The sequence below is a fragment of the Geodermatophilus sp. SYSU D00867 genome (genome assembly GCF_054050315.1).
Map to the genome: position 1 here is coordinate 1 of NZ_JBJGZC010000010.1, position 56,495 is coordinate 56,495.

At 76.7% G+C, this 56,495-nt stretch carries 52 protein-coding genes and 3 tRNA genes (1 of these 55 running past the window's edge); 36 read left to right on the plus strand and 19 right to left on the minus strand.

Going from position 1 to position 56,495, the window contains the following annotated elements; genetic code table 11:
* Positions 1-229 precede the first annotated feature (229 nt).
* The 6 genes from ACI8AK_RS10950 (at position 230) to ACI8AK_RS10975 (ending at position 3,172) form a co-directional block, all read left to right on the plus strand.
* Positions 230-994, plus strand: coding sequence for a DUF3566 domain-containing protein (locus ACI8AK_RS10950; RefSeq protein ID WP_387988645.1), 765 nt, complete (start codon positions 230-232; stop codon positions 992-994).
* 119 nt (positions 995-1,113) lie between these two features.
* A tRNA-Ile gene (locus ACI8AK_RS10955) sits at positions 1,114-1,187 on the plus strand.
* 74 nt (positions 1,188-1,261) lie between these two features.
* Positions 1,262-1,411, plus strand: a complete 150-nt coding sequence (locus ACI8AK_RS10960; protein ID WP_387988646.1) for a DLW-39 family protein — start codon at positions 1,262-1,264, stop codon at positions 1,409-1,411.
* A 40-nt stretch (positions 1,412-1,451) separates the two neighbouring features.
* Positions 1,452-1,524: transfer RNA gene (locus ACI8AK_RS10965), tRNA-Ala, on the plus strand.
* Positions 1,525-1,742: 218 nt separating this feature from the next.
* A complete protein-coding gene (locus ACI8AK_RS10970) occupies positions 1,743-2,276 on the plus strand; it encodes a peptidylprolyl isomerase (RefSeq protein ID WP_456956232.1) in 534 nt (177 codons plus the stop codon).
* A gap of 128 nt (positions 2,277-2,404) precedes the next feature.
* The gene (locus tag ACI8AK_RS10975; RefSeq protein ID WP_456902138.1) at positions 2,405-3,172 is read left to right on the plus strand and encodes a rhomboid family intramembrane serine protease; all 768 of its coding nucleotides are present in this window, start codon (positions 2,405-2,407) and stop codon (positions 3,170-3,172) included.
* Between the two features lie 16 nt (positions 3,173-3,188).
* Here ACI8AK_RS10975 and ACI8AK_RS10980 read toward each other — a convergent pair whose 3' ends face one another.
* Both ACI8AK_RS10980 and crgA read right to left on the minus strand, forming a co-directional pair.
* Entirely contained in the window at positions 3,189-3,596 is a 408-nt protein-coding gene (locus ACI8AK_RS10980; protein ID WP_387988649.1) for a PH domain-containing protein, read from the minus strand.
* 468 nt (positions 3,597-4,064) lie between these two features.
* The gene (gene crgA, locus ACI8AK_RS10985; protein WP_387988650.1) at positions 4,065-4,337 is read right to left on the minus strand and encodes a cell division protein CrgA; all 273 of its coding nucleotides are present in this window, start codon (positions 4,335-4,337) and stop codon (positions 4,065-4,067) included.
* Between the two features lie 138 nt (positions 4,338-4,475).
* Here crgA and ACI8AK_RS10990 point away from each other — a divergent pair, with 138 nt between their 5' ends.
* Entirely contained in the window at positions 4,476-5,240 is a 765-nt protein-coding gene (locus ACI8AK_RS10990) for a DUF881 domain-containing protein (RefSeq protein ID WP_387988651.1), read from the plus strand.
* Between the two features lie 25 nt (positions 5,241-5,265).
* Positions 5,266-5,916 (plus strand): aminodeoxychorismate/anthranilate synthase component II, encoded by a 651-nt coding sequence (locus ACI8AK_RS10995; RefSeq protein WP_387988652.1) that lies wholly within the window; start codon positions 5,266-5,268, stop codon positions 5,914-5,916.
* 60 nt (positions 5,917-5,976) lie between these two features.
* Here the strand turns inward: ACI8AK_RS10995 and pknB are convergent, their stop codons facing one another.
* From pknB to ACI8AK_RS11030, 7 genes are all read right to left on the minus strand, one after another.
* Positions 5,977-7,929 carry a Stk1 family PASTA domain-containing Ser/Thr kinase gene (gene pknB / locus ACI8AK_RS11000; protein ID WP_456956234.1) on the minus strand — a complete coding sequence of 651 codons (1,953 nt, stop codon included), beginning with the start codon at positions 7,927-7,929 and terminating at the stop codon, positions 5,977-5,979.
* A 136-nt stretch (positions 7,930-8,065) separates the two neighbouring features.
* Positions 8,066-9,889 (minus strand): protein kinase domain-containing protein, encoded by a 1,824-nt coding sequence (locus tag ACI8AK_RS11005; protein WP_456902134.1) that lies wholly within the window; start codon positions 9,887-9,889, stop codon positions 8,066-8,068.
* Positions 9,889-11,331: a peptidoglycan D,D-transpeptidase FtsI family protein gene (locus ACI8AK_RS11010; protein ID WP_456902133.1), complete on the minus strand. Its 1,443-nt coding sequence runs from the start codon at positions 11,329-11,331 to the stop codon at positions 9,889-9,891. Before ACI8AK_RS11010 ends, ACI8AK_RS11005 begins: the two co-directional genes overlap by 1 nt.
* Positions 11,328-12,740, minus strand: coding sequence for an FtsW/RodA/SpoVE family cell cycle protein (locus tag ACI8AK_RS11015; protein WP_387988656.1), 1,413 nt, complete (start codon positions 12,738-12,740; stop codon positions 11,328-11,330). The genes ACI8AK_RS11010 and ACI8AK_RS11015 overlap by 4 nt, the downstream gene beginning before the upstream one ends.
* Entirely contained in the window at positions 12,740-14,161 is a 1,422-nt protein-coding gene (locus ACI8AK_RS11020) for a PP2C family protein-serine/threonine phosphatase (RefSeq protein ID WP_456902132.1), read from the minus strand. The genes ACI8AK_RS11015 and ACI8AK_RS11020 overlap by 1 nt, the downstream gene beginning before the upstream one ends.
* Positions 14,162-14,228: 67 nt before the next feature.
* Positions 14,229-14,690, minus strand: a complete 462-nt coding sequence (locus ACI8AK_RS11025; RefSeq protein WP_387988658.1) for an FHA domain-containing protein FhaB/FipA — start codon at positions 14,688-14,690, stop codon at positions 14,229-14,231.
* Between the two features lie 13 nt (positions 14,691-14,703).
* Positions 14,704-15,525: an FhaA domain-containing protein gene (locus ACI8AK_RS11030; RefSeq protein ID WP_387988659.1), complete on the minus strand. Its 822-nt coding sequence runs from the start codon at positions 15,523-15,525 to the stop codon at positions 14,704-14,706.
* Positions 15,526-15,701: 176 nt separating this feature from the next.
* On the opposite strand from ACI8AK_RS11030, the gene ACI8AK_RS11035 reads away from it, so the two are divergent.
* A tRNA-Leu gene (locus ACI8AK_RS11035) sits at positions 15,702-15,784 on the plus strand.
* Positions 15,785-16,036: 252 nt separating this feature from the next.
* The gene (locus tag ACI8AK_RS11040; protein ID WP_456956236.1) at positions 16,037-17,332 is read left to right on the plus strand and encodes an NAD(P)/FAD-dependent oxidoreductase; all 1,296 of its coding nucleotides are present in this window, start codon (positions 16,037-16,039) and stop codon (positions 17,330-17,332) included.
* Between the two features lies 1 nt (position 17,333).
* On the opposite strand, the gene ACI8AK_RS11045 is transcribed toward ACI8AK_RS11040, so the two are convergent.
* The 3 genes from ACI8AK_RS11045 to ACI8AK_RS11055 form a co-directional block, all read right to left on the minus strand.
* Entirely contained in the window at positions 17,334-17,729 is a 396-nt protein-coding gene (locus tag ACI8AK_RS11045) for a nuclear transport factor 2 family protein (protein ID WP_387988661.1), read from the minus strand.
* A 74-nt stretch (positions 17,730-17,803) separates the two neighbouring features.
* Positions 17,804-18,241 (minus strand): DUF1707 SHOCT-like domain-containing protein, encoded by a 438-nt coding sequence (locus ACI8AK_RS11050; protein WP_456956238.1) that lies wholly within the window; start codon positions 18,239-18,241, stop codon positions 17,804-17,806.
* A gap of 96 nt (positions 18,242-18,337) precedes the next feature.
* Positions 18,338-19,501, minus strand: coding sequence for an acyl-CoA dehydrogenase family protein (locus tag ACI8AK_RS11055; RefSeq protein ID WP_456956240.1), 1,164 nt, complete (start codon positions 19,499-19,501; stop codon positions 18,338-18,340).
* A gap of 96 nt (positions 19,502-19,597) precedes the next feature.
* Between ACI8AK_RS11055 and ACI8AK_RS11060 the strand changes: the two genes are divergently transcribed.
* The 4 genes from ACI8AK_RS11060 (at position 19,598) to ACI8AK_RS11075 (ending at position 22,623) form a co-directional block, all read left to right on the plus strand.
* Complete coding sequence (locus tag ACI8AK_RS11060) at positions 19,598-20,185, plus strand: TetR/AcrR family transcriptional regulator (protein WP_387988664.1); 588 nt, start codon at positions 19,598-19,600, stop codon at positions 20,183-20,185.
* Complete coding sequence (locus ACI8AK_RS11065; RefSeq protein WP_456956242.1) at positions 20,182-20,652, plus strand: GNAT family N-acetyltransferase; 471 nt, start codon at positions 20,182-20,184, stop codon at positions 20,650-20,652. The genes ACI8AK_RS11060 and ACI8AK_RS11065 overlap by 4 nt, the downstream gene beginning before the upstream one ends.
* A gap of 235 nt (positions 20,653-20,887) precedes the next feature.
* Positions 20,888-21,529: an RNA polymerase sigma factor gene (locus ACI8AK_RS11070; RefSeq protein ID WP_456956244.1), complete on the plus strand. Its 642-nt coding sequence runs from the start codon at positions 20,888-20,890 to the stop codon at positions 21,527-21,529.
* On the plus strand, positions 21,526-22,623 hold the full coding sequence (locus ACI8AK_RS11075; RefSeq protein ID WP_456956246.1) for a hypothetical protein: 1,098 nt from the start codon (positions 21,526-21,528) through the stop codon (positions 22,621-22,623). The genes ACI8AK_RS11070 and ACI8AK_RS11075 overlap by 4 nt, the downstream gene beginning before the upstream one ends.
* A 65-nt stretch (positions 22,624-22,688) precedes the next feature.
* Here the strand turns inward: ACI8AK_RS11075 and ACI8AK_RS11080 are convergent, their stop codons facing one another.
* Positions 22,689-23,864, minus strand: coding sequence for a DUF222 domain-containing protein (locus ACI8AK_RS11080; protein ID WP_456956248.1), 1,176 nt, complete (start codon positions 23,862-23,864; stop codon positions 22,689-22,691).
* Positions 23,865-23,968: 104 nt separating this feature from the next.
* Here ACI8AK_RS11080 and ACI8AK_RS11085 point away from each other — a divergent pair, with 104 nt between their 5' ends.
* The 6 genes from ACI8AK_RS11085 to ACI8AK_RS11110 are packed head-to-tail and all read left to right on the plus strand — an operon-like array spanning position 23,969 to position 29,459.
* Positions 23,969-25,021 carry an aldose epimerase family protein gene (locus tag ACI8AK_RS11085; protein WP_456956250.1) on the plus strand — a complete coding sequence of 351 codons (1,053 nt, stop codon included), beginning with the start codon at positions 23,969-23,971 and terminating at the stop codon, positions 25,019-25,021.
* A gap of 1 nt (position 25,022) precedes the next feature.
* A complete protein-coding gene (locus tag ACI8AK_RS11090) occupies positions 25,023-25,733 on the plus strand; it encodes an MOSC domain-containing protein (RefSeq protein ID WP_456956252.1) in 711 nt (236 codons plus the stop codon).
* A 16-nt stretch (positions 25,734-25,749) separates the two neighbouring features.
* Positions 25,750-25,965 carry an RNA-binding S4 domain-containing protein gene (locus tag ACI8AK_RS11095; protein ID WP_387988671.1) on the plus strand — a complete coding sequence of 72 codons (216 nt, stop codon included), beginning with the start codon at positions 25,750-25,752 and terminating at the stop codon, positions 25,963-25,965.
* Positions 25,962-27,458, plus strand: coding sequence for an RNB domain-containing ribonuclease (locus tag ACI8AK_RS11100; RefSeq protein WP_456949928.1), 1,497 nt, complete (start codon positions 25,962-25,964; stop codon positions 27,456-27,458). The genes ACI8AK_RS11095 and ACI8AK_RS11100 overlap by 4 nt, the downstream gene beginning before the upstream one ends.
* Complete coding sequence (locus ACI8AK_RS11105) at positions 27,455-28,651, plus strand: pyridoxal phosphate-dependent aminotransferase (protein WP_387988673.1); 1,197 nt, start codon at positions 27,455-27,457, stop codon at positions 28,649-28,651. Before ACI8AK_RS11100 ends, ACI8AK_RS11105 begins: the two co-directional genes overlap by 4 nt.
* A 22-nt stretch (positions 28,652-28,673) precedes the next feature.
* Positions 28,674-29,459, plus strand: coding sequence for a nitrilase-related carbon-nitrogen hydrolase (locus ACI8AK_RS11110; RefSeq protein WP_456956254.1), 786 nt, complete (start codon positions 28,674-28,676; stop codon positions 29,457-29,459).
* On the opposite strand, the gene ACI8AK_RS11115 is transcribed toward ACI8AK_RS11110, so the two are convergent.
* Positions 29,456-30,448 (minus strand): PRC and DUF2382 domain-containing protein, encoded by a 993-nt coding sequence (locus ACI8AK_RS11115; RefSeq protein WP_456956256.1) that lies wholly within the window; start codon positions 30,446-30,448, stop codon positions 29,456-29,458. The two genes, ACI8AK_RS11110 and ACI8AK_RS11115, sit on opposite strands and share 4 nt — an antisense overlap.
* Before the next feature lie 126 nt (positions 30,449-30,574).
* Here ACI8AK_RS11115 and ACI8AK_RS11120 point away from each other — a divergent pair, with 126 nt between their 5' ends.
* The 4 genes from ACI8AK_RS11120 (at position 30,575) to ACI8AK_RS11135 (ending at position 34,840) form a co-directional block, all read left to right on the plus strand.
* A complete protein-coding gene (locus ACI8AK_RS11120; RefSeq protein ID WP_456956258.1) occupies positions 30,575-32,242 on the plus strand; it encodes a CYTH and CHAD domain-containing protein in 1,668 nt (555 codons plus the stop codon).
* Between the two features lie 231 nt (positions 32,243-32,473).
* Positions 32,474-33,622 (plus strand): metallophosphoesterase, encoded by a 1,149-nt coding sequence (locus ACI8AK_RS11125; protein ID WP_456956260.1) that lies wholly within the window; start codon positions 32,474-32,476, stop codon positions 33,620-33,622.
* A 79-nt stretch (positions 33,623-33,701) separates the two neighbouring features.
* Entirely contained in the window at positions 33,702-34,442 is a 741-nt protein-coding gene (locus tag ACI8AK_RS11130) for a GntR family transcriptional regulator (protein WP_387988678.1), read from the plus strand.
* A gap of 65 nt (positions 34,443-34,507) precedes the next feature.
* Complete coding sequence (locus ACI8AK_RS11135; RefSeq protein WP_456956262.1) at positions 34,508-34,840, plus strand: hypothetical protein; 333 nt, start codon at positions 34,508-34,510, stop codon at positions 34,838-34,840.
* Positions 34,841-34,848: 8 nt separating this feature from the next.
* On the opposite strand, the gene ACI8AK_RS11140 is transcribed toward ACI8AK_RS11135, so the two are convergent.
* Positions 34,849-35,982: a hypothetical protein gene (locus ACI8AK_RS11140; RefSeq protein ID WP_456956264.1), complete on the minus strand. Its 1,134-nt coding sequence runs from the start codon at positions 35,980-35,982 to the stop codon at positions 34,849-34,851.
* A 173-nt stretch (positions 35,983-36,155) separates the two neighbouring features.
* Here ACI8AK_RS11140 and ACI8AK_RS11145 point away from each other — a divergent pair, with 173 nt between their 5' ends.
* The 3 genes from ACI8AK_RS11145 (at position 36,156) to ACI8AK_RS11155 (ending at position 37,446) form a co-directional block, all read left to right on the plus strand.
* Positions 36,156-36,620 carry a MarR family winged helix-turn-helix transcriptional regulator gene (locus ACI8AK_RS11145; protein WP_456956266.1) on the plus strand — a complete coding sequence of 155 codons (465 nt, stop codon included), beginning with the start codon at positions 36,156-36,158 and terminating at the stop codon, positions 36,618-36,620.
* Entirely contained in the window at positions 36,617-37,081 is a 465-nt protein-coding gene (locus ACI8AK_RS11150) for an SRPBCC family protein (protein WP_387988682.1), read from the plus strand. Before ACI8AK_RS11145 ends, ACI8AK_RS11150 begins: the two co-directional genes overlap by 4 nt.
* A gap of 98 nt (positions 37,082-37,179) precedes the next feature.
* A complete protein-coding gene (locus ACI8AK_RS11155) occupies positions 37,180-37,446 on the plus strand; it encodes a GlsB/YeaQ/YmgE family stress response membrane protein (protein ID WP_387988683.1) in 267 nt (88 codons plus the stop codon).
* A 27-nt stretch (positions 37,447-37,473) separates the two neighbouring features.
* Here ACI8AK_RS11155 and ACI8AK_RS11160 read toward each other — a convergent pair whose 3' ends face one another.
* The gene (locus ACI8AK_RS11160) at positions 37,474-38,112 is read right to left on the minus strand and encodes an MBL fold metallo-hydrolase (RefSeq protein WP_456956268.1); all 639 of its coding nucleotides are present in this window, start codon (positions 38,110-38,112) and stop codon (positions 37,474-37,476) included.
* A gap of 105 nt (positions 38,113-38,217) precedes the next feature.
* On the opposite strand from ACI8AK_RS11160, the gene ACI8AK_RS11165 reads away from it, so the two are divergent.
* A complete protein-coding gene (locus ACI8AK_RS11165; RefSeq protein WP_456956270.1) occupies positions 38,218-38,475 on the plus strand; it encodes a hypothetical protein in 258 nt (85 codons plus the stop codon).
* On the opposite strand, the gene ACI8AK_RS11170 is transcribed toward ACI8AK_RS11165, so the two are convergent.
* Complete coding sequence (locus ACI8AK_RS11170; protein ID WP_456956272.1) at positions 38,472-41,063, minus strand: LuxR C-terminal-related transcriptional regulator; 2,592 nt, start codon at positions 41,061-41,063, stop codon at positions 38,472-38,474. The genes ACI8AK_RS11165 and ACI8AK_RS11170 overlap by 4 nt on opposite strands.
* A complete protein-coding gene (locus tag ACI8AK_RS11175) occupies positions 41,060-43,096 on the minus strand; it encodes an Hsp70 family protein (protein WP_456956274.1) in 2,037 nt (678 codons plus the stop codon). The genes ACI8AK_RS11170 and ACI8AK_RS11175 overlap by 4 nt, the downstream gene beginning before the upstream one ends.
* Positions 43,097-43,367: 271 nt before the next feature.
* Between ACI8AK_RS11175 and ACI8AK_RS11180 the strand changes: the two genes are divergently transcribed.
* The 3 genes from ACI8AK_RS11180 (at position 43,368) to ACI8AK_RS11190 (ending at position 48,194) form a co-directional block, all read left to right on the plus strand.
* Positions 43,368-44,642 carry an IniB N-terminal domain-containing protein gene (locus tag ACI8AK_RS11180; protein ID WP_456956276.1) on the plus strand — a complete coding sequence of 425 codons (1,275 nt, stop codon included), beginning with the start codon at positions 43,368-43,370 and terminating at the stop codon, positions 44,640-44,642.
* Positions 44,643-44,745: 103 nt separating this feature from the next.
* Complete coding sequence (locus ACI8AK_RS11185; RefSeq protein ID WP_387988689.1) at positions 44,746-46,563, plus strand: dynamin family protein; 1,818 nt, start codon at positions 44,746-44,748, stop codon at positions 46,561-46,563.
* Entirely contained in the window at positions 46,560-48,194 is a 1,635-nt protein-coding gene (locus ACI8AK_RS11190) for a dynamin family protein (RefSeq protein ID WP_456956278.1), read from the plus strand. The genes ACI8AK_RS11185 and ACI8AK_RS11190 overlap by 4 nt, the downstream gene beginning before the upstream one ends.
* Positions 48,195-48,813: 619 nt before the next feature.
* On the opposite strand, the gene ACI8AK_RS11195 is transcribed toward ACI8AK_RS11190, so the two are convergent.
* Entirely contained in the window at positions 48,814-49,605 is a 792-nt protein-coding gene (locus ACI8AK_RS11195; RefSeq protein WP_387988691.1) for an enoyl-CoA hydratase-related protein, read from the minus strand.
* Positions 49,606-49,746: 141 nt separating this feature from the next.
* Here ACI8AK_RS11195 and efeU point away from each other — a divergent pair, with 141 nt between their 5' ends.
* The 5 genes from efeU to ACI8AK_RS11220 form a co-directional block, all read left to right on the plus strand.
* Positions 49,747-50,646, plus strand: a complete 900-nt coding sequence (gene efeU, locus ACI8AK_RS11200; RefSeq protein WP_456902112.1) for an iron uptake transporter permease EfeU — start codon at positions 49,747-49,749, stop codon at positions 50,644-50,646.
* A complete protein-coding gene (gene efeO / locus ACI8AK_RS11205) occupies positions 50,633-51,787 on the plus strand; it encodes an iron uptake system protein EfeO (RefSeq protein ID WP_456902111.1) in 1,155 nt (384 codons plus the stop codon). The genes efeU and efeO overlap by 14 nt, the downstream gene beginning before the upstream one ends.
* Positions 51,788-51,869: 82 nt before the next feature.
* Positions 51,870-53,204 (plus strand): iron uptake transporter deferrochelatase/peroxidase subunit, encoded by a 1,335-nt coding sequence (gene efeB / locus ACI8AK_RS11210; protein WP_456956280.1) that lies wholly within the window; start codon positions 51,870-51,872, stop codon positions 53,202-53,204.
* 205 nt (positions 53,205-53,409) lie between these two features.
* Positions 53,410-55,146 carry a serine/threonine protein kinase gene (locus ACI8AK_RS11215; RefSeq protein ID WP_456956282.1) on the plus strand — a complete coding sequence of 579 codons (1,737 nt, stop codon included), beginning with the start codon at positions 53,410-53,412 and terminating at the stop codon, positions 55,144-55,146.
* Positions 55,147-55,166: 20 nt separating this feature from the next.
* Positions 55,167-56,495 carry the 5' portion of a serine/threonine protein kinase gene (locus tag ACI8AK_RS11220; RefSeq protein WP_456956284.1) on the plus strand. It continues 264 nt past the right edge of the window, so 1,329 of the gene's 1,593 nt are visible here — the first part of the coding sequence; the start codon lies at positions 55,167-55,169; the stop codon falls past the right edge of the window.

The window sequence follows — 56,495 nt, forward strand, 5'->3', positions numbered from 1 at the left end:
CCCCCCCCCCCCCCCCCCCCCCCCCCCCCCCCCCCCCCCCCCCCCCCCCCCCCCCCCCCCCCCCCCCCCCCCCCCCCCCCCCCCCCCCCCCCCCCCCCCCCCCCCCCCCCCCCCCCCCCCCCCCGGCTCCCGCTGACGGACACGACCGGCGCCCGGGCGCCTCCGGCACCACGCCGGACCGCCCGGGCGCGAGAGCGCGGCGAGGGCCGCAGGCGAACGGGAGAACGGCATGAGCGACCGGCCGCAGGCGGTGCGCACCGGGGTCCGCCCGGACGGCGCAGCCGGAGCGGACGGAGCCCCGGCGACGGGCTCGGCGCCCGCCACCGGCCAGACGCCCGCTCCGTCCGGGGCGACCCCGGCCGGGGCCACGCCGGCGGGCGCGGGCCCGTCGCTGGCCAAGCCGGTCACCGGCCAGGCGCCCGCCCGGCAGGTGCCGCCCGTGGCCCCGCCGCAGGCGCCCCAGCAGGCTCCCCGTCCGGCCGACGCGACCATGCCGGGGCCGGTGAGCGCCACCCAGGCGGTCCCGCCGGCCGCGGTGGCCGCCCCGCCGGCGGCGGCCCGGGCTCCCCAGCAGCCGCCGGCCGCGCAGCAGCAGGCCGGCAAGCAGGCCAAGAACCGCGGCAACCGCGGTCCGCGGCGGGCGCGGCTGCAGCTGCGGCACGTCGACACCTGGTCGGCGCTGAAGATCTCGCTGGTCCTGTCGATCGCGATGTTCTTCATCTGGATGGTCGCGATCGGGATCCTGTACGGGGTCCTGTCCGGGCTCGGCGTCTTCGACACCCTCAACGACCTGTTCGGCCAGCTCGGCACGTCGTCGAGCGGCGAGGGCGGCGGCGACGTCATCACCCCGGGCGTCGTCTTCGGCGGGGCGGCCGTCATCGGCGCGATCAACATCGTGCTGATGACCGCGCTGTGCACCGTCGCGGCGTTCATCTACAACCTCTGCGCCGACCTGGTCGGCGGCCTCGAGGTCACGCTCGCCGAGCGGGACTAGACGGAGGACCCCTCTGCCCCCCACCGCTCGCAGACGCGCGGCGGGACCCTGCAGAGGGGCCGCCCTCGGACCCCCCCGTCGGGGCCCGGGGGTGGCCAGGTAAGCTGGTCGAGGTCCACGGGCCTGTAGCTCAGGCGGTTAGAGCGCATCCCTGATAAGGATGAGGCCGGAGGTTCAAGTCCTCCCAGGCCCACCCGTGAACCGGTGCCCCGGCACCGCGACAGCGAGGCCCCGTCCGTGGCCGCCGTCGTACCCAGGAGGTACCGCGTGCTGAAGAAGCTGGCCCTGGCCGCCGTCGCGGCCGGTGCCGTCGCCGCCGTCCGCAGGCGCTCGTCCGGCGGCGGCAAGGCCGAGGCCGACCTCTGGCACGAGGCCACCAGCGGCCCGCAGTCGGTCAGCCGCCCGACCACCCGCTGAACCCGGGCTCCCGCGCGGAGCTCCCGGGGACAGCGCCCCCGGGGACGTAGCTCAATTGGCAGAGCACCGCCTTTGCAAGGCGGGGGTTAGGGGTTCGATTCCCCTCGTCTCCACCGCAGGACGCCGGTGCGTCCGCCGCTCGGCCCGGCCGCGAGCGCCGGCCTCCCGCAGCCGGTGATCGCGCCTCCGCACGGCCTCGACGGCCGGGGCACCCGGCCCAGCGCCGTGTAGGTCCGCCGGCACGTCCTGCCGGCACGCCGCCTGCGTCGTCCCCCTGGGGTGGTCCGCTCCCCGTGCTCGGGGTCGGCGGAGCAGTGGGAGAGTGGGCGGCGTGACCGAATCGACCCCCGCACGCCGTGCCGTGCTGCACACCAACCACGGCGACATCACCGTCGACCTGTTCCCCGACCACGCGCCGAAGACGGTCGCGAACTTCGCGGACCTGGCCGAGGGCCGCCGCGAGTGGACGCACCCGGCGACCCGGCAGAAGACCACCGACCCGCTGTACGACGGGACGGTCTTCCACCGGATCATCGACGGCTTCATGATCCAGGGCGGCGACCCGCTCGGTCAGGGCTTCGGCGGCCCGGGCTACCAGTTCGGCGACGAGTTCCACCCGGAGCTCACCTTCAACCGCCCGTACCTGCTGGCCATGGCCAACGCCGGGCCGGGCACCAACGGCTCGCAGTTCTTCATCACCGTGAGCCCGACGCCGCACCTCAACCGCAAGCACACGATCTTCGGCGAGGTCGCCGACCAGACCAGCCGCGAGGTCGTGGACCGCATCGCCAAGGTCCGCACCGGCCGCAACGACCGCCCCGTCGAGGACGTCGTCATCCAGTCGGTCGAGGTGCAGCGCAGCTGACCACCGGTCCCGACGACGGGGGCGCCGGCCGGCCGCCGGCGCCCCCGTCGGCCACCTGCTACCGCCACCCGGACCGGCCGACCGGCGTCCGGTGCGCGCGCTGTGACCGGCCGATCTGCCCGGAGTGCATGACGCCGGCCGCCGTCGGGTTCCAGTGCCCCGACGACGTCCGGGCCGGTTCCGCCGGGGTCCGCCGTCCCCGGCCGGTGTCCCGCTGGTCCGGCGCCCGCCGCCGGTTCGGCCCGGTCACCGTCTCGCTGGTCGCGGTCAACGTCGTCGTCTTCGTCGTCACGGCGGTGTCGGCGGTGTCGGTCGGCCAGAGCCCGCTGGACAACTGGCGCTCGCCGGTGTTCGAGGAGTTCTCGCAGGTCCCCGTCCTCGTCGACGTCTTCGGCCAGGACTGGCGGTTGCTCACCGGGGCGTTCCTGCACATCGGGATCACCCACCTGCTGCTGAACATGCTCAGCCTGCTGGTGTTCGGCCCCGAGCTCGAGGGGCGCCTGGGCCGGTGGCGCTACCTCGCCGTCTACCTGGTGTCCGCCCTGGGCGGCGCCGTGGCCATCCAGCTGCTCGGCGAGCCCGCCCGGCCCGTGGCCGGGGCGTCCGCGGCCCTCTACGGCCTCCTGGGCTCCCTCGGCGTGCTCCTGCTGGTCGCCCGCCAGGACCTGCGCGGCCTGCTCACCCTGCTGGCCATCAACGTGGTCATCAGCTTCCTGCCCGGCGTCTCGCTGCTGGGCCACCTCGGCGGCCTGGTCGCCGGCGCCCTCGCCACCGGGCTGCTCGTCCTCACCCGCCGGCGGACGGCGGCGCAGGCGCTGTCGCTCGTGGTGCTCGCCGCGGTCCTGGTGACCCTCGCCCTCGCCGTACCGGTACCCCTGGTCGTCCTCGGCCTCTGAGGGCCCGTCCCGCGCCTCAGGCGGGCCGCCGCGCCTCGAGGGCCTGGGCGACCGACGCCGGGTCGGTGCCCAGGTCCCGGCGGCCCAGCAGCACGAGGGTGCCCTCGTCGTCGGGGTGCGCGGCGGTGTCGAGCTCCAGCAGTCGCGAGCGCACGCCCAGCCGCCGCGTCGTCCGCAGCCGCACCCGCAGGCCCGGCCACGGCAGCCGGGTGCGCCCGGTGAGCGTCCGCACGACGACGCCGGCGTCGTCCACCGCCAGCCGCGGCCGCAGGGCGAGGTCGCGCAGCGCCGCGCCCACCAGGAGCACTCCGGCGGCGCCGACCAGCACCCGTCCCGCCGCGTCGAGCCCCAGGGCGGCCAGCGTCAGCAGCACCCCGCCGAGCCCGAGCGTGACCGTCTCCGCCGTCCGCGCCGACCACTGCACGTCCCCAGCCTCCCAGGACGTCCACGGCGACTCTGTCCACAGGCCGGGAGAGGTAGGGACGCCCGTCCGCAGGCGGGGATCTGCCCAGCTCGGCCCGCGTGTCGACTCCTCGACCGCAGTGCCGCGCTCGCGCTCGGTGACCGTCCCGGTGCTGCTGTCATGTCGACACATCCACAGCTGGGTACACAGCTGGGGACAAAGCACAGACCTGTAGTTACTCGGGTGCCCTTCTCGTCACACGTGCCTCACCAGTTGCGAAAGCGCAGGTCAGCGAGGTGTAGTCGAACAGGCGTTCTCCACATGCGGTGGACAACCCTGGGGGTAGGGCGTCATGTCGACCTGTGGATCCACCGGTGGTGTGTGCACAGCGGTCCACACCCCCGGTGTCCACCGCCGGACGGCCCCCGTGTACACGAGAGGCCCCCGTCCCGGGTGCGGGACGAGGGCCTCTCGGGAGAGGTGTGGCGGCTACCGCCAGCGCATCGACATGACGAGGCCGACCACCATGGCGCCGAAGCCGATGGCGAAGTTCCACGCCCCCAGCGACACCATGAACGGGATCTGGTCGCCGGCCACGTAGTAGACGACGATCCAGAGCAGACCGAGCAGCATGAGCGCGACCATGAGCGGCGCGTACCAGCGCGGGCTCGGCTGGACGGCCCGTGCGTTGGCCGCGCGCGACTGCAGCACGCCCTCGGGCGGCGTGTAGACCGACTTCTTGCGGACCTTGGACTTGGGCACTCCGACCGTCTCCTGCTGACTCGCTGGGGTGCCGGTCCGTCGCGACCGGCACGATCGCTCCCCAGCCTAAGCTCCGAGGGGACCAGCACGGCCGCGTCCGACGGCGTGCCTCCCCCTCCCGTCCCCCCAGGAGCCCGCGTGACCGCCTCCGAGCCGCCGGTGGGCCCCTCCCGGCGCCGGTCGGCCTGGGGCGCCCTGGTGCCCGTGGTGGCGCTCGCGGCAGGGCTGCTGTTCGCCACCTCCGGCCAGACCGCCGAGGGCTCGGACCTGCGCGCCGGCGACGTCACCGAGCTGTCCGAGCTCATCGCCCAGCGCAACGAGGTCATCGCCGGCCAGCAGGAGCAGCTGACCGCGCTGCAGCGCCGGACCGAGGCGCTCACCGACCAGGCGGCCTCCCGCGACGGCGCCGTCGCCTCGGCCCAGGCGGCGGGCGACGCCGGCGCCCTGTCGGCGGGCCTGGTCGCCCTCCGCGGTCGCGGTGTGGAGATCACCCTCGACGACGCCCCGCGCCGGCCCGACGGCAGCCTGCCGACGGGCGCCCGCCCCGACGACGTCGTCATCCACCAGTCCGACGTGCAGGCGGTCGTCAACGCCGTCTGGGCGGCCGGCGCCGACGGCGTGGCGATCATGGACCAGCGGCTGATCGCCACCAGCGCCGTCCGCTGCGTCGGCAACGTCCTGCTCCTCCACGGGCGGACCTGGTCACCGCCGTTCGTCGTCACCGCGATCGGCGACCCCGCCGCCATCCGCGCGCAGCTGGACGCCTCCCCGCAGGTGGCGGTGTTCGAGCAGGCGGTCGAGGACTTCGGGCTCACCTTCGCCGTGCGCGACCGGCCGGAGGTCACGGTGCCGGCCTACACCGGCCCGCTGGACATGGCACACGCCACAGCCGCTGACGGCTGACCGGGCGCTGCTGTACACAGGGAGCGTGAGCAGGCCCGTCCTCGTCGTCGACAACTTCGACAGCTTCGTCTACAACCTGGTCCAGTACCTGGGCCAGCTCGGCGTGCAGTGCGTCGTCCGGCGCAACGACGCCGTCACCGTCGACGAGCTGCCCGACCTCGACGTCGCCGGCGTGCTGCTGTCCCCCGGCCCGGGCACGCCCGCCGGCGCCGGCGTGACCGTCCCGATGGTGCGGGCCGCCGCCGAGGCCGGGACGCCGGTGCTGGGCGTGTGCCTGGGTCACCAGGCGATCGCCGAGGCCTTCGGCGCCGAGGTCGTCCGCGCGCCGGAGCTGCTGCACGGCAAGACCAGCGAGGTCGTGCACGACGGCGTCGGCGTGCTGGCCGGGCTCCCCTCGCCCTTCACCGCCACGCGCTACCACTCGCTGGCCGTGGACCGGGCCACCGTGCCCGACGAGCTCGAGGTGACCGGCGCGACGGCGTCGGGCATCGTCATGGCGCTGCGGCACCGGGAGCTGCCCGTCGAGGGCGTGCAGTTCCACCCCGAGTCGGTGCTCACCGAGGGCGGCCACCAGATGCTGGCCACGTGGCTGGCCGCGTGCGGCCTGGCGCCCGACCCGGCCGTCGTCGAGGCCGCCGCCGCGGGCGCCCGCCGTCTCTCCGCCGCCGCCGTCTAGCCCCGTCACGACGAAGGGCCCCTCCCGGCCGGGAGGGGCCCTTCGTCGTCCCGCGGTCGCTCACATGGGGGTGTTCGGGTCGCCGTCCTGGCCGCCGGGGCCGGGGCTGCCCGTCGTCGGCGTGGCCGTCTCGCGGGCGACCAGCAGGGTGATGGTCCCGTCCGGCGCCACCGTCTGGCCGGGCTGCGGGTTGCTGCCCACCACGGTGCCGTCGGCCTGGCCGGGGTCGGCCTCGGTGTCCTGGACCGAGACCGTCCCGGTGAAGCCGGCCGCGGCCAGCGTCTGGCGGGCCTGCGCCTCGGTCTGCCCGACGATCGCCGTCGGGACGGTGACCTCCGCGGCGCCGCCGGACACCTGCAGGGTGATCGGCTGGCCGGCGGACGCCTGCTGGCCGGCGGCCGGGTTCGTCCCGACGACGGTGCCGGCGGGCTGGTCGGAGTCGACCTCGGTCACGGTCAGGTTGGTGAAGCCCGCCGTCCGCAGCGCCTCCTGGGCGGCGTCCTGGGGCCGGCCGGCCACGTCCGGGACCTCGTCGGTGCCGTCGGACACCGACAGCGTCACGGTGGTCGCCGGGGCGACCGCGGCGCCCTCCTCCGGGTCCACCGCGACGACGGTGCCCTCCTCGGCGAGCGAGTCGGCCTGCTCGGTGTTCACGCTGCCGGTGAAGCCCGCGTTCTCCAGCGCCGTGCGGGCCCGGTCCTCGTCGAGGTCGACCACCTGCGGCACGGTCACCGTGTCCGGGGCGGTCGCGACGGTCAGGTCGACCTCCGTGCCCTCGTCGACGCGGGCGCCGCCGGCGGGCGTCGTGGCGAGCACGGTGCCGACCGCGTCCTCGTCGTCGGTCACCTGCGGCGTGACGTCGCCGACCTCGAGGCCCGCGGCCTCGACGGCGGCCTCGGCGTCCTCCCGCTGCTGACCGACCAGCCCCGCCGGCACGGTGACCTGCGCGGCGGCCTGGGGCCGCGGCTCCTCGTCGCCGGAGCCGACCAGCAGGGCCACCCCGACGACGGCGCCGATGAGCACCAGCGCGCCGACGACGAGCGCGACGACCCGGTTGCGCTTGCGCCGGCGCGCGGCCGCGTCGTCGTCCCAGCCGCCGTCGCCGTACGCGGGCGTGGCGCCGAGGATGGTGGTCTTCTCCTCGTCGCCCATGACCGGCGTGGCCTCGACCCGCTGCCCGGCCAGGGCCCGGAGCAGGTCGTTGCGCATCTCGGCGGCCGACTGGTACCGGTTCGCCGGGTTCTTGCTCATCGCCTTCATGAGGATGGCGTCGAGCTCCGGCGGCACGGCCGGGTTGATCGAGGACGGCAGCCGCGGGTCCTCGCGCACGTGCTGGTAGGCGACCGAGACCGGCGAGTCGCCGGTGAACGGCGGTGCGCCGCAGACCAGCTCGTAGAGCAGGCAGCCCAGCGAGTAGACGTCGGAGCGGGCGTCGACGGCCTCGCCGCGGGCCTGCTCGGGGGAGAGGTACTGCGCGGTGCCGATGACCGCGGCGGTCGAGGTCATCGTGGCGGCGGAGTCCGACACCGCGCGGGCGATGCCGAAGTCCATCACCTTGACGGTGCCCTGGGGCGTGATCATCACGTTCCCGGGCTTCACGTCGCGGTGCACGATGCCGTTGCGGTGGCTGAAGTCCAGGGCGGCGCAGATGTCGGCGGCCAGGCTCATCGCCCGCTCCGGCTGCAGCACGCCCTCGCGGCGCAGCACGTCGCGCAGCGTCTCGCCCTCGACGTACTCCATGACGATGTACGGCGTCGCGCCGCTGGTCGTCCGGTCCTCGCCGGTGTCGTACACCGCGACGATCGACGGGTGGTTCAGCGAGGCGGCCGCCTGCGCCTCCCGCCGGAAGCGCACCTGGAACGAGGGGTCGCGGGCCAGGTCGCTGCGCAGCACCTTGACCGCGACCTCGCGGCCCAGCCGCAGGTCGCGCCCGCGGTGCACCTCCGCCATCCCGCCGCGGCCGAGCACCCCGCCGATCTCGTAGCGCTCACCGAGCACCTGGGGGGTGGTCATGCGTGGTCCTCTCGGGCGGTGCTCTGGCGGGTCGCGGGCGTCCCCGGGCAGCAGGGAACGCCGGGAGTGCGCCCGGTTCCGGCGGTCACCCTAACGGGCGACGCCGCCCGGTCCCGGGCGGCGCGAGGGAGCGGCGTCACGCCGGCGGTTCCTGCGCGGCCACGTTCGCGGCGTCGGGCGGCCACTGGCCCTGCCCGTTGGTCGAGGCCCCGGCCCCCTCGCTCACCGTCGGCTCCGTGGTCTGCACGGGCGGCGGCGGCGCGGTGGTGCCGGGCTGGGTGACCGGCGGGCTGTCCGACGTCGTCGGCGCGGGCTGCTGCTGGGTGGTGGTGGTCGGGGCCGGCGTGGTCGTCGTCGGCGCGGGCTGCTGCTGGGTGGTGGTCGGCGCGGGGGTGTCCTCGTCGCCGGAGCCGCCGTCGTCCTGACCGCCGGAGTCGCCGCCGGTGTCCTCGGACTCCTCCTCCGGGGTGTAGTCCTCCTGGGCCACGTACAGGGTGACGGTGGAGCCGCGGGGGACCGGGATGCCGCTGGGGTCGACGGCGGCGACGTCGCCGGCGCTGAGCTCGATGCCCGCGGCCGCCAGCTGGCCGGCGTCGGCGTCGGCCCGGGTCACCTCGAGGCCGGCCTCCTCCAGCTCGGCCTGCACGTCGTCGGCGTCCTCGCCGATGTACTGCGACGCGGCGGGGATGTTGACCAGCTGCTGCGTCACGCCGGCCGAGCCGCTGGCCGACGAGGTGCTCGCCGAGGGGCCGGCGGTCGTGCCGTCGCGGTCGTCCCCACCGCCGAGGAGCAGCCAGGCGCCGGTGACCAGCCCGGCGACCACCAGCAGGGAGACCAGCGCCCACACCCACCGGCGGTCGCCCCGGCGCGGCGCGGCGCCGTCGTCCCACCGCCGCTCGTCGCCGTCGACGGGCGGGCCCTGCAGCGGGGGCATGGTGCGCGCACCGGCGGCGTGCCGGCCCCCGGTGCGCGGGCCGGCGGCCGCGGCGCCGAGGGCGGCGCCGGCGGCCGCCCCGGTGAGCGGACCGCCGAGGACGCGGGTGCCCTCGCCGTCGACCTCGGGGATCACCTCGGTCGGCGCGGCGGCCATCGCCCCGGTGGCCGACGTCGTGGGCGCGAGGCCGCCGCCGGCGGCCACCGAGCGGATCGCCGCGGCGAAGGCGGCGCCGTCGGTGAACCGGTCGGCCGGGTCCTTGGCCAGTGCGCGCTCGACCAGCAGCCGCACCGCCGGCGGGATGTCGCCCGGCAGGGGCGGCGGCGGGCGGTTGATGTGCGCCAGCGCGATGGCCACCTGGGAGGTGCCGTCGAAGGGCCGCACGCCGGTGAGGCACTCGTAGCCGACGACGCCGAGGGAGTAGACGTCGGAGGCGGCGGTGACCTCCATGCCCTGCGCCTGCTCCGGCGACAGGTACTGCGCGGTCCCGACCACCATGCCGGTGCGGGTCAGCGGCGTGGTGTCGCGGGCGCGGGCGATGCCGAAGTCGGTCAGCTTCACCACGCCGTCGGGCCGGACGATGAGGTTGCCCGGCTTGATGTCGCGGTGCACCACCCCGGCGGCGTGCGCGGCCGACAGGCCGTCGGCGGCCTGGCCGAGGACGTGCAGCGTCCAGTCGACCGGCAGCCGCCCCTCCTCGTGGAGGATCGTGACCAGCGGCTTGCCCTCGACCAGCTCCATGACGAGGAAGGCCAGCTGGCCGTTGCCGCCGTCGGCGCTGGTCTCGCCGTAGTCGTAGACCGAGGCGATGTTCGGGTGCGACAGGGCCGCGGTGTGCCGCGCCTCGTTGCGGAACCGGGCGACGAAGCTCGGGTCGCCCATGTACTCGCTGCGCAGCACCTTGGCGGCGACGACGCGGTCGAGGACGCGGTCGCGCGCCCGCCAGACCTCGCCCATGCCGCCCGTGGCGATCGGCTCGGTGATCTCGTAGCGGCCGGCCAGGATGGTGCCGGTGGACAGGGCCATCAGCCCCCCTGACCCTCGAGGTAGGCCTCGATCACGTCGCGCGCGATCGGGGCGGAGACGTCGCCGCCGGTACCCCCGCCGTTCGCCACGAACACCGCGACGGCGATCTGCGGGTCGTCGGCCGGGGCGAAGCCGATGAACCAGTTGTGGTCGGGGCCGGCGTTCTGCGCCGTGCCGGTCTTGCCGGCGACCTCGACGCCGGGCACCTGCGCGCGCCGGCCGCTGCCGTTCTCCACGACGCTGACCATCATCTCGGTGAGCTGGTCGGCGACCTCGGGCGTGACCGGCCGGGAGAACTCCTCCGGGTCGGACCGGTCGATGACGGTGAGGTCGGGGGCGCGCACCTGGTCGACGAGGTAGGGGGTCATCAGGGTCCCGTCGTTGGCCACGGCCGCGGCGATCATCGCCGCCTGCAGCGGGGTGGTCCGGACGTCGCGCTGGCCGATCGAGCTCTGGCCCAGCGCCGCTTCGCTCTCGATGTCGCCGATGCTGCTGCCGGCGACCTCCAGCGGGATCTCCATGCCGTCCCCGGTCATCCCGAACGCCTCGGCCATCTCCCGCACGCGGTCCTCGCCGAGGTCGATGCCCAGCTGCGCGAAGGCGGTGTTGCAGGAGATGGTCAGCGCGTCGATCAGCGACTGCTCCTGGCTGCTGCTGCAGGAGGACCCGTTGAAGTTCTCCAGCGTCGTCGACGTGTCCGGCAGGGTGAGCAGGTCGGGGGCGGGGACGACGGTGTCCGGGGTGTACTCGCCGGTCGCCAGCGCGGCCGCCGAGACGATCACCTTGAAGATCGAGCCGGGCGGGTAGTTGTCCTGGGTCGCCCGGTTGAGCCGCGGGTCGGTCTCCATCGCGTCCAGCTGGTCGGCGTAGGCGCGGATGGCGGCGGGGTCGTGGCTGGACAGCTGCCCGGGGTCGTAGGTGGGCGTGCTGGCCATGCCGAGCACCGCGCCGGTGGACGGGTCGAGCGCGACGACCGCGCCGGTGACGCCGTCGAGCCCGGCCATCGCGGCCTCCTGGACGGCGGCGTCCATCGTGAGGACGACGTCGCCGCCGGCCGGGTCGCGGCCGGTGAACAGGTCGGCCAGCCGCCGGGTGAACAGCCGGGCGTCGGAGCCGGTGAGCACGTCGTTGGCCGCGCGCTCCATCTGGGCGCTGTTGTAGAGCAGCGAGTAGTAGCCGGTGACCGCGGCGTACGTGGGCCCCTGCGGGTACTGCCGCAGGTACTCGAGCGTGTCCTGGGTGGGGACCGACAGGGCCACCTCGGTCCCGTCGACGACGATCGAGCCGCGCTCGCGCGAGTACTCCTCGGTGAGCACGCGGGTGTTGCCCGGGTCCTCGCGCAGCTCGTCGGAGCGCACGACCTGGATGTAGTTGACGTTGACGATGAGCAGCGTGAACAGCACGAGCACGCTGATCGCCACCCGGCGCAGCGGCGCGTTCACGTGGACACCACCTCGGTCGGGGCGTCGCCGAAGGCGGCCTTCGGGGGAGCGGGCGGGGTGGCTGGTCGGCGGGCGGCGTCGCTGATCCGCACCAGGATCGCGACCAGCCCGAAGTTGGCCACCAGCGAGGACCCGCCGTAGGCGACGAACGGCGTCGTCAGGCCGGTCAGCGGCAGCAGGCCGGTGACCCCGCCGAGGACGACGAACAGCTGCCAGGCGACGGCGAACGCCAGGCCGCCGGCCAGGAGCTTGCCGAAGGCGTCGCGCACGATCAGCGAGGTGCGCAGGCCGCGCTCGACGAGCACCAGGTAGATGACGATGACGGCGACCAGGCCGAACAGGCCCAGCTCCTCGCCGATCGCCGAGGCGATGAAGTCGCTCTTGGCCACCGGCACCTGGTCGGGGCGGCCGCCGCCGAGCCCGGCGCCGAACAGCCCGCCGGTACCCAGCCCGAACAGCGACTGGACCAGCTGGTAGCCGCCCTCGTCGCGGTAGGCGAAGGGGTCCAGCCAGGTGTCCACGCGCACGCGCACGTGGCCGAAGAGCTGGTAGGCGAGGAACGCGCCGCCGGCGAACAGCCCCAGGCCGATGAGCAGCCAGCTGGCCCGCTCGGTGGCGACGTAGAGCATCACCACGAAGATGCCGAACAGCAGCAGGGAGCTGCCCAGGTCGCGCTCGAAGACGAGCACGAGGATCGACACGACCCAGACCACCAGCACCGGGCCGAGGTCGCGGCCGCGCGGCAGCTCCAGGCCCATGACCCGGCGGCTGGCCAGCGCCAGCACGTCACGCTTGTCGACCAGGTAGGCGGCGAAGAAGACGATCAGGCAGATCTTGGCGAACTCGCCGGGCTGGATGCTGAAGCCCGCGACCCGGATCCAGATCTTGGCGCCGTAGACCTCGGAGACCGACGCGGGCAGCACCGCGGGCAGCGCGAGCAGCACCAGGCCGACCAGGCCCAGGGTGTAGGCGAAGCGGGACAGCAGCCGGTGGTCGCGCAGCACGACGACGACAGCGACGAACAGCGCCACGCCCAGGGTCGCCCACAGCAGCTGGACCGGGGCGTCCTCGCGGGTGGCCTCGCCGTCCTGCAGCCCGGCGAGGTCGAGCCGGTGGATCATCGTCAGCCCGAGGCCGGTCAGCACCGCCACCGCGGGCAGCAGCAGCGGGTCGGCGTAGGGGGCGAACCGGCGGACGACGAGGTGCACGACCAGCCAGAGGGCGGTGAACCAGCCGCCGAAGGTCAGCAGGTCCGCGCGCAGCGAGCCGGTGACCGTGACGTCGACGATGCACTGCGCCGCGAGGGTGATGAGGACGGCGAACCCGAGCAGCGCGAGCTCGGTGTTGCGCCGCCGGGGCGGGACCGTCCCCGGCGCGGGGGCGCGCGGGTCGGTCGAGGGGCCGCCCATCACTCCGCCTCCCGGCAGTCCACCCCCGGCTCGGGCGACGACGACGGGGAGCCCGACGTCGGCGCGGCCTCGGTGCTGCCGCCCGCGCCCGACCCGGAGGGCAGCGCCCCGGCGTCCGGGGAGGGCAGCGCGCCGTCAGGGAGCGGCGACAGCGAGGCCTCGGCCGACGGGGGAGCGTCGTCCGAGGTGGTGGAGGGTTCGGGGTCGCACGGCGGGAGGGTCGCGTCGTGCAGGTCGCGCACGATGCGCTGCGCGTCGTCGGCGTCGCTGGCCTCGATGCCCTGCCGCACGCTGTTCTGGTCGTAGGAGGACAGGTCGTCGAGCGCGATGTCGGTGACGTCGTCGACCCGGTAGAGGTCCAGGCCGAGCAGGGCGGTGTCGAAGCCGCGGTAGACCGCGACCCGGTCGCCGCCGTCGGCGGCCGCGACGCCGACGAACCAGTGGGTGAGCACCCACAGCCAGGTGGCGATCGCGCCGACCGCCAGGACCAGCACCGCCCCCACAGCGACGAACAGCCGCCGCCGAGGGCGGCGGCGGTCGGGGGGAGCGGCGGCCGTGGAGCTGTTCGTCGGTGGTGGGGGCGGCGGGGGCGGGGGGTCGGCGAGCGCCGCCCGGCCGGCCGCCGAGCGGGGGTCGACCTCGCGCTGGCCGCGGTTGTCCCCGGCCGCGCCGTCGACCACCGGCTCCATGGAGGTGCCCGTGCCGGAGTCCTCGACGACGTCGGCGACGATCACGGTGATGTTGTCCGGGCCGCCGCTGCGCAGCGCCAGCTCGACGAGCCGGTCGGCGGTCGACTGCGGGTCGGGGTCCTTGAGCGCCTCGGCCAGCGTCTCCTCGCTGACCACGCCGGACAGGCCGTCGGAGCACAGCAGGTAGCGGTCGCCGGCGCGGGCCTCGCGCATCGACAGGTCGGGGTCGACGTCCTGGCCGTTGAGCGCCCGCAGCAGCAGCGAGCGCTGCGGGTGGTGGTTGGCCTCCTCGGGCGTGATCCGCCCGTCGTCGATGAGGGTCTGCACGAACGTGTCGTCGTGCGTGATCTGGGTGAGGACGCCGTCGCGCAGCAGGTAGGCGCGGGAGTCGCCGACGTGGCACAGCGCCAGCCGGCCGCCGGCGAACAGGACGGCGGTGAGCGTGGTGCCCATGCCCTCCAGCTGCGGCGACTCGCGGATGACCTCGCGCAGGTGCTCGCTGCCGTCGAAGACCGCCTCGCGCAGCGCCTGCAGCATGTCGCCGCTGGGCGCGTCGTCGTCGAGGTGCTCGAGCGCGGCGATGACCACCTTGCTGGCGACGTCGCCCGCGGCGTGCCCGCCCATGCCGTCGGCCACGGCCAGCAGCCGGGGCCCGGCGTAGACCGAGTCCTGGTTGTTGCCGCGGACCAGACCGCGGTCGGAGCGGGCGGCGTAGCGCAACGCGAGGCTCATCGGGACCTGCTCACGTCTGGTCTGCCGCTCCCCGTGGTCGTCTGCGTGCTCGTCCGGAAGGTGCCCATCAGCGCAGCTCCAGGGCGGTCTGACCGATGCGGATCGGCTGGCCGGGAGCCACGAGCAGCGGCCCCTGCACCCGCTGCTGGTCGAGGTAGGTGCCGTTGGTCGAGCCGAGGTCCTCGACGTACCACTGCCCGCTGCGGTTGGTCAGCCGGGCGTGCCGCGAGCTGGCGAAGTCGTCGGTGAGGACGAGCGTCGAGTCGTCGGCGCGGCCGATGAGGATGGGCTGCTCCCCGAGCGTGATCTTCGTCCCGGTCAGCGGACCGGCGGTCACCACGAGTGTGCGGGGGCCGCGTCCGCGCTTGCGGGCGGGGGTCGCCGCGGCGCGGGGCGGGACCGAGGCGACCCGCCCCGTGCGGCCGCCGAACAGGTCGGCGCGGACGACGCGGAACGCGGCGAAGATGAACAGCCAGAGCAGCAGCAGGAACCCGAAGCGGAAGACCTGCAGCACGATCTCGGCGGTCACGGCCGGCTCCCGTTCACGCGCCGTCCTGCCGGTACACCAGCACCGAGTGGCCGATGCGGATGACGTCGCCGTCGGACAGCGCCTGCCGGCTCACCCGGCGGCCGTTGACCAGCGTGCCGTTGGTCGACCCGAGGTCCTCGACGACGGCGGTCCCGTTCTCCAGGACGCAGTCGGCGTGCTTGCGGCTGACGCCGGTGTCGGGCAGCCGGATGTCGGCGTCGGTGCCGCGGCCGATGACGTTGCGGCCGGTGGTGAGCTCGTGCCGGGTGCCGGGCCCGTCGACGACGAGCACGTGGGTGACGCCGGGGCGGGAACCCGCGCGGCCGACCACCGAGGGGTGCTGCCGCCCGGTGTCGGTGGCCACGCGGCCGTGCAGCGGCGGGAGCGGGGGGACCGCGCCGGAGCCGTGCAGCGGCGGCGCCGGCGGGACGGCGGGGGAGTCGGCGCGCGAGCCGGGGCGGGCGGGGTCGGCGACGTGCGAGCTGACCTCGAACACGCCGGTCGGCAGGTCGTCGTCGCGCTCGAGGCGGACCTGGACCTCGCCGAAGACCTGCCAGCCCTCGTCCTCGATGTGCTCGGACACCATGTCGGCGAGCTCGGAGGCGAGCTGCCCGGACCACTCGGCGAGGTTGTCGTAGTCGGTGGGGCCCAGGCGGACGTCGTAGACGTTGGGCGCGAGCACCCGGCCCTCGCCCATGACCGACTTCTGCTCGTCGGCCTCCCGCTGCAGCGCCTTGGCGATCTCGGCGGGGTGGACCTTGCCCTTGAAGATCCGGGCGAAGGCGAAGCCGACCATCCCCTCGAGCCGTCGCTCGAAGCGCTGCAGCACGCCCACAGTCGCTCCCCCACGCTCGCCCGTACAGGTGATCCTCGACTGATCGTAGCCGGGTGGTTGCGTCGTGACCGGCCAGGAGCGCGTGACACCCCCGGGCCCGGCCGGCGCCGCCGGGCCCGGGAGCGGGACCCCTCCGCCGGGTCCTGCCGGCGGGCTGCTACTGTCGTTCCTCGCCAGGGCAAGTGGCGGAATGGCAGACGCGCACGGTTCAGGTCCGTGTGTCCGGAAGGACGTGGGGGTTCAACTCCCCCCTTGCCCACCCAGACGAACGGCCCCCGGGATCCCCGGGGGCCGTTCGCGTTCCCCGGGCCTCCGATCAGCACCTCCTCGACCAGGACGGGCGCGGGCCGGCACCAAGACGCCCGCGGCTCGCTGCGGATGGCGGTGGGGCCCGTACCGAACGCCGTGCCACGCCTGAAACCGTCGGCGGCGTCGGGCGGGGACTTGTCCGCCGCAGCGGTCCCGAGGACGGTTACCCGGGCACGGGGACCGGCCCGCGGAGGCCTGCGACATGAGTCCGAGACCGACCCGCTCCACCGCGTCCGACGACGTCGACGCCGACGTCGTCGTCGTGGGCGGCAGCATCGCCGGCTGCACGGTCGCCACCCTGCTGGGCCGTGCCGGGCTGCGCGTCGTCGTCCTGGAGGCCCACCGGGACCCCGCCGCCCACAAGCGGCTGTGCACGCACTTCATCCAGTCCTCGGCGCTGCCGACCATGCGCAGGCTGGGCTTGGACGAGCCGCTGGAGGCGGCCGGCGCGGTGCACAACGACACCGACCTCTGGACCGAGGCCGGCTGGATCCGGCATCCGAGCCCGCGCCCGGACCTGCCGCCGCATGGCTACAACGTGCGGCGGCAGGCGCTCGACCCGCTGCTGCGCTCCCGCACCGCCGGCACACCCGGGGTCGAGGTGCGCCACGGCGTACGGCTGCGCGACCTGCTGCGCGAGGACGGCCGGGTCGTCGGCGTCCGCGCCGACGCCGGCGGTGACCCGCTGGAGATCCGCGCGCGGCTGGTCGTGGGAGCGGACGGCCGGGGGTCACGGACGGCGTCGCTGGCCGGCCTGCCCGGTCGGGAGGCACCCAACGCCCGGTTCGCGTACTTCGCCCCCTATCGCGACGTCGGCCTCCCCGAGCCGGGCGTCTCGAGGATCTGGTTCCTCCCGTCGGGGCAGGCCTCGTACGTGTTCCCCAACGACGACGGCGTGACGGTGATCGCGACCTTCATGCCGAAGGAGCGCCTGCCGGAGTTCCGGTCCCGCCCGCTGGAGGACTCGCTGCGGGCGTCGTTCACCGGGTTGCCCGAGGCGCCCGACCTGGCCGGCGTGGAGCGGGTGGGCGACGTCGTGGGCACGGTCGACTACCCCAGCGTCACGCGGCGGCGGGTCACCGGGCCGGGCGTCGCGCTGGTGGGGGACGCGGCGCTGGTCGGGGACCCGGTGTGGGGCGTCGGCTGTGGCTGGGCGTTCCAGACCGGGGAGTGGCTGGCCGATGCCGTGGCACCGGAGCTCCTCGACGGCCGGGTGCCCGTCCGGGGCCTGGCCGCCTACGGCCGGCGGCACCGCCGCCGGCTGCTCCCGCACCAGCGCATCCTGGTCGACCTGTCGTCGGGGCGGCCGTTCAACCGGTTCGAGCGGCTCGTCTTCGGCGGCGCGGTGCACGACGAGCGGGTGGCCCGCACCGTCGCGGCCTTCGCGACCCGCAACGCACCACCGACGGTCCTGTTCTCCCCGGTCCTGCTGGCGCGGGCGGCCCGCGCGCGGCGGAGCGCGGGCCGCACCGCGGTCGCCGCCGGGGCGCGGGAGTGACCTACGCGGTGCCGGCGGTCTCCTGCAGGAAGGCGGCGGAGTCGTAGTAGGTGCGGACGCCGGTCAGCAGGCCGTCGTCGGACCCGTCGCCCTCGATCACGGTGACGCCGCGGTAGGTGAACGGCTTCCCGTTGCGCAGCGTGCCGCGCGACTCCCACTCCAGCGCGGCCGTGTTCTCCCCGACGGACCGCGACGTGAACGTCGTCTCCAGGTCGCCGAAGACGTTGCGGTAGTCCTCCCAGAAGCGCCGGGCGCCGTCGCGGCCGCGCGCCTCGTGGTCCTGGTTGAGCTTCATCAGCTCGGCGTCGTCGCCGGTGAGGTCGACCAGCGGCTGCGGGTCGCGCTCGGCGTCGAGGTGGTGCAGGGCGTCGGCGAAGCGCTCGGTGAGCGTGTGCACGGTGGTCCTCCGGGGCTCTCGGCTGCGGTCCCCCGGAGGGCTACCCGGCGGATGCGGGACGGACCCGCACCGGTTCAGGCGGCCGGCCGCCGTCCACCGCGCCGCTCGCCGAGGGTGCGGGCGAGCAGGACGACGCCCCACGGGCCGACGACCCACACCGGCCACGGGTAGACGAGGTCACCGCTGCCGAGCATCGACACCAGCCAGATGCCGACGACGATCACGCCGGTCACCAGCCAGCTCGTCCAGGCCGCGCGCAGGTCGTTCCCCCACGCGCCGTGCCAGGCGCCGCCGTACGCGGCCGCGGCGGCAGGGCGGGGCGCCGGGCGGGCGGGGTGGGGCAGGTCCGCGGTGAGCTCGGCCAGCTCGCCGTAGGTCCGGGCGGTGTGCGCGCGGGCCGACCGGTCCTCGTACTCGGCCAGGGTCAGCCGGCCGTCGGCCAGCGACTCGTCGAGGCGGGTGACGACGGCGGCGCGGTCGGCGTCGGCGGCGCGCAGGTGCGGCTCGGGCATCTCGGGGCTCCTCGTCGGCGGGTGACCCGAGTCTTTCCCGCCGCGACGGCGGTCACCATTGACAGACGTCACGAGTCGGCCGTGCGTCCTGCACGGTCAGCCGTTCGCGGGCACGGCCTCCCTGGCCAGGTGCTTGCCGATGACCATCCGCTGGATCTGGTTGGTGCCCTCGAAGATCTGCATGACCTTCGCCTCGCGCATGTACCGCTCGGCGGGGTGGTCGCGGGTGTAGCCGGCCCCGCCGAGCACCTGCACGGCGTCGGTGGTGACCTTCATGGCGGCGTCGGTGGCGACCAGCTTGGCGATGCTGGCCTGCCGGGCGTAGGGCTTGCCGGCGTCCTTGCGGCGGGCGGCGACCAGGTAGGTGGCGCGGGCGGACTCGACGGCGGCGGCCATGTCGGCCAGCAGGAACGCCACGCCCTGGTGGTCGACGATGCGCCGGCCGAACGCCTCCCGCTCGAGCGCGTAGGCGACCGCGACGTCGAGCGCGGACTGCGCCAGCCCGACGGCGACGGCGCTGACCCCGAGCCGGCCGGAGTCCAGCGCGCCGAGGGCGATGGCCAGGCCGCGGCCGGGCTCGCCGACCATCCGGTCGGCGGGCACCGCGACGTCGTCGAGCCGGATGGCGGCGGTGGTGGAGCCGGTGAGGCCCATCTTCTGCTCGGGCGGCGCGGCGGAGAAGCCGGGCAGGTCGGGGGTGAGGTGGAAGCAGGAGATGGCCCGCTCGCCGTCGTCGGGGGTGCGCAGGAAGGTCGTGTAGAAGTCGGCCTGCCCGCCGTGGGTGACCCAGGCCTTCTCGCCGGTGGCCACCCAGCCGTCCTCGGTGGTCTTGGCGGCGGCGCGCATGGCCGCGGGGTCGGAGCCGGCGTGCGCCTCGGACAGGCAGTAGGCGCCGAGCAGCCGGCCGCCGACCATCTCCGGCAGCCACCGCTCGCGCTGCTCGGGGGTGCCGAACCGGTCGACCGGGCCGCAGGCGAGGGTGTGCACGCTCACCCCCAGCGCGACGCTGGCCCAGCGCATGGCCAGCTCCTCGACCACCTGCAGGTAGACCGCGTAGGGCTGCCCGCCGCCGCCGACGTCCTCGCCGAAGGGCAGGCCCAGCAGGCCCGCCTCGCCGAGCAGGGTGAACACCTCCCGCGGGAAGCGCTCCTCGCGCTCGTACTCCCCGGCCCGCGGCGCCAGTTCGGCGTCGGCGATCTCGCGGGTGAGCGCGATGAGGTCGGCGGCCTCCTGGGTGGGCAGCTCACGGTCGACGGCCACGGGGTCCCCCTCGTCGCGGATCAGCGGCAGTACCGGCAACAGTACGGCAGTACTGTCCGTCGTCCAGGGGCATGCTGTCCGCCCGGAGGAGGTGCCGTGACGACGACCGACACCGGCGAGCGGCGGCTGACCGCGCGCCAGGCGCAGCTGCTCGACCAGCTCACCGAGGTGTTCCTCGCCGAGGGCTTCGCCGGGTTCACCCTCGAGGACCTCGCCGTCCGGCTGCGCTGCTCCAAGACGACGCTGTACGCGCTCGCCGACAGCAAGGAGCAGCTCGCCGTCCGGGTGGTGCGGCACTTCTTCCGCCGGGCGACGGCCGCCGTCGAGGCGCGGACCGCCGGGGAGACCGATCCGGCGCGGCGGGTCACCGCGTACCTGGAGGCCGTGGCGGGGGAGCTGACCCCGGCGTCGCGGGCGTTCTACCGCGACCTGGAGGCGTTCCCGCCGGGACGGGCCGTGTACGAGCACAACACCGCCGCCGCCGCCGAGCGGGTGACCGCGATGATCGCCGACGGCGTCGCGGCCGGCCGGTTCCGCGAGGTGCACCCGGCCCTGGTGGCCGACACCGTCACCACGCTGATGTCGCGCATCGGCCGGGGCGACACCGCCCGCGCCACCGGCCTGGACGACGCCGCCGCCTACCGCGAGCTCGCCGCGCTGCTGCTGCACGGGATCAGCCGGTGACGGTCCTGCTCGAGCCCGCCGCCTGGGACGACGACGAGGTGCGCCGGCTGACCACCGCCCAGCAGGCCGAGCTGCGGGCCCGCTACGACGGCGACGGCGAGCCGGGGACGCCGCCGTCGGCCGCGGACGTCAGCGTCGTCCTGGTCGCACGGGACCCGGACGGGACGGCGGTCGGCTGCGGTGCGCTGCGCGCCCTGGGCGACGGCGCGGCCGAGGTCAAGCGCATGTACGTGGCGCCGGAGGCCCGCGGCCGGGGCGTGTCCAAGCTGGTGCTCGCGGGGCTGGAGGCCGCGGCGCGCGAGCGCGGCTGGACGACGCTGCGGCTGGAGACCGGCCCGCGCCAGCCCGAGGCGATCGCGCTGTACGAGGGGGCGGGCTACCGTCCGATCCCCGCGTTCGGCGCCTACGTCGACGCCCCGGACGCCGGGTGCTCGCTGTACTACGAGCGGGACCTCGGCCCGGCCTGACCGGGATCGGGGTCAGGCCGGCAGGAGGTCGTCGGCCTCGTCGGGCAGCGTCCACGCCGGGTGCCGGTGAAGCAGCAGACCGGAGGCCAGCCACGGCAGGAAGCCGAGGCAGAGGGTCAGGGCGGTGTGCCGGGTGCCGGCGGCGAGGGCGATGCCGCCCCGCGAACCGGATCCGGGCGACCGGACATGAAGAGGTGTGACGACCTCACCTCCCGCGGCTGGATCATCACCAGCCGTGACAGCGCTCCCTGAGAACCGGGCGGCGGACCCGCCGCCGGGCGCCGTCCCGCTGCGCGCGCTGCCGTCGTCGCTGCCGACCGACGCCGAGGTGCTCGCCGGGTCGCTCGCCGAACCGGAGGTGTTCGCGACGCTGTTCGACCGGCACGCCGCCGCGGTGCACCGCTACCTGGGCCGGCGGGTCGGTGAGCTGGCCGACGACCTGCTCAGCGAGACGTTCCTCGTCGCCTTCCGCCGACGGGCCGACTACCGGCCGGAGCGCCTGGACGTGCGGCCCTGGCTGATCGGCATCGCGACCAACCTGGTGCACGGCGCCGCGCGGGCCGAGCGGCGCCGCTACCGGGCGCTGGCCCGGGCGGCGGCCGAGCCGGACGCCCGCCCCGACGACGACCCGCACGACCGGCTCGACGCCGAGGCGCTGCGCGGCCCGCTGGCGGCTGCGCTCGCCGGGCTCAAGGCCCCCGACCGCGACGTCCTGCTGCTCGTGGCCTGGGGCGACCTGTCCTACGAGGAGGTCGCCACGGTGCTCGGCGTCCCGGTGGGCACCGTCCGTTCCCGCCTGCACCGCGCCCGCCGCCAGACCCGTGCCGTGCTCGAGGCGCCCACCCTGTCCGACCTGCTGTCGGAGGAGACCCGATGAACGAGACGACCCTGCTCCGCGAGGCCGGGCCCGAGGCGCCGGCACTGACGCCCGCCGCGCGCGCGGCCGCCCGCGCTGCCCTGCTGGAGGAGATCGCGGCAGTCGGGACCCGCCGGTGGCGGTCGCGGCTGCCCGGGCGGCGGGTGTCGCTGCGCATCGGCACCGCGCTGGTCGCCGTCGCCGCCGCCTGGACGACGGCGGTCGTGGTCGCGCCCGAGGACGCCGTGCCGCAGTCCCCCGCCCCGTCGGCCGCCGCGCCGGCGCCGGGCGGGATCACGCTGGTCGCGGCCGAGGCCGTCACCTTCCCGGTCGCCCTCGACCCGGTGCCCGAGGGGCTGGCGCCGCTCCACAGCCGGCGCGGTGGCATGCCCCGGTACGGGAGCACGCCGCCGTACTTCGTCGCCGCCTACGAGCCCGCGTACCTGGTCTCCGGCGGCCCCGGTGCCACCGAACCGGCGTCGGGCGACCCGGGCCGGGTCCTGCTCGGCCTCTATCCGGAGGACCCCCGGTCCTCGGAGGAGTACGGGTTCTGGCCGGAGGGCGAGCCGACCGGGACGGCGACCGTCGACGGCGCCGAGGCCTCCGTCTGGACGGAGGACGGCACGGTCAGCCTGCTGTGGGAGCGCCCGGACGGGCAGTGGGTGTGGCTGGCGGGCGAGGGCGCCCAGGCCCGCGCCGAGGCGCTGGTCGCGGTGGGGGAGTCGATCGTCGACCGGCCGCAGCCGGTGGGGCTCCAGTTCGGGTTGGCGCCGGCCGGCTGGTCGGTGGGCGGCTACGAGGAGAGCCGGAGCCTCGACCTGGTCAGCGACGCCGATCCGCTGCAGTCGCTGCGGCTCAGCGCGACGGGTGCCCAGTACACCGGGACCATCGACGGGCTCCTCGACGGGATGCCGACCGCCGCCCCGGCGGAGACGGTGACGGTCCAGGGCCGGCCGGGGCGCCTGGCGCTCCTGACCGGTGACGTCGGGACCCCGCCCTCCTGGACGCTCCTCGGCCAGCTCCCCGACGGGCGGTTCTTCCAACTCCTGGCACCGCAGGAGCTGACCCGCGAGCAGCTGCTGCAGATCGGTGAGCAGGTGACCGCCGCATCCTGACCGCGAGCACGCGTGCACGGCCGTCCGCTGGGGGAGCGGGCGGCCGTGCACGCGTGCGGGCGCGGTCAGGCGGCGGGGGCGAGCAGCGGCGCGGGGGTGGTGATCTCGGTGCCGTCGGGCCGGTGGGTGCGCCATCGGCCGTCCGGTTGTCGCTCGACCCGGAAGCCGTGGTGGACCTTGGTGTGGTGGCGCTCGCACAGCAGGGCTGCGTTGTCGAGGCTGGTGTCGCCGCCGTCGATCCAGTGGACCAGGTGGTGGACGTCGCACCACCAGGTCGGTGCGCCGCAGCCGGCGAACACGCACCCGCCGTCGCGGAGTTCGGCCGCCTTGCGGAGGTGGCGGCTCATCAGCCGCTGCTCCCGGCCCAGGTCCAGTGGTGCGCCGTCGGGGCCGAACACCACCCGGGAGACGGCGCCGTCGCAGGCCAGCCAGCGGGCCCTCGCGGCGGAAATGGTGGCGCCGAAGCCCATCCGCCCGGCGTTGGGACGCTCGTGCGGGTCGACCAGGTCGTCGAGGTCGATGACGACGGCGATCTGCGGCTTGTGCCCGCGCAGCTGCGGCAGCGAGCCGGCGGCGAGGGCGTTGTCGGCGAGCTGCACCAGCGCGTCTCCCAGGCGCTGGGCGCGGCTGCGCCCGTCGCCGGCGGGGCGGTCGGCCTGCACATGGGCCTCGAGTGCGGTCTGCAGCCTCTCCCCGCCGACCGCGTCCAGGTGGCCGCGGAAGGACAGCGACCCGTCGGCGTGCCGGGACAGCGTCAACGACCGGCCCTCGGTGGGGTCCGGTTCCGGCCCGTCGGGATCGAGGTCGTTGCAGTAGTGCTGCACCACCGCGACGAGGTCGGCGTGCGACTGCTCGATCGCGACGCCGGTGAGCACCGCGTCGACCACCGCCAGGTCCACCCCGGCGGCTGCGGCGGCGGTGAGGCGTTCGGGTGTCACCGCCCGCGCGGCGACGGCGACCTGCTCGGCGGACACGAGACCGGCGTCGTGGGCCTCGGCGAGGGCGGGCAGGTGCTCCAGCGCCCGCCCGGTGCGTACGAGCCGGGCGGCCTCGGCGGCCGACAGCCGGCAGTGCCCACGCAGCCAGGAGGCCATCGACCTCAGGCCGTCCCGCTCGGGTGCCTGCTCGAGTCCGGCGGCCCGGACCCGACGGGCGAGGCGGGCGTCGATCCGGTTGCGCTCGGCGACCAGCGCGGCGACGTCGTCGAGGACGTCCCCGCTCCCCGGCTCACCCGAACACATGATCGAAGAATAGTCGATCAGAGACCCCGGCGCGACGTGAATCCGCAGCTCAGAGCCGTGTCCACAGATCCCGGGAGGACCTTGACAGGCGGGGGAGCGGGGACATGAGCAGCCTCGGCCGGCGACCTGGCCGGGCCGCGGCACCGTCGAGCTGGCCCACGAGGCGGACGGCGTCGTCCTCCCGCTCGATCACGGGCTGGGCCCGCGCGGCGCCGGTGTGGTGGGGTGAGCCGGTGAGCGTGCCGCCGATGACCGCCTGGCCGCAGACCGAGCCGGCGGAGGTGGAGCTCGTCCGCGGGGACGCCCGCCTCGCCGTCGACCTGCGCGGTGGCGGGCTGCGCGCCCTGACCGCCGGCGGCTGGGACGTCCTCGACGGCTATCCCGCGGGCACGGTGCCCGCCGGGCGGCGCGGCGGCGTCCTGCTGCCGTGGCCGAACCGGCTGCGCGACGGGCGGTGGACGTGGGAGGGGCAGCGGCTCCAGCTCGACGTCGCGGCGCCCGGCAAGCCCGCCGCGCACGGCCTGGTCACCTGGCAGCGGTGGGAGGTGCTGGCCCGCCACTCCGACGCGGTCACCGTCGGCACCGTCGTCGAGGCCCGCCCCGGGTACCCGTTCCGCCTCGCGGCCGCCGTCGACCACCTCCTCGGCGAGGACCGGCTCACCGTCACCGTCCGGGTCCGCAACGCCGGGGACCGGCCCGCGCCGTTCGGCGTCGGCATGCACCCCTACCTGTCGGTCGGGGCGGACGCCGACGGCGGCATCGGTGACGCCGAGCTCACCGTCCCCGCGCGCACCGCCCTCGACCTCGACGGCGGCCTGCCCACCGGCACCCGCCGGCCCTTCGACGGCGCCGTCGGCCGGATCGGCGACCGCGCCCTCGACGACGCCGTCACCGACCTCGACCGCGACGACGACGGGTGGGCGCGGGTCCGGCTGCGCGGCGCCGCCGGCGCGCTCGAGCTCGCCGTCGACCGGTCCTGGCCGTGGCTGCAGGTCTACAGCGGCGACACGCTGCCCGAGGGCCAGCGGCGGCGCAGCCTCGCCGTCGAGCCGATGACGTGCCCGCCGAACGCGCTGGCCGACGACGCCGACCTCGTCGTCCTCGACCCGGGGGAGACCTGGTCGGGCACGTGGACCCTCACCTGGACGGCGGCCTGACGTGCGGGTGCAGGAGCTCTGGCGCTATCCGGTGAAGTCGCTGCAGGGCGAGCGGCTCGACGCCGTCGACGTCGGCCCCGAGGGGCTGGCCGGGGACCGCCGGTGGGCGCTGTTCGACCGGTCCACCGGCTTCGGCCTCACCGCCCGCCGCGTCCCCGACCTGCTGTTCGCCTCGGGCCGGCTGCGGGCCGACGGCGGCGTCGAGGTGGTCCTGCCCGACGGCACGGTCACCGGCGACGACGCCGTCCTCTCCGCCTGGCTCGGGAAGCCGGTGGCGCTGCGCGCGGCGGAGGCCGTCCGCGGCCCGCGGCAGTACGAGGACCCGGTCGACGACGCGGACGGCGGGCCGTGGGACGCCTGGGAGGGAGCGTCCGGCGCCTTCCACGACAGCTCGCGGATCCGCGTCTCCCTGGTCTCCACCGGCACGCTCGGCACCTGGGACCGGCGGCGGTTCCGCGCCAACGTGCTGCTCGACGGCGCGGGCGAGGACGACCTGGTCGGGTCGACGGTGCGGCTGGGCACCGCGGTGCTCGACGTGCTCAAGCCGGTCAGCCGCTGCGTCATGGTGACCCGGCCGCAGCCGGGCGGCATCGGCCGCGACACCGGCGTCCTCAAGACCGTGCACCGCGAGCGCGGCGGCACGCTGGCGGTCGGCGCGCTGGTGCCGGTGGCGGGCCGGGTGGCCGTCGGTGACGCGCTCGTCCCCGCCTGAGGGCACGATCGACGTCGTGCGCACCGTCGAACTGCGTCCCGGTGAGGACTCCATCCGCCTCGGTCAGCTGCTCAAGCTCGTCGACGCCGTGCCGACCGGCGCGCAGGTCAAGGACGTGCTGGTGACCGGCGCGGTGCGGGTGAACGGCGAGCCCGAGGAGCGCCGCGGCCGGCAGGTGCGCCGGGGCGACGTCGTCTCGATCGAGGGCGCCGAGGACGTGCGCGTCGCGTGAACCCCGACGCGGGTTCCACGTGGAACGACGACGCACCTCCGGCTGCCGGGTTCCCCGCGACCAGGGACCGGTTCCCCCTCGCCCTGCCGCGGTGGCCGGAGGCCGCGCCCGCGGGGCCGGACTTCGCCGCGATCCGCGCGGAGCACGACGTCCCCGAGTCCTTCCCGGCCGACGTGCTCGCCGAGGCCGAGCGGGTCGCGGCGGCCCTCCCGCTGCCGGACGAGGACGCCACCGCCCTCCCGCTGGTGACCGTCGACCCGCCGGGCAGCCGCGACCTCGACCAGGCGGTGCACCTGGCGCGGGAGGACGGCGGCTACGTCGTCCGCTACGCGATCGCCGACGTCGGCTCGGTGGTGCCCCCCGGCAGCGCGCTCGACGCCGAGGCGCGGCGCCGCGGCCAGACCCTCTACAGCCCCGACCGGCGCACCCCGCTGCACCCGCCGGTGCTGAGCGAGGGCGCGGCCAGCCTCCTGCCGGGGCAGGACCGCCCCGCCGCACTGTGGACGGTCCGGCTCGACGCCGACGGCGAGGTGCGTGGCGTCGACCTGCGGCGGGCCCGCGTCCGCAGCCGCGCGCAGCTGGCCTACCCCGGCGTCCAGGCGCAGGCCGACGCCGGCACCCTCCCCGACCCGATCGCGCTGCTGCCCGAGGTCGGCCGGCTGCTCGAGCGGCGCGCGGCCGACCGCGGGGCCGTCGAGCTCGGCACCCCGGAGCAGCAGGTGGTGCGCGGTCCCGACGGCGGCTGGACGCTGGTCGCCCGCGCGGACCTGCCGGTCGAGGGCTGGAACGCGCAGGTCTCGCTGCTCACCGGCCGGGTCGCGGCCCGGCTCATGCTCGACGGCGGCGTGGGCGTGCTGCGCACCCTGCCGCCCGCCCGGCCGGAGGACGTCGAGCGCCTGCGCCGGCTGGCCCCCGCGCTCGGCGTGCGGTGGCCGGACGGCGCCGGGCCGGGAGAGGTCCTCGCCGGGCTCCACGTCGCCGACCCCCGGCACGCGGCCTTCCTCGAGGAGGCGGCCGCCCTGCTGCGCGGCGCGGCCTACACGCCCTTCGACGGCGCCCCGCCCGGGCAGACCGGCCACGCCGGCGTCGGCGCACCCTACGCGCACGTCACCGCCCCGCTGCGCCGGCTGGTCGACCGGTTCGCCACCGAGGTCTGCCTCGCGCTGGCCGCCGGCCGCGAACCCGACCCCGCGGTGCGCGCCGCCCTGCCGGAGCTGCCCGGCCTCATGGCTGCCTCCGACCGGCGCACCCGGGCGGTCGAGCGGGCCGCCGTCGACGCCACTGAGGCCTGGCTGCTCGCCGGCCGCGAGGGCGCGCTGTTCGACGCCGTCGTGGTCGACGCCGACGGCGACCGCGGCACCGTCGTCCTCGCCGAGCCCGCGATCCGGGCCCGCTGCACCGGCACCGGCCCGGCCGCCGGCTCCCGGGTGCGGGTGCGGCTCACCGAGGCCGACGTCGCCCGCCGCTCGGTCCGCTTCGAGGTGGCCGCATGAGCCGCGAGCCGTACCTCGCCGACCGGCTGCAGGGCTTCGGGACGACGGTGTTCGCCGAGATGAGCGCGCTCGCCGTCGCCACCGGGTCGATCAACCTCGGCCAGGGCTTCCCCGACACCCCCGGCCCCGCGGAGGTCCTCGACGTCGCCCGCGCCGCCATCGGCACCATGGCCGACCAGTACCCGCCCGGCCCCGGCACCCCGGAGCTGCGGACGGCGATCGCCGCGCACGTGCGGCGCTTCCGCGGGCTCGCCTTCGACCCCGACACCGAGGTGCTGGTCACCGCCGGCGCCACGGAGGCCCTCACCGCCGCCATGCTGGCGCTGGTCGAGCCCGGCGACGAGGTGGTCCTGTTCGAGCCGGTCTACGACAGCTACGCCGCGGCGGTGGCCATGGCCGGCGGCGTGCTGCGCCCGGTGCCGCTGAGCCCACCGCCGGCCGACACCGAGGGCGGCGTCTGGACGTTCGACCCCGCCGACCTGCGCGCCGCCGTCACCCCGCGGGCGAGGCTGCTGCTGCTCAACACCCCGCACAACCCCACCGGCAAGGTGTTCAGCCGGGCGGAGCTGGACCTGGTCGCCGAGGTGGTCCTCGAGGCGGGCCTGCTGCTGGTCACCGACGAGGTCTACGAGCACCTGGTGTTCGACGGCGCCGAGCACGTCCCCGCGGCGACCCTCCCGGGGCTGCGCGAGCGGACGCTGGTGGTCGGCAGCGGCGGCAAGACGTTCAGCACGACCGGCTGGAAGGTGGGCTGGGCCTGCGGGCCGGCGCCGCTGGTGGCCGCCGTCCGCACCGCCAAGCAGTTCCTCACCTACGTCAACGCCGGGCCCTTCCAGCCCGCGGTCGCCGCCGGGCTCGCGCTGCCCGACGCCTACTTCACGGGCATCGCCCGGGACCTGCAGCGCCGCCGCGACGTCCTGGTCGCCGGGCTGCGCGCCGCCGGTCTGCCCACGATCAGCCCGCAGGCCACCTACTTCGCGATGGTCGACGTCCGCGGCGTGCAGCCCGACGGCGACGGCCTGGCCTTCTGCCGCGCCCTGCCGGAGCGGGCGGGGGTGGTGGCGGTGCCCGCCGGCGTCTTCTGGACGGCGGGCCACGCCGACCTCGGCCGCCACCTCGTGCGGTTCGCCTTCTGCAAGCGCGACGAGGTCCTCGACGAGGCGGTTGCGCGCCTGACGAGGATGTCCGCATGAGGTCCGGCCGGGGAGGCGCAGCGTGAGGTTCGGGATCGTCCAGCACGACATCGTGTGGGAGGACCGGGAGGCCAACTACGCCCGGCTGGCGCCGCAGGTCGCCCGCGCGGCGGCCGCCGGGGCGGAGTTCGTGCTGCTCGGCGAGACGTTCTCCACCGGCTTCTCGATGACGCCGGGCATCGGCGAGCCCGAGGACGGGCCGTCGGCGTCCTTCCTGCGCGCGCAGGCCGCCGAGCACGGCGTCTGGGTGGCCGGCACCTGCCCGGAGGTCGCCCCGGGCGCGGACCTCCCCTACAACTCGTTCGTCCTGGCCGGTCCCGACGGCACGGTGCACCGCTACCGCAAGCTGCACCCGTTCACCCACGGCGGCGAGGCCGACCGCTACCGCGCCGGCGACGGCCCGGTGACGGTGACCGTCGGCGACCTGCGGATCACGCCGTTCGTCTGCTACGACCTGCGCTTCGCGGACGTGTTCTGGGCCGCCGCCGAGACCACCGACGTCTACCTCGTGACGGCGAACTGGCCCTCGGCCCGCCGGCACCACTGGACGACGCTGCTGCAGGCGCGCGCCATCGAGAACCAGGCCTACGTGGTCGCCTGCAACCGGGTGGGCACCGGCGGGGACGGCCTGCACCACGCCGGGGACAGCCGGGTCGTGGACCCGATGGGCGAGGTGCTGGCCGCCGCCGCGGGTGGCGAGACCCTCGTGCTGGCCGACGTCGACCCCGCCGAGGTCACCGCCACCCGCAAGCGGTTCGCCTTCCTCGCCGACCGTGGGAGGACCCCGCTGCCCCCCACCGCCGGCTAGCTCGCGGCGGGCCCCTGCAGCGGGGCCGTCCCGGCACGGCCCGGCTGCGGCGAGCGCGTCTGGTCGACGACGATCTGCTCCCGCCGCACCTGCTCGCTGACCCGCTCCTGGCCCTGCACCACCTCGGTGGTCAGCCGGACCCGCTCGACCGGCACGACCTCGACCGACACGACCGGCCGCTCGGCGTGCAGCACGATCTCCCCGGGCAGGCCCCCGGTGCCGGCCGACGGCGCGCCGGCGACGGGCGCCGTCCCGTCGGCGGGCTGCAGCGACTCGCCGGGGAGGTCGGGGGCGTCGAGGGGCACGTGCTCGACGCGGATCTCCTCGCGCCGGATCGGCACGGTCACCTGCACCTCCTCGGTGACCACGTACTTGACCAGCCGCACCCGCGTGGCCGCCACCTGCTCGGTGCCCACGCGCAGCTGCTCCTCGCTGCGGGTCATCGCGCCGTCGGTGGGCGGCGCGGCGTGCCGGGCGGCGGGCTCCGCCGGCGCGGGCGGGGCGGCCTGCTCGGTGGTGGTCCGCCTCGCGGTGGCCGGCGGGGGGACCGGCCGGGTGGGGGTGTCCGCGACCGTCCCGCCGGGAGCCGGCACGTCGGTCGCGGGCCCGGCCCCCACGGGGGCCGGGCCGGTCCCCGACGGCGCCCCGGGCTGCCCGGCCGCGACGCCGGGCGCCGCGCCCGCCGTCAGCCCGTAGTGCTGCCGCAGCGCGGCCTCCTCCTCCGGGCCGAGGTGGTCGCCGCCCAGGTGCGGGGCGGACCGGACGGCGTCCTTGTGCACGGGCACGCTCAGCACGCCGTCGTCGAAGGTCGCCTGGGTGGCCGGGACGATCGAGTGCCGGGTGCCGAACAGGCCGGTGCTCACGGCCACCCAGGTGGGCGCGCCGGTGCGGTCGTCGACGAAGAAGCTCTCGACGGTGCCGATCTTCTCGCCGTCGGGGCCCTGCACCGTGCTCCCGATCGCCGCGGACAGGTCTCGCTCGCTCAACACGGTGCTCGCCTCCTCCGTCGACACCCCGGCTGGCGTCGTTTCCGCGGGGGAGTGCCCGCACGGGTGTGTTCCGACACCCGCCTGCGCCTACGGTCGGGTGCGACGGGAACCCAGGAGGAGGACGACGTGGGCAGCGGACAGCTCGAGGTCGAGCGCAAGTTCGAGACGGGGCCGGACGTCGTCCTCCCCGACCTGACGACCGTGGACGGCGTCGCGGCGATGGGGGACCCGGTCACCCACGACCTGGACGCCACCTACTTCGACACCCCGGACCTGCGGCTGGCCCGCGCGCGGGTCACGCTGCGCCGGCGGACCGGCGGCACCGACGCCGGCTGGCACCTCAAGCTGCCCACCGCCGTCGCGGGCTCCCGCCGGGAGGTGCACGCCCCGCTGGGCACCCGCCGCACGGTCGTGCCGCGGGCGGTGACCGAGCCGGTGACCGCCGTCCTCCGCGGCGCCAGGCTCGGACCGGTCGCCACCCTGCAGACGACGCGGCAGGTCACGCACCTGCTCGCCGACGACGGCCGCGTGCTCGCCGAGGTCGCCGCCGACACCGTCACCGGCACCGCGCTGGCCCCCGACCCCGAGAGCCCGGCGACCGTCACGACCTGGCGCGAGCTGGAGGTGGAGCTGGTCGAGGGCGACCAGGCGCTGCTCGACGGCGTCACCGCGGCGCTCGGCGCGGCGGGCATCGAGCCGTCCGACCTGCCGTCCAAGCTCTCCCGCGTGCTGGCCGACCGGCTCGCGGCGCTCGCCCCGCCGCGCACGGCGGCCGGCGACGGGGACGGTGGCGACGCGAAGGGCGACGGGAGGGGCGACGGGAGGGGCGACGGGAGGGGCGACGGGAGGGGCGACGGGAGGAAGGCGAAGAAGAAGGCGCGGAAGGAGGACGGGCCGACGGCGGCCGAGGTGGTGCTGGGCGCGCTGGGGACCCAGGTCCAGGCGCTGCAGACCGCCGACATCGGCGTCCGCACCGGCGACCCCGAGGGCGTGCACGACCTGCGCGTGGCCTGCCGCCGGCTGCGCAGCATCCTGGCCGCGTTCCGGCCGGTGCTCGACCGCACCGCCACCGACCCGGTCCGCGACGAGCTCCAGTGGATCGGCGCCGCGCTCTCCGGCGCCCGCGACGGCGAGGTGGCCCTCGAGCACCTCAGGTCCGTCGTCGCGGCGCAGCCGGTCGAGCTGGTCCGCGGCCCGGTGGCCGCCCGGCTGCGGTCCACCGAGGTGGCCGACGTCGAGCGGGGGCGCAAGGCGGCGGTCCGGGCGCTGTCGGACCGGCGGCACCTGGCGCTGCTCGACGCCCTCGACGCGCTGCTCACCGACCCGCCGCTGGCCGAGGCGGCCGGCGAGCCCGCGCACGCCGTCCTCACCGACGCGGTCAAGCGCACGGGCAAGCGGCTGCGGGCCCGCACCGCCGAGGCGCGCGAGCGCGAGGCCCGGGACCCGGGCGCGCACGAGGACGAGACCGAGCACGCCCTCCACGAGGTGCGCAAGGCGGCCAAGCGGGTCCGCTACACCGCGGAGGTCGCCGCGCCGGTGCTCGGGGCGCCCGCCGAGGCCCTGGTCGCCTGCATGAAGGAGGTGCAGGACGTGCTCGGCGAGGCCCAGGACACCGTCGTCGCCCGGCAGTGGTGCCTGCGGCTGGCCGCGGCCGCCGTCGGGGCGGGGGAGGACACCTTCACCTACGGCCGGCTGCACGCCCTGGAGGAGCTGCGCGCCGAGCACGCCGACCAGCGGTTCTGGGCACTCGAGCCCACCCTGCGCGCCGCGGTGAAGGCGGCCGCGAGGGCCTGACCGCGCGTACCGGCGGCCCGGGACGGGAACGTCCCGGGCCGCCCGCACGTCTCCTGCCGTGGTGTCTCCCGCACAGCCGAAGCGAGGTCCGTCCTGTCCCTGATCGGTCTGCTCGGCTTCGGGACGGTCGTCCTCGTCGCCCTGCTCCTCCTGCACGGCTACCTCTGGTGGCGCCTGGTCAGGAGCACCACCCGGCCCGGCCGGGCGCGGCGGCGGCTCACCGCCCTCACCGTGGTGCTCGCCCTGCTGCCCGCCACCGCGGTGCTGCTGCGCCGCACGCTCCCCCTGGACGCCGCCGCCCCGCTGGACTGGGTCGCCTACACCTGGCTCGGCGTCGCCTTCTACGCGTTCCTCGCGCTGCTCGTCCTCGAGCCGGTCCGCCTGGTGCTGCGCCGCTGGACCCGCCGGCCCGCCACCGCCACCGCCCCCGCCCCCGCCGCCGTCCCGGCCACGCCGGCACCGGTGCCCGCCGTCGGCCCGGACCCGGAGCCGGGCCCGGAGCCGGAGTCGCGGCCGGAGGACCGCGCGGTCGTCGCGGATCCCTCCCGCCGGCTGTTCCTCGCGCGCTCGCTCGCCGTCACCGCCGGTGCGGTGGCGCTGGGCACCGCCGGCACGGGCGTGTACCTCGCCAACTCCGCGCCCGTCGTCCGCCGGGTGCCGGTCACCCTGCCGCGGCTGGACCCGGCGCTCGACGGCCTGCGGATCGTCACCTTCTCCGACGGCCACCTGTCGGCCACCTACGGCGGACGGCGCTTCGAGCGGCTGGTCGAGATCGTCAACTCCCAGCGGCCCGACGTCGTGGCCATCGTCGGCGACCTGGTCGACGGCGAGGTCGACGAGCTGCGCGAGGAGGTCGCGCCGCTGGCCGACCTGGTCAGCGAGCAGGGCGTGTACTTCGTCACCGGCAACCACGAGTACTTCGTCGACACCACGGCCTGGCTGCGGCACCTGCCCACCCTCGGCGTCGAGGTGCTGCGCAACGAGCGGGTGCCGATCACCCGCGGCGGCACGTCGTTCGACCTGGCCGGCATCGACGACCGCACCGCGGCCCGCTCCGGCGTCCCCGGGCACGGCGCGGACCTCGACGCCGCCCTCGACGGCCGGGACGACGCGACGCCGGTCGTGCTGCTCGCCCACCAGCCGTACATGGTCGAGCAGGCGCAGGCGGCCGGCGTGGACCTGCAGCTGTCCGGGCACACGCACGGCGGGCAGCTGTGGCCCTTCGACTACGCCATCCGCCTCGACCAGCCCGCGGTCGAGGGCTGGTCCCGGCACGGCGACACGCAGCTGTACGTCACGACCGGCGCCGGCTACTGGGGACCGCCCATGCGGATCGGTGCGCGGCCCGAGGTGACCGTCGTCGAGCTCCGGGCACCGTAGAGGTGGACGTCACCCGAGCGAGAGACGTCTCATACGACATGACGTCCTCAGACGTCTTCTCCCGCATAATCTGGCGTCCGTGACAGCGGCGACTGCGGGACCGAAGTACCTCTCGGTCCGTGAGCACCTGCGGCGCCGGGTCGCCGCGATGCCCGAGGGGGCCCTGCTGCCCCCGGAGCCCACGCTGTGCGCGGAGTACGGCGTCAGCCGGATCACCCTGCGCCGCGCCGTCGACGGGTTGGTCGCCGACGGGCACCTCGTGCGCGAGCAGGGCCGGGGCACCTACGTCACCCGCCCGGCGATCCGGCACGAGTACCGCGAGAGCTTCGTCCACCGCATCGCCGGCTGGAGCTCGGTGATGGCCGAGCAGGGCGCCCAGGTGGGGACGACGGTGCTCACCCAGCGGGTCGTGCCCGCGCCGTCGCCGGTGGCCGCCGAGCTCGCCCTCGACGTCGCCGAGGACGTCGTCGAGCTGGAGCGGCTGCGCAGCGTCGACGGCGCGCCCAACCACGTGGCGCACAGCTTCCTGCCCGCCGCGCTCTACCCGCGGGCCGCGGAGGAGGACTTCAGCGAGGGCTCGCTGTACGACTTCCTGCGCCGCGAGTACGGCGCCGACCTCGCGCACGCCCGCATCGTCGTCGACGTCGGCACCGCCGCCCCGGACGAGGCCGACCTGCTGCGGATCGCCGCCGGCTCCCCGCTGCTGGTCGTCCGCACCACGGTGCGCGACAGCGCCGGGCACCCGCTGGTGCACAGCTTCTCCCGGCTGCGGCCGGACGTGAGCCAGGTCGAGTTCGAGGTGTCGGTCACCGGCCGCTGACCGGGCGGACGTCGGGCCGCCGAACCCGCTCGACCCGGGGACGGGCCCGCTGGGATGCTCCCGGCGTGCCGCTCGACGTCGCAGGTGCGCTGCGCGACCGGTTCCTGGCGACCGCGGAGGCGGTCGCGCGGGCACGGCCCGAGGTGGACGCCGGGACGGCCCGCGAGGTGTTCCTCGAGGCGGCGACCCTCCTCCACGACGGCCTCGTCCTCGACGACCTGGACGAGCACGACGCCCTCGCCGTCGTCGCCGGGCTGTCCCTCGCCCTCGTCACCGACGATCCCGGCGCCGCTGTGCGCGCGCGTTCCCGGGCCGCGGCGGAGGACCCGGGGGACCTGCACGACCCCGGGGCGGTGTCCGCGGCCTACCTGCTGGCCGCGGCGACCCTGCAGCTCTGAGGGCGCCGTCAGCGGCCGCTGAGCGCCGCCGGCCGGTGCTGCAGGTCGAGCACCATCCGCACGAACCCGGCGCGCTCGACAGCGTGCGCCAGGAGGTCGTCGCCGACCGGTGCGCCCAGGTGGTCCAGCGGCAGGCTGGTGCACGGGTACCGGATGAGGGCCGCGGCGACCGCGGCCCGGTACAGCCGGTCGGCCGGCACCTCGAGCCCCTCGGCGGCCAGCCCCGCGGCGTAGGCGGCCACGGCGACGTCGAGCAGCGCGGGCACCTCGCCGGCGGGCGCGGTGCCGGCCTCGGCCCGGCCGAAGACGAGCGGGACGACGTCGAACCCGGCCGGCGCCGGTGTGGCCGTCCCCCAGTCCAGCAGCACGAACGTGCCCGGCTCGTCCGGGGGGCGCAGCAGGTTCGCGGGCGTGGCGTCCCCGTGGGCGGGCAGCTCCGGCACGCAGCCGAGCTCGTCCCAGAGCGCGGGCACCCGGCCGGCCAGCTCGCCGAGGTCCGGGCGGAGCGCGGCGACCTCGGGCGCCCGCATCGCCGGGTGGGCCCAGGTGTCGTCGGCGGCCAGCAGCGGCAGCGCGTAGCGGCCCAGCCGGTTGGCGACGTAGTTGCCGAGGAAGGTGTCGCAGGGCACCGGGACCCGCGGCTCCTCCCGCCGGCGCGCCGCCGCGCGGCCGAGCGCGGTGGCCGCCGCCCGGATGTCGCCGGCGGTCCAGGGCCGCTCGGTCGTGGCCACGTCCTCCAGCCACAGCGTGACCCGGTCACCGGGACCCTCCGTCGCCAGCACCAGCCCGGGCACCCGCAGCCCCGGCGGCAGCCGGTCCCCGACGCCGGAGGCGTAGACGTCCGCCTCCGTGCGCCACGGGATCTGCGAGTCGATGTACTCGCGGACCGGCGGGGGGATCTCCGGGGGCAGGCCCTCGCGCGCCCGCTGCAGCTCCTTGACGACCAGCGGGAGCCGTACCGGACCGGTGGCGTCCCGTGCGGTGACCGCCACCCGGGTGAGCGCGCGGGTGGTCGGCGCGGAGATGCGGTGCGGGACCGGCGTGGTGGTGACGGCGTCGACGGTCAGCCCGGGACGGCCGGTCCAGCGGCGCAGGGCGGGGAGCAGCTCGGCGACGGTCGTCCCGCCGGGCAGTGCGCTCACCGGGGGGCCGCCGTCCCGGGGGACGGGGGGTCGGGCTGCACCGGGGCGGACCGGAGGGGGAGGTGCGGGCGCAGGGGGCGGAAGAGCGCCAGGCACGGAGGGGTCGTCATCACGGGCTCCCGTGGGAGGATGGTCAAGCCGCTTGTCTGACGGTGCATGGATGGTGAAGCCGCTTGTCCGATCCCGTCAACAGAGAACGCCCCGTCCTGGTCACCGCGTTGCTCGAGCAGGCGATGACCCTGATCCGGGACGACCTCTACGCGCTCAGCGACGCGCGCTACCCGGGCCTGCGCATGCGGCACTACCGGCTGCTGGCGATGCTGCCGGCCCAGGGGGAGCGGCTGAGCCGGCTGGCCGCCGACAGCGGGCACACCAAGCAGGCCCTGGCCCAGGCGCTCGCGCCGCTGCAGGCCGGCGGGTACGTCGAGGTGCTGCCCGACCCCTCCGACGGGCGGGCGCGGCTGGTCCGGCTCACCGACCGGGGCCGGGAGGTCGACGAGGCGGTGCGCCGGCGCCTGGCCGCCGTCGAGCGGGACTGGGCGCGCCGGGTGGGGGAGGAGCGCTGGGCCGTCGCCCGGGCCGTGCTCGCCGACCTCGCCCCGGGACCGGGCGGGCCCCTGTCTACCGTCGGGACGTGACCACGGCCAGCGGGACCCGGGAGGTGGCCGCCCCGCGCAGCCGGGTGTGGCGGGCGCTGGCCGTGCTGGAGCCCTACTGCGCCGTCTGCGACGTCTCCTACGTCGTCGAGGGGGGCCGGTCCGGGAAGGGCGCCCGGTTCGTCTGCGTCCCCGGCCGCCTCGCCGCCGACCGGACCCCGCGCGAGGGGGCCCCGCGCGGGGAGATCGTCGAGTGGGAGCCCGGGCGGGTGGTCACCACCCGGCTCGAGCTCACCCCCGAGACGTGGACGACGCGCATCGAGCTCGACGACGCCGCCGACGGCGCCACCCGGGTGACCGTCACGCTCACTCACGAGCCGCGCCGTCCCCGGCTGGCCGACCGGCTGGCCCGCCGCGCCGTGCAGCAGTTCGTGCAGCGCACCGTCGACGACGAGCTGGACAAGCTCCCGGCGCACGTGGAGCAGGTCCCCGCGGACCAGTGACGAACGGCCCGGGTGTGCGCGGTGATCATGCGGGTAGATGAGCCCCAGGCGCGCCCGGCGACCGGCCGGGCGCCACGCACCCACCCGGAGGACTCGTCGTGATCGGTTTCCTCGTGGCCGGTTTGATCATCGGGGCCCTGGCCCGCCTGATCGTCCCGGGCAAGCAGCACCTGGGCATCCTCGCCACCCTGGCCCTGGGCCTGGTCGGCTCCCTCATCGGCGGGCTCATCGCCCAGTTCTTCGGCACCGGCAGCATCTGGGAGCTCAACGTCCTGGGCTTCGTCCTCGCCGTCGTCGCCGCCGTCCTGCTGATCGGCGTCGCCGAGAGCGTCGCCGGACGCAACCGCCGCACCGTCCGCCGCTGACCTCGCGCCCGGGGGAGGGGGCGGGCCTCAGAGCTCGACCGCCTCCCCCGGGGTCAGCCGGCCGTAGGGGGTGGGTGTGCCCGGGCCGCGCTCGCCCAGCAGGCCGGCCATCAGGCCCAGCCCGGTGTCGTTGAGCAGGCCGTCGTGCACGGCGAAGGCCTGGTCGGCGTCCACCGCCCGCACGTAGTCGATCACCTCGGCCGCCTTCGACCACGGCGCGTGCAGCGGCACCAGCAGCGTGGCCACCGGGGTCCCCGGCACGGTGAACGCGTCGCCGGGGTGGAACACCTGGCCCCCGACCAGGAAGCCGACGTTGCGCACCCGGGGCAGCTCCGGGTGGACCACCGCGTGCCACTCGCCGTGGACCTGCACGTCGAAGCCCGCGACGGTCTGCGCGTCGCCGTCGCCCACCGCGTGCACCCGGCTCCCCGGCCCGTCCAGCTGCTCCGCGACGGACGGGTTCGTCCACACCTCCAGCGCCGGGTCGGCCTCCAGCGCCGCGCGCAGCCGGTCGCCGACGAAGTGGTCGGGGTGCTCGTGCGTGACCAGGACCGCGCTCGCACCCTCCAGCGCCGCGGGGTCGGTCCAGGCGCCGGGGTCGACGACCAGCCGCCGGTCGCCGTCACTGATCACGACGCAGGCGTGCCCGTGCTTGGTCAGCTCCACGGGGACATCCTGCCGCCGCCCCCGCCGGCCCGCCGTCTCACCCGGGTGGGTGACACCGCGGCGGCCCGCCTCCCGGAGGCCGGGCACCCTGTCGACCCTCCCTGCATGGCCCCCACCGCCGCCTCGACCGCCCCCACCGCGTTCGCCGCGACCGCCTACGTCGCCGCCCGCAGCCGCGCCCACGGCCCGACCGCCGCCCTGTGGCACGCCGTCGAGCTGCACCGCCCGTCCTCCGAGGTCGACGGCGCCTGCGAGCTCACCCTCTGCGGCACGCTCGCCCGCGTCACCCTCGACGAGGACTGGCCGACGTCGGCCCGCGACGTCTGCGTCCCCTGCGCCGCCCTGGCCGGCTCCGGCCGCTAGGCGCCCTCCGCGAGCTCCGCGCGCAGCCGCGCCAGCAGGTCCGACCGTGTGCCGGCGCCCAGCCGCTGGCGCATGCGCGAGACGTGGTGCTCCACCGTCTTCGCCGAGATGTACAGCCGCCCGCCGATCTCCCGGTAGGTCCGCCCCTCCACCACCAGCCGCGCCACCTGCCGCTCCCGCTCGCTGAGCGTGCCCGTCGCCACCGGGGCGGCCGGCGGGGCGTCCTCCCCGGACTCGCCGGGCGCGTCCCCGTCGGCGGGGTCGACCAGCGTGCGCGCGCAGGCCAGCAGGATCGAGCGGGCCCGTGCGTCGGTGACCCGGGCCGCGGCCTGCCCCGCCAGCCGGGAGCCGTCCCAGCCGAGCCCGGCCGCCCCGAGCGCCTCCGCCGCGGCCACCACCGCCGGTGGGTCGATCTCGTCGGTGAGGACGTGCAGCCAGGTCCGCCCGGCCTCGGCCAGCGTCGCGGCGTGCGGGCTGGTCCGTGCCGCGGCCACCAGCGCTGCCGCGTGCGGCCGCAGCGCCGCGGGGTCGTCGGTGATGATCGCCGCCTGCGCGCCGCTCCAGTGCAGCGGCGTCGCCCACAGCTGCGGGTCCCCCAGCCGGGCGAGCAGCGCCTGCGCCTCGGTCAGGTGGGAGCGCAGCCGGTCACCGTCGCGCAGCCGCGCCGCGGCGACGACCAGCTCCCCGAGCGGCAGCAGGGTGAACAGGTCCACGGGGTGCCGGACGACGGCCTCGCGCGCCCGCACCCACGCGCGCACCAGCGCCGGGACGTCGCTGCTGCGGCGGGCCAGGCCCACCTCCAGCGCCTGCAGGAAGAGCTCGTCGCGCGGCTCGAGGGCGCCGCCCTCGACGGCCTGCGCCTCCGCCATCAGCTCCCGGGCCCGGGCCATCCGGCCGGCCAGCATGGCGATCCACGCCAGCAGCAGCAGGTGCCGGGGACGCGCCGGTCGGCCGCCCAGGTCGGTGTCGACCGCCCGCTGCAGCACCGACTCGGCGACGGTCAGCTCACCGCACTGCAGCGCCACCAGCGCCGACAGCGCCGCGGGGGTGTCCACGAGCAGCGCGGTCCGGCCGACCGGCTCCAGCAGCGCGGCGGCGCGGGTGAGCGTGGACAGCGCCGCGGGCACCGGATCGGCGGCGTCCGTCCCCGACCGCAGCGAGCACGTGATGCCCTCCGCCATCAGGTCCTCGCTGACCGACAGCATCGTCGGCGCCCCGGAGGTCCCGGCCCGCGCCGCCGCCACCAGCCGGGCGGCCTCGTCCGGGTGTCCGGTGGCCAGCAGGGCCAGCGCCGCCGAGCCCGCGTGCTCCGGGCCGGCCAACCGGCAGAGCTCCGCGGCGCGGCCGAGCAGCCCGCGCCGGGCCAGCACCGCCGCGAGCACCCCGGCGGCCCGGGCCCGGTCGGGGGCGAGGGGGTCGGCGAGGGCGGCGTCGGCCCAGCGCACCGCGCCGTCGAGGTCGCCGGTCAGGGCGGCGGCCTGGGCCCGCCGGGCGGACAGGCAGGCGACCGGCGCCCCGGTGTCGACGGCCGCGCTCAGCAGCTCCCCGGCCAGCGCCGGGTCCGCACCGAGAGCGGCGTCGGCGTGCCGCTCCAGCAGCGCGGCGGCCCGCGGGTCGCGCACCCGGTCCGCGGCCAGGCCGCGGGCCAGCCCCACCGGCTCCTCGCCGCGCTCGACCAGCAGGCCGAGCAGCCGGCGCCGGGTGCGCCGGGTGACGTCGGCGGGGGTCGTCGCGAGCAGCACCTCCTGCGCCACCGGGACCACCCGCCCGTCGGCCAGCACCAGGCCGGTCGCCCGCGCCGCGGCGATGAGGTCGGCCACCTGCTCCAGGGGGACGTCGAGCAGCCCGCCGAGGACGTCGTCGTCCAGCGGGGCGCCGGCCGCGACGGCGTGCACCAGCGCCCGGGTCCGCTCGTCGAGGGCGTCGAGGTCGGCGCTCAGCTGCGCCCGCATCTTCTCGGGGACGACGCGGAGGTCCACCCGGCCCGGCCGCCGCGCGAGGGCGGACAGCAGGCCGTGCACCAGCGCGGGGAGGCCGCCGGTCCGGGCGTGGACGGCGTCCGCGAGCGCGGGCGTGGCGGCCGGTCCCAGGCAGGCCCGCGCCCACTCCTCGACCCGGGCCCGGTCGACGTGGCCGAGCACCACGGAGTGCCGGTCGTCGGGGACCTCGGCGGCCACGTCGGCGAGCAGGGCGGTGAGGGCGGCCGGGCGCGGCCAGGGCCGGGAGGCCAGGACGACCCGGGCGCGGGGGGACCGCAGCGCGCGGCGCACCCGGTCGGCGACCTCCGCGGTGGCGCGGTGCGCGTCGTCGACGACGAGGACGAACGGCCCGGCCACCGCGTCGGGGTCCTCGGTGCGCGCGTCGAGCACCGTCAGTCCCGCGCGCCGGTGCAGCGCGGCGACCTCGTCGAGCAGGTGCGTCTTGCCGGTCCCCGCCGGACCGCAGACCACGACGGCACGTGCCGCCGCCGCCCGCGCCACCGGGCCGTCCGCCACGTTGCCGGCCAGCCGGGCGGGGCGGGGTCCGGGGACGCGGGCCGCGGGGGAGGCGGCGGTGTGCACGACGGGGGGATGGGCGACGGCGGTCACGGGGTACCCGGGGACGGCGCGGCCGGGCCGGTGGGGTCAGCGGCGGGCGTCTCGGGATCGTCGGTCGTCGTCGTCCCCTCGGCGGGTGGCGTCGTGGTGTCCGGAGCCGGTCCCCCGGTCCCCGGGTCCTCGGTGGGGGTCTCACCCGGCGTCTCGGTCGGGGTCTCGGTGGGGGTCTCGGTGGGCGTCTCGTCCGGGGTCTCCGACGGGGTCCCCGAGGGGGTCTCGTCCGATGTCCCCGACGGAGGTGGTCCGGACGGGGGACCGGCGGTCCCCGACGGGGTGGCGGCCGGTGGCGCGGTGGTCCCCGGGGTCGGGTCGCCGCCCGACGCCGTGCCCCCGGTGGGGGCCCCGCCCGTGGTGCCGCCGGTCGGGGTGCCCGCGACCGGCGTCCCCGCCGGAGAGCGAGGGGCGGTCGAGCTCCCCGCCGCGCCGGTCGACCCCGGCGTCCGGGGGTCGACCGCCGGGACCGCGGTGACGGCGCCGGCCGACGCGGCCGGGTCGTCGGTCGCCCGCACGCCTCCCGCGGACCGGGCCGTGCCTGCGGGGGCAGCGGCGCCGGCCGGTCGGGCGGCACCCGGTGCGGCGACGCCGGGCGACCCGCCGGTGGGCACGGCGCCGTCCTCGGCCTGCGCCACCGGGACCTCGCCCCCGGGCGCGGCGGTGCCGCTGGTGCCGAGGAGGCCCGCCACGGCGGGCGGCAGCACGAGCAGGCACAGCAGCAGGACGCCGACGAGCACACCGCGCTGCGCCCGACGGGCCCGGGCGCGGGTCCGCTCCGGACCGGCTGCGGGGTGCCGGCTCCCGCCCGGCCCCCGCGGCGGGGCGCCGGGCACGGGACGCCGGGCCCCGGCCGGGACGGCCGGGGGCGGCGCCGCGTGGAGGGCGACGGCGGCGGGGGTGGGGACGCCGTCGGCGGCCGTCCCCCCTGCGGCCGGGTCCTCCGTGGCCAGCGCCTCCGTGGCCAGCGCCTCCGTGGCCAGCGCCTCCGTGGCCAGCGCCTCCGCGGCCAGGCCCGCCGCGCCCAGGGCCGCGGTGAGCTCCGGTGCGGGCCCCAGGGCCAGTGGCCGGCCGAGCTCCCCGGAGAGCACCTCCGCGACCAGCGGCATCCGGGCCCCGCCGCCGGTGAGCACGACCGCGTCCAGGGCGGCCGGGTCCACGCCGGCGGCCTCGACGGCGGCCCGCAGCCGCGCGGCCGACTCCCGGACCGGGCCGTCGAGCAGCTCGTCGAGCTCCTCGCGGGTGAGCCGGACCGCCTCGGGACCCACCTCCACCCGGGTGGCGGTCTCCTCCGAGAGCGCCTCCTTGGCCGCGACGCACGCGCGCCGCAGCGCCGCGGCCGCCTCCGGGTCCGGGGCGCCGGCCGAGGACCCGCGGACGTGGCCGACCAGCAGGTCGTCGACGTCCCGGCCGCCCCACCCGAGCGGCGCGGGCGGCGGCGCGAGGTGCCGCGGCAGGCCGGCGTCGGGATCCCCCGCGTCGGGGCCCACGACGGCGAGGTCCAGGGTGGCGGCGCCGAGGTCGTACACGGCGACGGTCGGCCGCTCCGGCAGCTCGCCGGTGCCGGTGTGGCGGGCGACGGCGGCGACCGCGGCGGAGACCAGCGTGAAGCGGGGGACGCCCGCCTCCTGCAGGGCCGCGGCGAGCGCTGCCCGGCGGTGGCCGGCCCACGACGGCGGCACGGTGACGACCGTCCAGGCGTCCGGCCGGCCCAGCCGCTCCGCGGCCGCGGCCCGGACCAGCTGCACCGCCCCGGCCACCACGGCGGCGGCGGGGACCGGGCCGGAGCCCAGGTGCAGCGGCGTCGCGGCGCCCACCCGCGCCAGGACGCCCGCCGCCCGCCCGGGGACGGGGTCACCGAGCCGGACGCCGTCGTCGTCGACCGCGAGTGCGACCGGGGGGTCCCCCGGTCCCCCCAGGGGCAGGGGCTCGGCGGCTCCCGCGCCCTCGGCGCAGACCGCCGCGGCGACCGTGCCGTCGCCGATGTCGATGCCCAGCCCGTACTCGCCGTCGCGCACAGGTCCCCCCGTCACCCTGCCCGCCGGCCCGCTCCCTGAGCCGGTACGCCGCAGGACCGTATGTCGCCTGCGTCACGCCTGTCCCTGCTTCCTCCCGTGTGTGGTGCCGGCGGGCGGCAAGTAGGGGGCGACACCCCGAGTCCCCTAACGGGGAGTCAGCGCGCACCCCCCAACGCGGAGTCGGAAGTGGGGGGACGCCACCCGCTGCCCGGGCGCGGAGGGGGCGGCTGGACTGCCGTCGCCAGCCGGCCGACGACGGGCGGCTCACGGACCCGGAGGACCTGCCATGACGAACGTCGCCAGTTCGCTGCTCGACTTCATCCTCGACCTCTTCCGCGACCCCGAGGCCGCCGAGGCCTACGCGGCCGACCCGACGGGCGCGCTCGCCGCCGCGGGCGTCGACGCCACCCCGGCCGAGGTCGACGACCTCATGCCGATGGTGGCCGGCTACGCGCCGGTCAGCTGGGGAGGTCACGGCGGCCGCGGGCACGACGACGACGGCTACGGCCACTCCCACGACGCACACCACGGCCGGTCCGGCGGGTGCGACGACGACAAGCCGGGCCCCGCCCCGGCGCACGGCGGCGACGACGACCGGCCGAGCCCCGCCCCGGCCCGCGACCACGACCACGACGAGGCCGCCTGCGACACGGACGAGGACCACGGCGGCTGGCAGGGCGGCGGCGGGCACGCCCCGGCGCCGGCCCCGGCCGCCGGCAGCGAGACGGTCGTCATCACGCACCTGCAGAACATCTCGGTCACCTACACCGACGTGGACGTCGAGATCGACGCCTCGCACAGCATCTGGGTCAGCGGCGACGCGCAGGCGATCTTCGGTGACGACAACGTGGTGGTCGGTGGCGACGGCGTGGCGGCCGGCGACGACGTCGAGGACGTCGAGGTCGACAACAGCGAGACCACCGTCGACGTCTCCGACTCCGGCAACAGCTACGACGTCTCCGGTGACGGCAACTCCGTCGGCCACGGCAACACGACCGACAACTCCGACGAGTCGGTGCACGTGGACGACTCGGTGAACGGGTCGTTCAACGGCAACGACGTCACCGTCGGGGACGACAGCCCGATCGTCGAGGACTCGGCCGGGGTCGAGACCGGGGACGGCAGCGTCGTCGGCGGTGACCAGGTCGGCAGCGAGAACTCCGGCGGCACGAACACCACCGCCAACGACGGTGGCCAGGTCGGGGACGACGTCTCGGTGGACCTCGACAACGTCGGCAACGACTACTCCGAGACCGACAACTCGGTGGACCTGGACGACGTCGGCAACGACTACTCGGAGACCGACAACTCGGTGGACCTGGAGAACGTCGGCAACGACCACTCCGAGGAGACCTCGGTCGACCTGGACGACGTGGGCAACGACTACTCCGAGGACAACTCGGTCGACCTGGACGACGTCGGCAACGACTACTCCGAGGACAACGACGTCTTCTCCGAGGACAACGACGGGAACGGGTCGTTCAACGGCTCGCTGAACGACACCGTCGAGGACAACGACGACGTCGTGGTCGTCGCCGAGGTCGACGCCGGCGGTCACTGACCCGGACGCGCCCGGCCCCGGCGTCCAGCGCGCCGGGGCCGGGCTGCCTTCCGTCCGCAGTCGGGCCCGCAGTGGTATCACCGGGGCTCCGGAGGAGGTGGCAGTGGTCACACCAGAGCAGCTCGTCGACCGGGTGCTGGCGCTCGCCGAGGAGTGCGGGCGGCCCGACCTGCAGCGGCGGCTCACCCAGGCGCGGGGGAGGCACGCCTCGCCGGGCGTGCGCGTCCTGGTCCTGGGGGAGCCCAAGCAGGGCAAGAGCTCGCTGGTGAACGCGCTGACCGGGGTGCCGGTCTGTCCCGTCGCCGACGACGTCGCCACCGTCGTCCCCACGGTCGTGCGCAACGGGGCCGCCCCGCGGGCCACGCTGGTGCGGGCGGTGGGGCCGGCCCCCGCCCCGGGCGCCGAGGTCGTCACCGAGCGGGTGCCCGTCCCGGTCGAGACCGTCGCCGCGCGGGTCACCGGGCCCGGTGCCGAGCGGATCCTCCAGGCCGAGGTCGAGCTGCCCCGGCGACTGCTCGCCGGCGGTCTCGAGCTGGTCGACACCGCCGGCGTCGGCGGCCTCGGGGTGGTGGCGCACGCGCTGACCACCCTCGACCTGCTGCCCACCGCCGACGCCGTCCTGTTCGTCTCCGACGCCAGCCAGGAGTTCACCGCGCCGGAGATGGCCCTGCTCGAGCAGGCCTCCGCGCTGTGCCCGACGGTCGTCTGCGTCCTGACCAAGACCGACGCCTGCCCCGACTGGCGGCGGATCGCCGAGATCGACCGCGGGCACCTCGCCGCCCGGGGGTGCGACGCGCCGCTGTTCGCCGTCTCCTCGTCGCTGGCCCAGCTCGCGGTGCAGCACCGGGACCGCGAGCTGCACGAGGAGTCCGGCATCGCCGCCCTGGTCGGCCACCTGCAGGACGAGGTGGCCGGTCGGGCCGCGACGCTGGCCCGCCGCTCCCTCGTGCACGACCTCACCGCGGTGACCGGCCACCTGTCCCTGGCCCTGCGGAGCGAGCTGCGCAGCCTGGAGGACCCGGCGTCGCGGGAGGCGCTGCTGGCCGAGCTGGAGGAGGCCCGCACCGCGGTCGACGAGCAGCGGCGCCGCTCGTCGCGCTGGCAGCAGGTGCTCAACGACGGCGTCACCGACCTCATGGCGGACATCGACCACGACCTGCGGGACCGCTCCCGGGTCGTCGTCCGCGAGGCGGAGGAGGTCATCGCCGCCCGCGACCCGGGTCCGGCCTGGCCGGAGATCACCGCGTGGCTCGACGAGCGGATCGCCGCGGCGGTGGCCGACAGCTACGTCTGGGCCGAGCAGCGCTCCCGGTGGCTCGCCGAGCAGGTGGTGGACCAGGTGACCCGTGACGGCGGCGGTGCCGTCCCGGCCCTGGAGGTCGGCGCCGCGGGCGACGCGCTGGACGCCCTCGTCGCCGTCCCGGGCATCGACGACGGCTCCATGACCCTGCGCGAGCGGACGCTGATCGGGCTGCGCGGCTCCTACACCGGGGTGCTCATGACCGGCCTGGTCACCAGCCTGGCCGGGCTCGCCATCATCAACCCGATCTCCCTGGCCGCCGGCGTCGTGCTGGGCCGCAAGGCGTACAACGACGACGCCAGGCAGCGGCGGCAGCGGCGCGAGACCGAGGCGCGGACCGTGGTGCGGCGGCACCTCGACGAGGTGGTCTTCCAGGTCGGCAAGCACCTCAAGGACCGGCTGCGCACCGTGCAGCGGACGCTGCGGGACCTGGTCACCGACACCACCGACGAGACCGCCCGGACCCTCGCCGACGCGGTCAGGGCCGCCCAGCGGTCGGCCAAGGAGGCCACCGCGGACCACGACACCCGCGTCCGCCTCCTGCGCGCCCGCCTCGACCGGCTGGACCGGCTGGCCGGCGAGGTCGCCCGGCTGGACCGCACCCCGGTGCCCACCCCGTGACGGGGCCCGCCGCCCTCGACGACGTCCGGGCGCTCCTGGACGACGCGCTGACCCGCTGGGGCGGCGTGCCCGACGCCGCCGGCCGCCTGGCCGCCGCCCGCCGGCGCCTCGACGAGCCCCTGCGGGTGGCGATCGTCGGCCGGGTCAAGGCCGGCAAGTCGACCCTGCTCAACGCCCTCGTGGGTGCCCGGGTGGCCCCGACCGACGCCGGCGAGTGCACCCGGGTGGTCACCGAGTACCGGCACGGCGCCACGCCCCGCGTCGTGCTGCGCGGCCGGGACGGCGCGGCCCGCGACCTGCCGGTGCGCCGGGACGGTGGGGGGCTGCGGCTGGACCTGGCCGGTACCGCGCCCGAGGACGTCGCGACGCTCGTCGTCGACTGGCCGTCGCCGGACCTGCTGGCCGCCACGCTCGTCGACACCCCCGGCACCGGGTCGCTGTCGACGGGCACCAGCGACCGCACGCACGCCTTCCTCGGCACCGACGCGGGCCTCGCCGGCGCCGACGCGATCGTCCACCTGACCCGCCGGCCGCAGCCCGACGACCTGGCCGTCCTCAGCGCCTTCCAGGCCGCCACGGGTGCCACCGGGACCCTGACGACGACGATCACCGTGCTGTCCCGGGCCGACGAGCTCGGGGCGGGGCGCATCGACGCGCTGCACGCGGCCGAGGCGGCGGCCCGCCGGATGTCCGCGGACCCGGCGCTGCGGGCGGTCAGCTCGGCGGTCGTGCCGGTCGCCGGCCGGCTCGCGCTGGCCGGGCGGACCCTGCGGCACGGTGACCTGGTCGCCCTGCGGTCGCTGGCCGCCGCCGACCCGGCCGCGGTCACCGGCATGCTGCTCACCGCCGACCGGTTCTCGCGGCCGGAGACGCCCGTGCCGATGTCGGCGGAGGTCCGGGCCGGCCTGCTCGACCGGCTGGGGCTGTTCGGGGTCCGCCTGTCGGTCGCCCTGGTCCGCGCCGGGATCGGCGACGCCGACGCGCTGGCCGCCGAGCTGCTGCGCCGCAGCGGCCTGGTCGAGCTGCAGCGGCTGCTGCACGTGCACTTCACCGCCCGCGGTGGGCCGGTGCGGGCCGCCGCCGCGCTGCGGCTGGTCGAGTCGCTGCTCGAGGAGCACCCGGTGGACGGGGCGGAGGCCGTGCGCGCGGAGGTCGAGCGGATCCGCCTGGCCGGGGACGACCTCGCGGAGCTGGCGCTGCTGGCCCGCACCCGCGCACCCGGCGGTCCCCTGCCGGCCGCGCTGGCCGCCGAGGGCGAGCGGCTGCTCGGCGCCACGGACACCACACCGGCCGCGCGGCTCGGGCTGCCCGCGGACACGCCCCCGGCGGCGCTGCGCACCGCGGCCCTGCAGGCGCTGCGGCGCTGGCGGGAGGCGGCGGCCGACCCGCTGGCCGACCGGGCGGCCGCGGACGCCGCCGACGTCGTCGTCCGGTCCGTCGAGGGGGTGCTGGCCGCCCTCGACGCGGCGCCCGGCTCAGCGGGCGCGGGACCAGGCCCGGGCGGAGCGGGTGAACAGCGGGACCGGGACCAGCAGGAACAGCCCGGCCGCCGCGATCAGCGCGACCCGGTCGAGGTCGGCGTCCCCCGCCGCGGTGCTCTGCGCCACGTCGAGGACCAGCAGGGTCGGTAGCAGGGCCGCCAGCAGCAGCCAGCGGGCCCACGCCCGGCGCCGCAGCGCGAGCGCCGTCCCGGCCGCCATGACGGCGGTGACCAGCCCGGTGGCGCCGACCACCGTCGCGATCGTCGCCGCGACGGCGTCGGCGACCTCCCCGGCCGACGCGGCCAGGTCACCGGCGGCCGCGGTCCCGGTCAGCCGCGCGTCGAGCGCCGCGCGGTCGAGGAGCATCGCCAGCACGCCGGCGACGGCGGCCAGCGCCGCGGCCCAGCACAGCAGGCCGGAGACCCGGACGGCGCGCGGGCGCGGCGGCACGGTCGGGGTCAGCGGGAGCGCGACCGAGCTCGTGAGCGGAGGGCGTGGGGGGAGCGGACGTCCCTGCGGGACCCCGGCGTGCCTGCGGGGGAGCGGTCGTTCCCCCGGAGCCGCCTCCGTCGTCCCCGCCGTCCGTGCCCCGTCCACGAGCTGCCCCTCCCCGTCGCGTGGGGGGAGGGTGTCACCGCACAGCGGTACCGCCGGGTCCCGCAACGGCCGGGCGGGACGGGACCCACCGTGTCTGTACCGGCAGCGATCCCACCGCAGCCCTCCGTGAACGGGGACGGGCCCCGCGATGCCGTCGGCCCGCCGGCGAGGCTCAGCGCCCGGTGAACCGCGGCGGGCGCTTGGCCAGGAACGCCTCGACCGCCTCGGCGTGGTCGGCGGTGCCGCCGAGCTCGGTCTGCAGCCGCGCCTCCAGCGCCAGCGTCTCCTCCAGCGAGTCGGTGGGCGCGCTCGCCAGCACCGTCTTGACCGCCCGGTAGGCCGCCGTCGGCCCCGTGGCCAGCCGCTCGGCCAGCGCCCTGGCCTCGTCCGCCACGCGGTCGGCCTCGACGACCCGGTGCACCAGACCCCACTGCAGCGCCGTCTCGGCGGGGAAGGCGTCGGGGAGCAGCAGCAGCTCGGTGGCGCGGGCGACGCCCACGCTGTGCACCAGCCGCGCGGCCAGGGCCGAGTCGCTGGACAGCCCGATGCCGGTGAACGCGGTCGTGAACTTCGCGCCCGCGGCGGCCACCCGCAGGTCGCCGGCCATCGCGAGCCCCAGCCCCGCGCCGGCGCAGGCGCCGTTGATCCCGACGACGACCGGCACCCGCAGCCCGGCCAGCGCCAGGACCAGCGGGTTGTACTCGTCCTCGACGACCGACAGCGAGCTCCCGGCGTCCCCGCGCAGCGACTCGACGTGCTCGGCGAGGTCCTGGCCCACGCAGAACGCCCGGCCGGTGCCGGTGACCAGCACCGCCCGCACCGACCCGTCGCCGGCGATCCCCTGCACCACCTCGAGCAGCTCCCGCCGCATCGCCCGGGAGATCCCCGGCCGCTGCAGCGTGACGGTCGCGACGCCGCCGGCGTCCTCGCGGGTCACGGTCGTGGTGGCGGTGGTCTCCGACATGCCGGTCACCCTGCCACGCCCGCCCCCGGCCGAGGGGGCCTCCCGCGGACGGGGGCCGGAACGATCGTGCACGACGAGTAAGGTGTGCCTGCCCTCAGTCCGGTGACGGGGGACACCCCACCCCCGACAGATGGGTCAGCCATGGGCCAGGCGTTCGTCGCCAGCTACCTCATCGGCCTCCGCGAGGGCCTCGAGGCCACCCTGGTGGTCAGCATCCTCGTCGCGTACCTGGTCAAGAGCGGCCGCCGCCGCCAGCTGCTGCCGCTGTGGGCGGGCGTGGCCGCGGCCGTCGCCCTGTCGGTCCTGTTCGGCGCGCTGCTCACCTACACGCGGACGACGCTGCTGGCCGACTACCGCTCCCGCGAGCTGTTCGAGGCGATCACCTCGGTGCTGGCGGTCGCGCTGGTCACCTGGATGGTCTTCTGGATGCGCCGGACCGCCCGGAAGCTCAAGGGGGAGCTCACCGGGCAGCTCGAGCACGCGCTGGGCACGGGCACGCTCGCCGTCGCCGGCGTCGCCTTCCTGTCCGTCGTCCGCGAGGGCCTGGAGACGACGCTGCTGTTCTACGCGGCCGCCCAGGGCGCGACGACGTCGGCGACCCCGCTGGTGGCCATCTCCGCGGGCGTGCTCACCGCCGTCGTCGTCGGGATCGGCCTGTACGCGGGCGCCATCCGGATCGACCTGTCGCGGTTCTTCACCGTCAGCGGGGTGCTGCTGGTCCTCGTCGCGGCCGGGATCCTCAAGTACGGGGTCCACGACTTCCAGGAGGCCGGGGTGCTCCCGGGCCTGGACGTGCTCGCCTTCGACATCTCGGGCGTCCTGGACCCGAACAGCTGGTACGGCGCGGCGATCGCCGGGATCTTCAACGTCACCGCGGCCCCCACGGTGCTCGAGACGGTCGCGTACGTCGCCTACCTGGTGCCGGTGCTCGTCGCCTTCCTCTGGCCGGCCCGCACGCCGGCCGCCCCGAAGCCCTCCGGCGCCGACCCGGCCCGGACCCCCACCCAGCCGTCGGAGACCACCCAGCATGTCCGTGCGTGACCGCCGCCTCCCCCTGCTCACCGCCGGCCTGCTGGCCGCGCTGACCACCGCCGCCTGCTCGTCGGCCGACGGCGGCTCCGGCGCCGCGTCCGCCGGCGGGCAGGCGGCCGACACCGTCGCCGTCGCCGCCACCGACGACGCCTGCGACGTCGCCAGCAGCGAGCTGCCGGCCGGGACGCACAGCTTCGCGGTGACCAACTCCGGCGACCAGGTGACCGAGTTCTACGTCTACGCCGAGGGCGACCGGGTCATGGGCGAGGTGGAGAACATCGCGCCGGGCCTGACCCGCGAGCTGCTCGTCGAGCTGCCCGCCGGCAGCTACGAGACCGCCTGCAAGCCGGGCATGGTCGGCGACGGCATCCGCGGCGACCTCACCGTCACCGGCGAGGCCCGGTCGCTGTCGGAGGACGAGACCCTCGCCCAGGCGAGCGCGGACTACCAGCGCTACGTGCAGAGCCAGACCGGCGCGCTGCTCGAGCAGACCACCGCCTTCGTGGACGCGGTGGAGGCGGGCGACGTCGAGGGCGCCAAGGCGCTGTACCCGGTCGCGCGCACCTACTGGGAGCGGATCGAGCCGGTGGCCGAGGTCTTCGGCGACCTCGACCCGCTCATCGACGGCCGCGAGGGCGACCAGGCCGAGGGCGAGGACTTCACCGGCTTCCACCGCATCGAGCAGGCGCTGTGGGTCGGCGGCACGACCGAGGGCATGACCCCCTACGCCGACCAGCTGCTCGCGAACGTGCAGGAGGTCGTCGAGCTCGCCGACGACACGACGCTGGAGCCGCTGCAGCTGGCCAACGGCGCCAAGGCCCTCCTCGACGAGATCGCCACCGGCAAGATCACCGGCGAGGAGGACCGCTACTCGCACACCGACCTGTGGGACTTCGCCGCCAACCTCGAGGGCTCCGAGGCCGCCGTCCAGGCGCTGCGCCCCTACCTCGAGGAGGCCGACCCCGACCTGGTCGCGGAGATCGACGAGCGGTTCGCCGCCACCGAGGCCGAGCTCGGGCAGTACCGCACCGAGGGCGGCTGGACGCTGCACGACCAGCTCACCGAGGAGCAGCTCCGCGGCCTGTCCGACAGCATCACCGCGCTGTCGGAGTCGGTCAGCCAGGTCGCGGCGGTCGTCGCGGACCAGTGACCCGCGGCACACCGGCGCCGGGGACGCGCCGGTGTGCGCGGGACGTTGCGCCCTGCGAGACCGTCCCCGTCCCGAGGAAGCCATGACGGAGCCCACCGCCGACCAGCCGGCCGCGCCGCAGCGGCCGGGTCTGTCCCGCCGCCGCCTGCTGGGCACCCTCGGCGTCGGCACCGCCGGTGTCCTCGCCGCGGGCGCGGCCGGCGGCGTCGTCGGCCGGGCGACCGCCGAGGGCCCGGCGGGCGGAGCCCAGGCGGCCGGACCGGCCCCGACCGACGCGGTGCCCTTCCACGGCGAGCACCAGGCGGGGATCGTCACGCCCGCCCAGGACCGGCTGCACTTCGTCGCCCTCGACGTCACCACCGACAGCCGCGACGACCTCGTCGCGCTGCTGCGGGACTGGACCGAGGCCGCGCGGCGCATGACCGCGGGCCGGGACGCCGGACCGGTCGGCGCCGTCGACGGCGAGCGGTACGCCCCGCCGGACGACACCGGCGAGGCGATCGGCCTGCCGCCGTCCGGGCTGACGATCACCGTCGGCTTCGGGCCCACGCTGTTCACCACCGCCGACAGCCGCGACCGCTTCGGCCTCGCCGCCCGCGGGCCCGCGCCGCTGGTCGAGCTGCCGTCGTTCCCCGGCGACCAGGTCGACCCCGCGATCAGCGGCGGTGACCTGTGCCTCCAGGCCTGCGCCAACGACCCGCAGGTCGCCGTCCACGCCGTCCGCAACCTGGTGCGCATCGGCGCCGGGGTGGTCAGCGTGCGCTGGTCGCAGCTGGGCTTCGGCCGGACGTCGTCGACCAGCACCGGCCAGGCCACCCCGCGCAATCTGTTCGGGTTCAAGGACGGCACCGCCAACCTCAAGGCCGAGAACGGCAGCGCGCTGGACCGGTTCGTGTGGGTCGGCGACGACGACGGCGAGGGGGGCCGGGCGGACTGGCTGCGCGGCGGCTCCTACCTGGTCACGCGGCGGATCCGGATGCTGGTCGAGCCGTGGGACAGCTCCTCGCTGGACGAGCAGCAGCGCACCATCGGCCGTACCAAGGGGAGCGGGGCACCGCTCGGCCAGCGCGCGGAGTTCGACCCGGTCGACTTCACCAAGCAGGTCGACGGCGAGTTCGCGATCCCCGAGACCAGCCACGTCTTCCTCGCCCACCCGACCAACTCCGGGACGGCGATCCTGCGGCGCGGCTACAGCTTCGTCGACGGCTCCGACGGCCTGGGCCGGCTCGACGCCGGGCTGTTCTTCATCGCCTTCCAGCGGAACCCGGAGACCGGCTTCGTGCAGGTGCAGCGCAACCTGCGGACGGACGCGATGAACGAGTACGTCCGGCACACGTCGTCGGCGGTGTTCGCCTGCCCGCCCGGCGTCCGCGACGACGCCGACTGGTGGGGCCGCGCCCTCTTCGAGTCCGCCTGAGCCGGCCGGCCACCGGCGTGTCACCGGGGCGTCGTCGGCGCGTCGCCGTGTCGATGCCGAGCCGTGACGCACGGGACTCCCCGGACGGGTGGGACTGCTGGGAGGATGTGTGGTCTCGGAAGGACCGGGCACCTCCGCGGACGAGGACCGGTACGCCGGGACGGACGGCGTCGGCAGCAGGGCCGGCAGGGATGGGAGAGGTCCCGTGGTGGAACCGGGTCGCCGGATGCTCGGTGACCGCTACGAACTCTCCCGGCTCATCGCCGCCGGTGGCATGGGCCAGGTCTGGCGCGGCACCGACGTGCTGCTGCACCGCCCGGTCGCGGTCAAGGTCCTGCGCAGCGAGTACACCGGCGACCCGACGTTCCTCGCCCGCTTCCGCGCCGAGGCCCAGCACGCCGCGGCGCTGAACCACCCGAACATCGCCGCGGTCTACGACTACGGCGAGACCGAGGCCGGGGACACCGGCGAGACACTCGCCTACCTGGTCATGGAGCTGGTCGAGGGTCAGCCGCTGTCGGCGCTGCTGCGCCGCGAGGGCCGGCTGGACACCTCCACCACCCTGTCGGTGCTCGGCCAGACCGCCGCCGCGCTGTCCGAGGCGCACCGCGCCGGGCTGGTGCACCGCGACGTCAAGCCCGGCAACATCCTCGTCCGCGCCGACGGCAGCGTGAAGATCACCGACTTCGGCATCGCCTGGTCGGCCGGCAGCGTCCCGCTCACCCAGACCGGCCAGGTCATCGGCACGCCGCAGTACCTCTCGCCGGAGCAGGCCGAGGGGCACCTGGCCACCCCGGCCAGCGACGTCTACGCCCTCGGCCTGGTCGGCTACGAGTGCCTCACCGGGCACCCCGCCTTCGACGGCGACAACGCGGTCACCATCGCGCTCAAGCAGCTGCGCTCGGACCCCGAGCCGCTGCCGGACACGCTGCCCCGCGACGTCCGCACCCTCATCCGCCGCGCGCTGGCCAAGGACCCGGCCGCCCGCATGCCTGACGGCGCCGCGTTCGTCGCCGCGGTCGAGGACGCCCGCGCCGGGCGGCTGCCGGACCTCGAGCCACCGGCACCGGCGCCCGCGCCCGTCCCGGCCGCCGCGCCGGCCGGGGTGGCGGTCGCCGCCGTCCCGGTCGCCGCCGTCCCGGTCGCCGTCGACGCCGGCCCGCCCACCCAGGCCGCCCCCGGCCCGTCCGGCGTGCTCCCCGGCCCGGGCGGGCAGCGGCGCAGCAGCCCCCCGCCACCGCCCCGCCACCGCGTCGCGGCGGTCCTGGTCCCGCTGCTGGCGCTGCTGCTGGGCGCCGGGCTGGCCGGCGTCGTCTTCACCGCCCTGGGCGACGACCCCGGCTCCCCGACCGTCGTCGCCGCGCAGACCCGCGACAGCGAGGACGGCGTGGTGCTCGAGGCCGGTGACTACGTCGGCCGGCCGATCGACGACGTCGCCACCCAGCTGTCCGCGCTGGGCCTGGGCGTGGAGCGGCGCGAGCAGGTGACCGGGTCCGCGGTCCCGGGCCGGGTGCTCGGCGTCTCGCCCGAGGGCGTGCGCCTCGAGCCCGGCGACGACGTCGTCGTCACCTTCGCCGTCGCGCCGGCCGGTGGCCGCGGCTCCCGGCCGGCGCCCACGGGGCAGGGTGGCGACGGCGGCGTCTCGGCCGTGACCGGCGACAGCACGCCCGGCACGGTGGTCGAGCCGGTCCCGCCCGCGACGGACCCGGCTCCGGGGACGGCGGTCCCGGAGCCGACCGAGGCCGCCACCCCGACCACGACCACCGCGCCCGGCTCGTCCGCGACCGGCTCCCCGTCGGACACGACGACCACCACGCCGGCGACGCCCACCGGCACCACCGCCACGAGCTCGAGCACCCCCACGTCGTCGTCGCCGGTGACCGGCACCGCCGGGACGACGAGCGGGACCACCTCCGCCGCGGGAGACTCCACCAGCCGCTGATCCGGAACCGAGGAGGTGCGATGCACGGCAGGCCTGCACGTCGCGTCGTCGCCGGCCGCTACGAGCTGCTGGGCCTCCTCGCCACCGGCGGCATGGGCCAGGTCTGGCGCGCCCGGGACGCCCTGCTGGACCGGCCGGTCGCGGTCAAGCTGCTGCGCAGCGAGTACGTCGAGGACGAGACCGTCCGCACCCGGTTCCGCACCGAGGCGCGCCTGGCCGGCCGGCTGCTGCACCGCAACATCGCCGCGCTGCACGACTACGGCGAGGTGGTGACCGAGGACGGCGAGGTCTGCGCCCACCTGGTGATGGAGCTCGTCGACGGCGAGCCGCTGTCGGCGCTGCTCGCCCGCGAGGGGCGGCTGCCGGCGGAACGGGTGCTGGACCTGGTGGGGCAGACCGCCGCCGCCCTGGCCGCCGCGCACGCCGCCGGCGTGGTGCACCGCGACGTCAAGCCGGGCAACGTGCTGGTCGGCTACGACGGCGTCGTCCGGATCACCGACTTCGGCATCGCCTGGTCGGCGGGCAGCGCCCCGCTGACGCGCACCGGCCAGGTGGTCGGCACCGCCCACTACCTCTCGCCCGAGCAGGCGGCCGGCGGCAAGGCGGGGCCCACCAGCGACGTCTACGCACTCGGGATGGTCGCCTACGAGTGCCTGGCCGGGCGGCGGGCCTTCGACGGCGAGCACCCGGTGCAGATCGCGCTGCGGCAGATCCGCGACGAGCCGGACCCGCTGCCCCGTGACGTGCCGGAGCCGGTGCGGGAGCTGGTGGCGCGGATGCTGGCCAAGGACCCCGCCGGCCGGCTCGCCGACGGCGCGGCGGTGTGCCGGGCGGTGGAGACCGTCCGCGCCGGCCGCCCGCTGCCGCCGGCGCCGCCACCGGTCACCGCGCCGCTGCCGCCCGTGGTGTCCCCGCGGGCCGTGTCCCCGCCGGCCGTGGCCGCCGCTCCCGCACCGCGCCGCAGGGCCGGGCGGGTCCTCACCGGCATGGCGACCCTCGCGGTCGGCGCCGCCCTCGGGGTCGGCGTGCTGGAGGTGACCGCGCCGGGGTCCTCGCCGGTGCCGGCGGCCGAGGCGGGGTCCCCGGCGGACGCGGGCACCGACGTGCGGCGGGTGGACCTGGTCGGCCGGTCCGCCGACGAGGTGGAGGAGCAGCTGGTCGCGGCCGGGCTGAGGGTGCGCCGGGTGGTGGTGGAGACCGCCGACGCGGCCCCGGGCGTCGTCACCGGGGCGACCCCGGTCGGGCGGCTGACGCCGGGGGAGACGGTCACGCTGACGGTGGCCGCGGCGGTGTCCCGGCCCGAGTCCGGGCCGTGGTCCCCGCCACCGTCGTCGTCGCCACCGTCGTCG

Bases quoted from the DNA above. Each gene is read 5' to 3' on its own strand.
- ACI8AK_RS11020 (WP_456902132.1), bottom strand. From the start codon at position 14,161: ATGAGCCTCGCGTTGCGCTACGCCGCCCGCTCCGACCGCGGTCTGGTC.
- ACI8AK_RS11080 (WP_456956248.1), bottom strand. From the start codon at position 23,864: ATGTGTTCGGGTGAGCCGGGGAGCGGGGACGTCCTCGACGACGTCGCC.
- ACI8AK_RS11075 (WP_456956246.1), top strand. From the start codon at position 21,526: ATGAACGAGACGACCCTGCTCCGCGAGGCCGGGCCCGAGGCGCCGGCA.
- ACI8AK_RS11085 (WP_456956250.1), top strand. From the start codon at position 23,969: ATGAGCAGCCTCGGCCGGCGACCTGGCCGGGCCGCGGCACCGTCGAGC.
- ACI8AK_RS11050 (WP_456956238.1), bottom strand. From the start codon at position 18,241: ATGCCCGAGCCGCACCTGCGCGCCGCCGACGCCGACCGCGCCGCCGTC.
- ACI8AK_RS11105 (WP_387988673.1), top strand. From the start codon at position 27,455: ATGAGCCGCGAGCCGTACCTCGCCGACCGGCTGCAGGGCTTCGGGACG.
- efeU (WP_456902112.1), top strand. From the start codon at position 49,747: ATGGGCCAGGCGTTCGTCGCCAGCTACCTCATCGGCCTCCGCGAGGGC.
- efeB (WP_456956280.1), top strand. From the start codon at position 51,870: ATGACGGAGCCCACCGCCGACCAGCCGGCCGCGCCGCAGCGGCCGGGT.
- ACI8AK_RS11015 (WP_387988656.1), bottom strand. From the start codon at position 12,740: ATGGGCGGCCCCTCGACCGACCCGCGCGCCCCCGCGCCGGGGACGGTC.
- ACI8AK_RS11040 (WP_456956236.1), top strand. From the start codon at position 16,037: ATGAGTCCGAGACCGACCCGCTCCACCGCGTCCGACGACGTCGACGCC.
- ACI8AK_RS10950 (WP_387988645.1), top strand. From the start codon at position 230: ATGAGCGACCGGCCGCAGGCGGTGCGCACCGGGGTCCGCCCGGACGGC.
- ACI8AK_RS11195 (WP_387988691.1), bottom strand. From the start codon at position 49,605: ATGTCGGAGACCACCGCCACCACGACCGTGACCCGCGAGGACGCCGGC.
- ACI8AK_RS11180 (WP_456956276.1), top strand. From the start codon at position 43,368: ATGACGAACGTCGCCAGTTCGCTGCTCGACTTCATCCTCGACCTCTTC.
- efeO (WP_456902111.1), top strand. From the start codon at position 50,633: ATGTCCGTGCGTGACCGCCGCCTCCCCCTGCTCACCGCCGGCCTGCTG.
- ACI8AK_RS10975 (WP_456902138.1), top strand. From the start codon at position 2,405: ATGACGCCGGCCGCCGTCGGGTTCCAGTGCCCCGACGACGTCCGGGCC.
- pknB (WP_456956234.1), bottom strand. From the start codon at position 7,929: ATGACCACCCCCCAGGTGCTCGGTGAGCGCTACGAGATCGGCGGGGTG.
- ACI8AK_RS11165 (WP_456956270.1), top strand. From the start codon at position 38,218: ATGGCCCCCACCGCCGCCTCGACCGCCCCCACCGCGTTCGCCGCGACC.
- ACI8AK_RS11005 (WP_456902134.1), bottom strand. From the start codon at position 9,889: ATGGCCCTGTCCACCGGCACCATCCTGGCCGGCCGCTACGAGATCACC.